This is a genomic window from Ramlibacter ginsenosidimutans (assembly GCF_016654015.1).
In the GTDB taxonomy this organism is placed as follows: Bacteria; Pseudomonadota; Gammaproteobacteria; order Burkholderiales; family Burkholderiaceae_C; genus Ramlibacter; species Ramlibacter ginsenosidimutans.
Window position 1 is genome coordinate 1 of the sequence record NZ_JAEPWM010000008.1, and the last position, 54733, is coordinate 54733.

Consider the following 54733-nt stretch of genomic DNA (forward strand, 5'->3'; position numbering starts at 1 on the left):
AGTCAATGCTGCATTCTTGGGTCTGTTCATCCGTCCTCTCCCGAGATGGTTGGCTGGGCTTGGTAACCACAGCTTCCCAAATCAGGGACGGATGAACAACCTATTGAGACATCACAGCTAGGCGCGCACCGTCGGCGGGTCGAAGGTCTGCCGCAGCCGCACCTTGCCGTCGGCGTCGCGCACCGCGACAACCGCGTCCTCCAGGTCGACGACGATCCCCGGCTCCAGCGGCAGGAGTTTCTCCAGCGCCTGCGCGGCGCTGTCCACGCCGCGGAAGCCGGCGACGACGAGCTCGCTCATGTCACGGTCTCGCTGTGGCAGAAGCAGGCGGGATCACCTGCAGGGCGCGCCACTCGAGCACGGCGCGATGCAGGTCCAGGCGCCGGTCGATCTCGGCGCGCAGCGGGCCTTCGAAGCGCGGTTCGACCGCGATGCGCAGGAACTCGAAGCGCGCCTGCGCATACGCCTGTTCCAGCACGTCGGCGACGTGCCGGGCAAGGCGCTGCATGGATTCGCCCGAGGGCTCGCCGGGCTTGGTCGCCGCCTGCGGATCGACCAGTTACTGCAGCAGCCGCGGAGGCTGGCCGTGGACACCGGTGGACTCCATGAGGCACACGCGACCCGCTTCGGCAAGCACCGTCCATTCGGGTTCAGCCATGGCGCAGCCTGCGGGCCGCTTCGGCCGCCCGGCGGTCCAGGATCCACGGCTCGAACAGGCTCGTGAAGACCGAGTGCTTCCACTTCGCATAGGCTTCGTCGAGCCGCGCCTCGTAGTCGCGCCGGTACTGCTCGTACTCGGCGTCGCCGGCGGATGGCGTCGGGGGTTGCGGGGGCTGGACAAACCTGGCCGGCGGGTCCGCCTGCAGTCCGGCCGGGCCCTTCGGCGGGACACCGGCGGAAGACAGCCAGGGCGCCCAGTCGGAGCCGGCGACGAAGCCCTGACGGAAGGGGTTGCTCCAATCCATCAGGCCCTCCAGCGGGCTATCGACAAGCGGTGGGGAAGCAGGGTCGGACGAGGTCATTGCGCCTCCGTTGCGGCACGGCATCCATGGTGCACCAGCGGGCGTGGCGCGCGAGGCGCAGTCCTGCGGTGCATGTCGGATCCCTGCGCTTCGCGCGCCGTGCGGCCGCGCGGCGACGGCGCCCGGCGTAGCCTCGGGTCGTCGCCACGACAGAAGGTGAGCCATGACAGTCATTGCAGGCATCCCCCGGTTCGAGCGCCTCTTTCGCCAGACCGCCGGGCTCGACATCGACAAGAGCGACCTGCGGCGCCACGCGTGAGCTCGCCGGCGAGATCCGGCAGGCTGGCTGAGATCTCATCGCTGAAATCGAGCTCCAGCGGCGGCAGCTTTGCGAGCTGGTCGAGGATGGGGCGCACTTCGACATCCTCGTCGAGCGCGCGGAATTCGTGGATGCAGTGCCGCAGGCCGCCGGTCACCGGAACGTCCTGCGGCCGCACGACGTCGCGCGCGTTGGCTTTCGGGATCGCGACGCCGCGCTGCAGCAGGTCGTGGATCTTGCGGTTGACGAACTCGTCGCTCGCCCTGCGCCTGCCGGCCACCGCGCCTGCGCCGACGCGCCGGATGCCATTGCCGGCGAGCTCTGGCGCGCCCGCGCGCGGCGGGCGCACGAGCCGGTGTGCGTGCAGGAGCGCTGGGTGACCGCGACCGGACGCGAGGCGCTGGGTGCGTTCGAGGCCGCGTTCCGGAACCTGCTGGAGCAGCGGCGCCGCGACTGCTACGCCGACGAAGCGGAGGACACCCCGAGCTCGGTGGGCGAGGACGGCTAGCTGCGCTGCGTGTCCGTGCTTCGCGCAAGCCAGGGACCGCAGGAATCGGAAACAAAAACCGGACGCCGCGGCCTAAGCTGCGGGATCGCCGATTACCCCAGGGAGGCATTGCCATGGATCGCATGTGGTTCGTCGTGGCCGACGAGGGACGCGCGCGCGTGCTCGAACGCGTGCAGCCAAGGGCGGCGCTGCAGGAAGTGCAGGAGCTGCGCGACGAGCTCGCGCATGTGCGCGGGGCGGAGCTGCAGCGCGACGCGAAGGGCCGCCTCTACGGAAAGGGGGAACGCTTCATGGGTCACACCGCCGAGCCGAAGACCGACCCGCACAGGAAGGAGGCGCGGAAGTTCGCGCGCCAGATCGCCGACCTGCTGGAGCAGGCGCGCAACGAGCGGCGCTACGACCGCGTGTTCATCGTCGCCGCGCCGGCGTTCCTGGGCGAGCTGCGCCACGAACTGCCGGAGTCCGTGCGCAAGGTGCTGGCCGGCGAGCTGGACCAGGATCTCGTGAACCTGGACACGCACCATCTCGAGCAGCGGCTCCGGGCCTTGCCGGAGCACGTGTGAACACCGCCATGCGCCTGCCGGTCCCGAAGTTCCATTGAGAGCCCTGCGTGTGGGCAGAAAGGGAGATGCCATGCCAGCAGTCAACAACGTCGGCCCCCGCGACTTCGATGCGGCGGTTGCCGGGCCCAAGCCGGTCCTGGTGGACTTCTCGGCGTCGTGGTGCGGCCCGTGCCGCGCCATGGCGCCGGCGCTGGAGAAGTTCGCCGCCAGCCGCGACGACCTGGGCGTCGTGAAGGTCGACATCGACGAGGCGCCGGACATCGCCGGCCGCTACTCGGTGCGCTCGGTCCCGACGCTGATGCTGTTCGTCGAGGGCAAGCCGGAGGCCGCCCAGGCCGGCATGATGAGCGAGGGCCAGCTGGCGCGCTTCGTCGACCAGCACCTGCCAGCCGGAGGCCGCAAGCCGGTGGAGCAGGATCCGGACCGCCCGCAGGTCGACCTCGATTGGTAAATCCGTCGGCCATGGCGCAACAGGAACGTACGCTGCCCCGCTTGCGCGCGGAACTGGAGCGGGCGCCGGCAGCGGACATCGAGCGTTTCAGCGATGCCGTGCGGCCGCTGCTGGACCCGCTCGCGCGCCATGTGCGCCGCGAGATGGCCTTCCTGCGCGCGCGCGGCGAACTCGATGGCGATTTCCCGGCCGCCGACGACGTGGTGGACGAGACCCTGGTGCGCGCCTGGCACGAACTGCGCCGACACCCGCAGGCCGCCCCGGACAAGGGCATGCTGTACCGGATCGCCGGCCGCGTGCTGGCGGACGCGGTGCGGCAGCGGCGCCGCGAGCGCGGGCGCTTCATCTCGCTGGAACGGCGCCTGCCCGAACGGCAGGCGCTGGACGAGGACATCGACCAGGCGGTCTACGACTACTGGCAGCCGGAGCAGGTGCTGAAGCTCGAGGACGCCGTTCCGATCGACGCGCCGACCCCCGAGGAAGCCGTCGAACGGGACGAACTGCGGCGCGTGCTGCGCCAGGTGCTGGCGGAGCTCCCGGACGATTGGCGCCAGGCTGTGCTGCTGACGCAGGCCGAGGACCTGCCGCACGCGGAGGTGGCGCGCCAGCTCGGGATCAGCGAGGAAGAACTGCAGCGGCGCATCGACCACGCGGACGCCTACCTGCGGGCCCGCCTGAGCGAACTGGGCGTCGGTCCGGGCGAGGCCCGGGACGCCGCCCGCCGCAACGCGCCGCCGGGGCCGCACGCACCGGCCGACGATTCGCTGGGGCAGGCGTTCGAGCGAATCGGTCGCGAAGCGATCCAGCGGCCGGCCGCGGGGCGCCCCTCATGAAGCTGCGCAGGCTCCTACCCCTTGACCACCGTGTGCGCAATGAAGGCGAGCGCACCCAGGAAGAGCAGCACGAACACGAACGCGATGAGGATCAGGATCAGCGGATTGCCACGCTCGTGAATGGACTCCGGCTGGATGCCGAGGCCGTTGATCGAGCACGGCGACAACTCGGACGGGCCGATCCATATCCTTCGGGTACACGGCGTGCAGACAACGCGGCGCTACGGCTTGTATCGACGTCGCGACAGCGCGTTGTCGCCTGCCACTCGGGCAGTGCTCGCGGACCTGCTTTCGGCGATCCGCGGACTGCAGCGGTGATCAGGCGATTCAGAGGCTGGAGAAGTGAACGGAATCCCCAACGGCAGTTGACGGCCAAGTCCTGGGGGAGGGCTGCTATGGGTCGGTCGAAAGCAGCCGTATCCTTCGGTCACGGATCCAAAGCGCGCACGGCGTGCAAAGTGACGTCTGTGTCGCGCCACCACCAGCCACCGGGTACCGCAATCAATGAAGGAGCAAGAATGGAAGTCAACCTGCAAGGCCGCGTGGCCATCGTCACCGGCGGAAGCAAAGGCATCGGCCGCGCCATCGCGCTGCGCATGGCGGCGAGCGGTGCTGATGTCGCCATGCTCGCCCGGGACGAGGCGGTGCTCGAGGAAGCGCGCCGGGCGGTCGAGCAGACGGCCAAGGCGCGCGTGATGATTGCGCGTTGCGACGTGACGAAGGCGCAAGAAATCGCTTCCGCCTACCGGCAGGTGATGGCGACGCTGGGCCGTGTCGACATCGTCGTGAACAATGCCGGCACCTCGCGCACGGGCACCTTCGCGTCGATCACCGACGAGGTCTGGCAGGAAGACCTCGACCTCAAGCTGTTCGCCGCGATCCGGCTGACCCGGCTCGCTTGGCCCCAGATGGTCGAGCGGCGCTGGGGCCGCATTATCAATGTACTGAACATCGGTGCAAAGGCACCGAGGGCCGCGAGCGCCCCGACCACCGTCTCGCGCGCGGCAGGCATGGCGCTGACCAAGGTGCTGGCGGGTGAAGGCGCGCCCCACAACGTGCTGGTGAATTCGCTGCACGTCGGCCTGATCGAAAGCGACCAGTGGGTCCGCCGGCATGCGCAGTCCGCAGAGGGCTCCTACGACGCGTTCCTGGCCGGGATGGCCAGGAACATTCCGCTCGGCCGCGTGGGCAGGGCGGAGGAGTTCGCCAACGTGGCTTGCTTCCTGGCGTCCGACCTCGCCAGCTATGTGACGGGGACCTCGCTCAACGTCGATGGGAACCTGTCGCCGGTGATGTAGGCGCCTTCCCTCCCATGCCGCGCCAGCGGCGCTCCCGGAGGCGCGGCCCCACGGCAAGTCTTGCCTTTCCTGCGGGCGGCTGGTGGGCCGTTCTCGGGCGTGACCTTCCATCAAGGCGAGGGCAGTGAACGATTCCAATGCAGCCGTCCCGCTCCCTGGCCGTGACCTCGTACCTCGAGCTTGCTGCGCATGGAGATCGCGAATAGCGGCCCAAGACTCGGTGAGTGTTGATAAGCAGTCGACAGCCGTCTGTGGTGATCGGACCTAGCCTCGCAACACCGAAAGGATGTTCTGCGCGGCACCTACCGCCATGCCCCGGAGACCACCATTCGTAGTTCCGCCGATGTGCGGAGTGAGCACCGCATTCGGTGTGTCCACCCAGGGGGATGTGGAATTCAGGGGTTCGTCGACAAAGCAATCGAGCCCCAGCGACAGGTGGCCTGCGCCAAGCCGCTCGCGCATGGCCGCTTCGTCGAAAATGCCAGCACGCGCCGTGTTGACCACGATGGCCCCCTTGCGCAATAGCCCGAGCCGACGTGCATCGAGCAGGCCACGCGTCGATTCGTCCAGCGGGCAATGCAAGGACACGACATCGCTCGAGGTCAGCAGCTCTTCGAGCTCGAGCTTGGTGGTGCCCTCCGGCAGCTGGTGGGCTTCGAGATACGGGTCGCACACGACCACGCGCATGCCGATCGCCTGGGCGAAGCGTACGACGCGGGCCCCGATCGACCCGCATCCAATGACGCCAAGCGTCGCGCCGGCAAGCTCGAATCCCATGTAGCCCTGCTTGTCCCAGTGACCTGAGTGCATGCGGCTGTCCAGCCAGCCGATGCGCCGGGCGCAAGCCAGGATCAAACCCAGGGCCAGCTCGGCGACCGCCTGGCTGTTCGAGCCGGTGGCGGGGATCGCCCGGACCCCCAGCCGCTTCGCTGCTTCGACGTCGATGGCATCCATTCCCACGCCGTGGCGACCGATGACCCTCAGCTTGCGCGAGGCAGACTGGACCTGCTCGTCGATGCTCCCGTAGCGCGCAAGAATGGCTACCGGCTGCTCGCGCTCGACCAGTGCGACAAGTTCCTCCTGCGTGAACCGTGCGCCCGTGTAGCACAGGCGATAGTCCTTCAGCAGAGCGGCTGCATCGGGATGGATTTTTTCCTCGGTGATGACAATCGTGTCCCGGTTCATGGTTCTTTCCCAGTTTGAATTTGGCTGTCAATGGGCAGCGACGTTCTTCGCTCCCGTCCCGGTTCGCGGGGCGGAACGAAGTGCGGGGCCCTACGGGCTCACTGGTGCGGACGCTTCTCCGCGATCGCGTGCAGCAACTTGCGGTTGCCCTCCAGCGACTTCTGCCACTGCGCGCCGGGGAGGTAGGCGAGCACCGGCGCATCGGAGGTCGCGGTGGCGATGAACTCCGGGTCTTTCAGGCTCTCCGCGATCGCCTTCTCCAGACGTTCGACGATGACGGGTTCCGTGCCGCGCGGCGCGGCGAAGCCGCGCTCCGACGACATCTGCACCGCGTACCCAGACTCCGCCGCGGTCGGCACGTCGGGCAGGGCCTTGCTGCGCTTGCCGGTGAACTGCGTGATCACCTGCACCGCCGTGCCGCCAGACTTCAGGTCCAGCGCTTCGCCGGCGCTGATGGTCGCGAGCTGCAGGTGGCCGCCCAGGAGGTCGGTCTTCTGCTGGCCCGTGCCCTTGTACGCCACCGGCGTGAGCCGGACGTGCGCAGCGTTCTGGAACAGTTCGAGGGCGAGATCGCCGTTGGAGCCGTCGCCGTTGTGCCCCGCCGAAACGGAGCTCGGGCTCTGCTTGGACACCCCGACCACGGTCTGCAGGCTGCGCAGCGGCCCGTCGGCGCGCGCGACGAGCACCGTCGGATCGTCGACCACGCGCGCGACCAGTTGCAGGTCGTCGGGCTGGTATTGAGTCTTGCGCGTCATCGGCGCGTACAGGAAGCCAGGCAGGTTCACCACCGCGAGCGTGTAGCCGTCCGGCCTTGCCTTCGCCACGTAGGTGGTCAAGATCTCGCCGGAGGCTCCGGGCTTGTTGACGACGATGAACTGCGCCTTGCCGCCCAGTCGCTTCTGCACGAAGGGCAGCAGCTTGCGGGCCATCAGGTCGGTGCCGCCTCCGGGCGCGAAACCGACGACCACCTCGATCGGCTTGTCGTCGGGCCAGGCGGCCCAGGCGGAATGGGACGCCACGGCCGCGGCGAGCAAGACGGCACACCAGCGGGGAAGTTGGCACAGGACGGGTCGGAACATCGTTCTCTCCTTGGTTGAAATCATTGATGGGTTCGAGCGGCGCGGTGGCGATCGCCCAGGGATCAGTCGAAGCCGTACAGGCGCGCGGGGTTGTCGACCAGCACGCGCCGCAGCGTCCCTTCGTTGCCGCACCACGCGAACAGCACGTCGATCAGGTCGGCGTCGTCGACCGACCCGGGAGTCTCCGTCGTGTGCGGCCAGTCGCTGCCCCAGAGCAGCCGGTCGGGGGCATGGCGCACCAGGGCCTTGCCGAGCGCGAAGGTATCCCCATAGCCCGGGGCACCGTGGCGCGAGCGCATGTAGATGCCCGAGAGCTTGACCCAGGTGTTGCCGCCACCGAGCAGGCGTCGCAACACGTCGGCGCCTGGGCCGCTCGCGCCTTGCACCGGATCGCAGCGGCCCATGTGGTCGATCACCAGCGGCGCCGGCAAGGCGGCGAGCAGTGGCTCCATCGCGACCAGTTGTTCGGGGTGCGCGAATACCTGTATGTGCCAGCCCAGGGGCGCCACCTTGCGCGCCAGCGTCGCCAGCATCTCCGGGGTGGTCACGCCCCACGACTGTGGCGAGACGAAGTTCACGCGCAGGCCGCACACGCGCTGCGCAGCGAGTCGCTCGAGCTCGGGCCGCTCCACGCCGGCATCCACCACCGCCACGCCGCGGGCGTCCGCGCCGAGTTGCGCCAGTGCATCCAGCGTGCAGGCGTTGTCCACGCCATAGGTGGATGGGTTGACGACCACCGTGCGCTGCGTGCCTATGCGCTGTTGCAGGCGCCGGTAAGCGGCCACCGGCGCGTCCGGCGGCCGGCGCTGCCAGTGCGGCGAAGGAGCGAAGCGCGCATCGAAGATGTGCATGTGCGCGTCGCAGGCAAGTGCCGGCATGGCGCGCAGCGGCCGCCTGGTCCCGGCGGAATGCGGGACCGCTTCGGGAACAGGCGGGGCAGAGGTCACAGGCATGGAAACCGGCTGCTCCGGTTCAATCCACGTGGATGCCGCTGGCCTTGACGACCTGGCCCCACTTGGCGGTCTCGCTGCGGACGAACTGCGTGAACTCCGCGCTGCTCGAACCCACCGGCTGCGCGCCGAGGTCGGCGAGGCGCTGGCGCAGTTCGGGCGTCGCCAGGGCGGCACGCGTCTCCTTCTCCAGGCGGGCTGTCACCGCCGGCGGCGTGCGAGCCGGCGCGAACAGGCCGTTCCATTCGTAGACCTCGAAGCCCGGCACGACGCTCTCGCCGATGGTGGGCAACTGGGGCCAGTCCGGCGAACGCTTGGCCGAGGTGATCGCCAGCGCGCGCAGCTTGCCGGCCTTGACAAAGGGGCCGGAGGCCGAGGTGGCGCTGAACATCAGGTCCACGGTGCCACCGGCGAGGTCGGTCAGCGCCGGTGCCCCGCCGCGGTAGGGAATGTGCGTCATGGAGATCTTCGCGCCCTGCTTGAAGAGTTCGCCGGCCAGATGCTGTGCGCCTCCGTTGCCGGCCGATGCGAAACTCAGCTTCCCGGGGTTGCCGCGGGCCGCGTGCACGAGGTCGCCCACCGACTTCAACGGCGAGTTCGGCGGCACGACCAGCAGCATCGGCACGCGCGTGATCTGCGAGATCGGCGCGAAGTCCTTCGCGGCATCGTAGGGCAGCTTCGGATACAGGCTCGGGTTCACCGTGAAGGCGGTCGCGTCCAGCAGCAGCGTGTAGCCGTCGGCCGGGGCCTTGGCCACCAGCCCGGCGCCGATGGTGCCGCCGCCGCCGGGCCGGTTGTCGACCACGACCTGCTGGCCGAGGCGATGCGACAGTTGCGTCGCCAGCAGCCGCGCTGTGCTGTCCGCGTTGCCGCCGGCGGGATAGGGCACGACCAGCTTGATCGGATGTTCGGGCCAGGCATTCTGGGCCTGCAGGGCCGGGACGGCAGCGAGGCCGAAGACAGCAAGGACCCATGCCTTGCACAGGACGCTGCGACGGGTGGGGATCTTCCGATGGTTCATGGCTGGTTTTCTCCTTCTTGGGTCTGGCACGCTGCGGCTTAGAGGTTTTCGCCTGGCTTGATCACGCCCGCTTTGACGAGCGCCTGGCCCAGCCACGGAGCACCGACGTCGCCTTGCTTGATGCCGTCGATGCGACGCGCTTCGGCGACGACTTTTTCGGCGGCTGCGGCGAGCAGGGATTCGATCTTCTCGCGCTCGACGCACATCACGCCGTCGGCATCGGCGACGATGAAGTCGCCCGGGTGGACCGTCACTCCGCCGCATGAGACCGGGTGGCCGATACGACCGGCGACTTCCTTGGTCGGCCCGTTCGGGTTGGTGCCGACGGAGAACACCGGAAAGCCCAGTTCCTCCAGTTCGATCGCGTCGCGCACTGCGCCGTCGATCACCACCCCTGCGAGGCCGCGCTGGCGGGCCGCGTTCATCATGATTGCGCCCATGAGGGCGCAGGTTTGATCGGCCTTGCCGTCGATCACGAGCACGTCGCCGGGTTTCGCCAGCGACAGCGCCGCATGGATCATCAGGTTGTCGCCGGGGCGCACTTCCACGGTCAGCGCAGGCCCCGCCAGCTTCATGCGTCGGTTCAGGGGCTGGATGCGGCCGTGCATGGCGCCGCGGCGGCCGTTCACGTCAGACAAGATGGCCGGCTGGAAGTCGGCGGCCTTCTTCACGATTTCGGGGGCGACGCGTTCGAAGTCCTTGAGGACGTTGGGTTGGGTCATGGGTTCACTCAATGAGGGGGTGATTGGAAGGGAGAACTCAATTGATCGTGATGTGGCCGTCGCGGATGACTTTGGCCCACTTCGCCGAGTCGGCCTCCTGCTGCCTTGCGAGCTGCTCGGGGGTGCCGCCCACGAGGGTCACGCCCAGCTTGTCGGCCAACTGCTCGATGGCCGGATCCTTCAGGGCCTTGCCAATCTCGCTGTTCAGGCCGTTGACGATGGCGGTCGGCGTCTTCGACGGTGCGTAGACGGCCTGCCACTGCTCCACGACGAAGTCGTGGAAGCCCGCTTCCGTCATCGTGGGCACGTTGGGGAGCGCCTTCAGCCGCTTCGCGGAGGTGACGGCCAGCGCGCGCAGTTTGCCGGAGGCGATGTGCGGGAGTGCCGCAGCGGCCGGCGCGAACATGAAGTTGACTACTCCAGCCAGCGTGTCCTGCAGGGCCGGCGTGTCCCCCTTGTAGGGGGAATGGATCAACTGCGCACCGGTCTGCTGCTTCAGCAGCTCGCCCTGCATCTGCAGGATCGTGCCGTTGCCGCCGGAGGCGAAGGAGACGGTGCCCGGCTTCGCCTTGGCCTGCGCGACCAGTTCCGCGACAGTCCTGAACGGCTGATTGGCGCTGACGACGAGGATGTGCGGGATCGTCCCGATCGTGATCACCGGCTGCAGGTCGTGCAGCGGGTCGTACGGGAGATGCGTCATCAGGTGCGGCGCGATCGCCTGCGGGCCGATCGACGTGCCCAGGAGCGTGTAGCCGTCCGGCGCGGCCTTGGCCACGAAGGCGGTGCCGATGGTGCCGGTGGCGCCGGCGCGGTTGTCGACGATGATGTTGGCGTGCAGCGGGCCCGCGATCTTCTGGGCGATGCTGCGTCCGAGCACGTCCGTGCTGCCGCCGGGCGGATAGGGCACGACCCAGGTGATGGTGCGGCCGGTCGGCCAGGCATCCTGCGCGAACGTGCGCGCGGAGAAAAGGGCGGTCGCGGCCAGCGTCACCAAGTGACGACGGCGCATGCCGGAACTTGAAACCGTCATGGAAATCTCCGGGGAATCAGGACCCGAAGCCGTAGAGGCGCTCGGGGTTGGTGACGAGGATGCGATGCAGATTCGCGCCGTTTTCGGCCCAGTCGGCCAACCGGTCCACCTGGCGGGCGTCGTCGGGCATGGGCTGCAGCCCGGCCGAGGCGGTGGCATGCGGCCAGTCGCTGCCCCACACCACGCCCTCCGACGCGGCCTCGATGTAGGTTCGGGCGAGCGCGTTGAGGGCGGGGTCCTCCACCGACTGCTGTGGGCTGACGAGATAGCCGCCCGACAGCTTGACCCATGCCTTTCCTTGGGCGAGGAGCTGAAGCAGCACGGCATGCGCTGCGTGGCGAGGCAAGGTGGGCGCGATGCGCGCCAGGTGATCGAACACCAGCGGCACGGGCAGTCCCGACAAGGTGTGTTCCTGCGTCGCCAACAGGTCGGCAGGCATGAGGAGCTGGACGTGCCAGCCCAGGGGCGCAACGCGCGACGCGATGGCGGAGAGCCGGGCCAGGCCCGGACCCCCGCCGAGCGACAGGTTCATGCGGATGCCGCGCACGCCGGCGGCGTGCAGCCGCTGCAGTTCCGCATCGGGCTCGTCGCCGGCGATCACTGCGACGCCGCGCGCGTCGGCACCGAATGCGCGCAGGCCCGCCAGCATTGCGCGGTTGTCCGTGCCGTACGTGGAAGGCGTGACGAGGACCACGCGCGATGTCCCGATGCGGGACTGAAGACGGCGGTAGTCGTCCACGGACGCCGGCGGCGGATTCAACCTGGCACCTTCGGCCGCCGGAATGGCTGCGTCATAGACGTGCACGTGGCAGTCGCAGGCGCGGGGCGGGACAGGTGTGCGGGGACTCTCGGTGCCCGTGGAGAACGGTACTGCCGACATGAATCAGGCCTCCTCGTGCCGCTCGGCGCGCTCGACCAGCGGCGGCGCAAGGCGAACCGGCAATTCAGGCACGGGCTCCTTGAGCGTCTGCGACAGCACCTGCAAGGGATGAGGCAAGCGCACGGCGTCGATGAGATTGGCCTGGCAGCGACACGAATAGCCGGTGGCGAGCAGCCGGCCATTCCCACCGCGCTCCGCCACGATGCGGGCCCAGCTGAGCCCGTAAATCTCTTGCGAGGTCGTGCGATGCACGCGTTCGTGGCCATACAGGCCTGCCATGCCACAGCAACCGGCCTGCACGACCTCGACCGTCAGTCCCACGCGCCGGAACACCTCCGTCCAGTCGGCAACCGCTTCCGGTGCGTTCGTCCGCTCCGTGCAATGCGGCGCGACGGCCCAGCGATGCGTCCCATCGACCGGACGTTCGGGCAGCGCCTGCAGGTGCGCCGCGAGCCATTCCTGGGGCAGCGCGACGCGCGGCGCAGACTCCTTGCCCAAGGCCTTCACGTATTCCGCGCGATAGGTGAGCGTCATCGACGGATCGACGCCGACGAGATCCACGCCGGTGGCGGCCAGCTCACGCAGCATGCGCGCGTTGGCGGCGGCGGTGCGCTCGAACTCACCGAGGAAGCCGAGGACATGCTGCGGCTTGCCGTTGGGAAGGAAAGGTGCGAGCCACGGCCGGAAGCCAAGGCGCGTCAGCAGCTCCAGGAAATCGAGCACCACCTGAGCGTCGTAATGCGTCGTGAAAGCGTCCTGCACCACGACCACGCTGCGGCGGATCTCCTCCGCGGAGAGCACCTTCAACGCATCTGGTGATGCACGGCGAACGCCGAGGTGCGCAAGCGCTGCCTCGAAGTCCGTCGTGCTCAGTGCCGGGACCGCCACGAGGCCGGCGAGCCGCAATGCGGCGACGGCGATCCCGTTCTGCGTGAGCGCATTCGCCAGGCGCGGGAAGCGGGCCGCATGCGGAAGGCTGCGCTCCAGCGCAGCGACCAGGTAGTCCTTCAGCGGCCGCGCGTAGCGGCCGTGGTAGACCTCGAGAAAGCGCGAGCGGAAGGCCGGTACGTCCACCTTGATCGGGCACTGGCCCACACAGGACTTGCAGGCGAGACACCCGTCCATGGCCTCCTTCACCTCGCGCGAGAAGTCATCCCCGACCAACGCCTGCCAAGTGGTCCAGGCGCGGCGCGGCGCAGCCAGCACACGCGCGAGCGGTCGGCGGGCGCGCAGGCGCGCGGCCTCGTCGGCCGGATCGCGTCCTTCAACCGCGAGTCGACGCAGCCATTCGCGCATCAGCGACGCCCGGCCTTTCGGCGAATGCCGGCGGTCCCGCGTCGCCTTCCACGACGGGCACATCGCATCGTCGGGGTCGTAGTTGAAGCAGGCGGCATTGCCGTTGCAGTGCAGCGAATCATCGTTGGCGCGCCGGATCGCGATCGGGATCTGCCGGTCGGCCTGTCCGCGCGTAGGCACGCCATCGAGGCGCACCAGTTCGCGTCCGGGCGGTGCGGCGATCTTGCCTGGATTGAGTTGGTTGTGCGGATCGAAAGCCGCCTTGATCTTCTGCAGCCGTGGATACAGCGGCCCGAAGAACTCGGGCGCGTATTCGCTGCGGAAGCCCTTGCCGTGCTCGCCCCACAGCACGCCGCGGTACTTGCGGGTGAGGGCGAAGACTTCGTCCGTGATTTCGCGGACCATCCTCTCCTGTTGGGGGTCCTTCATGTCCAGCGCGGGCCGCACGTGCAGGCAGCCGGCATCGACGTGACCGAACATGCCGTACTTCAGGCCGCGGCTATCCAGCGCCGCGCGGAACTCGCGGATGTAGTCGGCCAGGTGCTCGGGCGGAACGACGGTGTCTTCCACGAACGGGACCGGCCGCTGCTCGCCCTGCAGGTTGCCGAGCAGGCCCACGGACTTCTTGCGCATGGACCAGATCGCACTGGCGGCCGTTTCGCCGCGTGCCACCGTGTAGCCGCGTCGACCGGCCGCGGTGCCTTGGGCAGCCATCAGCGCTTCGACGCGGGCGATCTTGTCCGCAAGCGCGGTTTCGTCCGGCGCCAGGAATTCGACCAGGTTGACGCCTTGCGCGGGGCCCTGCGCGTCGTCGGGAAAATAGTCCTTCACCTTCAGCCAGATTGCGTCCTGGCGGGCGAGCGCCAGCACAGTGGCATCCACCGTTTCGCTGGAGGCCGCCTCCAGCTTCATGAGGGTGTTTGCATCGCGCAGGGCCGCATCGAAGCTGTCGTAGCGGATGTTCAGCACCGCTGTGAACTTCGGGATCGGCACCAGCCGCACCTTCGCCTCGGTAATGAAGGCCAGGCTGCCTTCGGCCCCGCACAGCACGGAGCTGAGGTTGAAGCGCCCCTCGCAATCGCACAGGTGCACGAGGTCATAGCCGGTGACGCAGCGATTGAGCTTGGGAAAGCGTTCTTCGATCAGCGCGGCATCCTCCACGCGGATGCGGTCGAGCAGCCGGTGGATGGCGCCGATCCGGTCTTCGCGGCGCTTGGCCGCTTCGAGTTCGCGCTCCGACATCGGCCTGGAATGCCAGGCCGTGCCATCCATCAGCACCGCCTGCAGTTCGAGCACGTGGTCGCGCGTCTTGCCATATAGCATCGAGCCCTGGCCCGAGGCGTCGGTGGCGATCATGCCGCCGATGGTGGCGCGGTTCGACGGCGACAGCTCCGGCGCGAAGAACAGGCCGTGCGCGCGTACGGCGTCGTTGAGCTGGTCCTTCACCACGCCCGCCTGCACGCGCGCCCAGCCCTTCTCGGCATTGATCTCGAGTATGGCGTTCATGTGACGCGAGAGGTCGACCGAGATGCCGTTGGTGAGCGACTGGCCGTTGGTGCCGGTACCGCCGCCGCGCGGCGTCAGCGCGAGGGACTGGAAGCGCGGATCGGCAGCCAGTTTCGCAATGCGAACGACGTCCGGCTGGTGGCGCGGGAACACGATCGCTTGCGGCGGCAGCTGGTAGATGGAGTTGTCGGTGGCGAACACGGTTCGGTTCGCCGCATCCTGCGCAATGTCCCCCTCGAAGCCGCGCAGGCGGAGCTCCGCGAGGAACTCGGCCGCGAGCGGCAAGGCCGCGAGATCGTGCGCGGGCAAGCGCGGGATCATGCGGCCTGCAGCGCCCGCAGCGCGGCTGCACGGCGCTCGAGGAAGGCGTCCCACACCTCGGGGTTGATCAGGTGCGGCGGTCGCTCCCCGCGCAGCAGTTGCAGCACCTGCTCGGCGGCCGACTTCGCGACGTTGCGCCGGCCTTCATGCGACACGCCTGCCGTATGGAAGGTGGCGACCACGTTATGGAGGGCGAGCAGCGGATGGTCGAGCGCAGGCGGCTCCTCTTTCCACACGTCCAGTCCAGCACCGCCCAGGTGGCCGGAGGTCAGCGCCTCGGCGAGCGCCTGTTCGTCGTGGATGCCGCCGCGGGCGGTGCTGATGAAGTAGGCCCCCTTCTTCATGCTCGCGAAGCGCTTCGCGTCGAAGTAGTTCAGGGTGTCCTTGTTGCGCGGGCAGTGCAGGGAGACGACGTCCGCGGAGCGCAGCAGCGTCTCCAGGTCCACGGGCTCGGCGCCGCGGCGGCGGATTTCCTCCGGCGCGACGAAAGGATCAAACGCCAGCACGCGCATGCCGAAGGCCTTGGCAAGCGTCGCCGTGCGCGTGCCGGCGTAGCCGATGCCCACCACGCCCAGCACCTTGCCGCCGATGTCGGAGCCCATGACCGACTCGCGCGAGAAGCCGCGCTGGGTGCGCAGCTTGCGGTCCGATTCGACGATGCGGCGGCTCACGGCCAGCATCAGGCCGATCGCCATCTCGGCCACGGATGGGGCGTTGCCACCGAGCTGGCTCACCACGGCGATGCCGGCGTGCGTGCAGGCTTCGACATCCACGGTGTCATAGCCGGCGCCGGCGGAGGAGACGGCCAGTAGTTTCGGGCAACGCTCGATCAACTCCTGCTGGGCGCGGAACTGGATGCTCAGTTCGTCCTTGGCGGCGGTGATCTGGTAGACGTGGGCCTGCTGCAGCGCTGCCCAGCCCTTCTCGCTCTCGCGGATCGGGGCGATCTCGAGCGAGACCGAGGGCTCGGCCCGTATGGTCTCGTCGAAGATCGGGGTTGATCCACAGGTCGAAGCGGGTGATGTGCCAGGGGGAAGTCATGTCGGGGGTAGCGGAAATGCCTGCCGCACGGCGGCGGGCTCGCGCCCGCAGGCTTGTCTCCTGTTTTGGTACGCCAGTATCAGCGCCGGTCTACCCCTGGTCTAATCGATAATTTCTTGGGATTCATAGACTGGACTTTTGCAATGGACCTGCGAGACCTGCGCTACTTCGAGACCATCGCCGACCTGCAGCATGTCGGGCGTGCAGCGGAGAGGCTGCATCGCACGCAACCGGCGCTCACGAGCAGCATCCGGCGGCTGGAGGAAGACTGTGGCACGCCGCTGTTCGAACGTGCCGGTCGCGGCATTCGCCTCACGGCGGCCGGCAGGGTGCTGCTGAAGTGGGCCCAGCGCGTCCGGTTCGACATGGAGGATGCCAAACGTGAGATTGCCGCCATGGGCAACGGCCTCGCCGGTCACGTGCGCGTGGGCATCGTGCCGACCGCGGCCCAGTTTCTCCTGCCCGCCGCCGCGCGCCAGCTGCTGCAGGAAGCTCCCGACGTCACGCTGCGCACCGTGGTGGGCTTGGTCGACGCGCTGAAGCCACTGCTACGCCAGGGTGAACTCGACCTCGTGGTGGGCACTGAAACCCAGGCGGAGGAGGGCATCGCCTCCAGGGTGGTGGCCGAGGATGCGATCGTCGTGGCCGCCAGCGCGAGACATGAACTGTTCCGCGGGCCGGTGGCGCTGAAGGATCTCACGAAATACCGCTGGGCCCTGCAGCCGCCGGGGGCTCCCGCGAGGGACTGGCTGGATCACACCTTCGACCGGCGGCGGCTGACGCGCCCGCAGGTGCAGGTCGAAAGCACGATGCTGCTCATGCTGCCGACGCTCATCATGCAGACCGGGCTGCTCAGTTTCATTTCGCGGCACCACCTGGGCCTCAAGGGCGGCCGCTCCGGCCTCAAGGAAGTCCCACTGAAGGAAACGACCATGGTGCGGCGACTGGTGGTGACCTATCGCGAGCAAGCCTACCTCTCGGCGGCGACGCAGCGGCTGATCGACCTCTTGATGGCCCAGCATGCGTCCAGCTCCCATGTCCTTTCAGCTGAATAGGCAAAAGCACGACGGAGCGGGCTGGGCAAGCGCCAAGTGCCGAGTGCCCCCGCGCCGATCACGGATGCCAGGACGCCCGCAGAGTCCCGGTTGGCATGGCGTCCAGCGCCTCGCCCAGCTGCGCTCGCCGCGTGCACCGTGGGCGGCGCAAGACGGCGAAGCTGGAGCGGTATTCGCTTCACTGGCTCTGGAAGCCCACGCATTCATCATCCCCAATAACACGGAAACGAGGATGATTCCGCTCGAAAGCGGCGTCGTTGCCCTCAGCCTCGCCCAACGGGAGGAGATCTCCCAGTCGTTTCTTGAATTGCGCCGGGATCGCCTCTGCTGCCTGGAAGTTTCCGTCGTCGTCGGGTTCGCAGCAGAAAACGAAGGGGCACAGGTGGAACGCGATCGGCTCGATGAGGGGGCGAGATGAAGTGCCACGAGGTAGGCCGAGGGCGGTGAAGCACCTCTTCTAGTCTCGTTGCGCATTTGGGCGCGCCTTTTGCGCGGGCGACAAGGTTCGGCAGGGGTTCAGGTTGTTGTTCATGTACGCCCCGGCCAAGCTCATTGATGACGCGCCCCGCGAGCGCACCGCCTACAACGCAGCCGCCTTCCTGGAGGAACGTCTGCTTCGGGTCGTTTGCTGCCGTACTCCTCTCAACGAGAGCAAGACAGCTCCCGGCCACGAGCAGCCTCACGCAGCCCACGCTGATCATCAGGTCCTTAGTTCGGTCGGTCCGAAGATGGGGCAGACCGCCCGGCCGCGAACGTGATCTTGCGGATCTTGCGGTTGCCCATGTCGGCGACGAGCAGCGCGCCTTGCGCGTCGAACACCAAGGCCGACGGCATGCTGAACGTGGCCGAAGCTGCGTCGCCGTCTGCGTCGCCGGCCTCGCCGGTGCCCGCCAGCACGGTGACCAGCCCGTCGGGCGTGATCTCCACGATGCGATTGCCGAACGGGTCGGCGACGAAGGTGTTACCGGCCGCGTCCGTGGCCCGCTCCGCGGGTTGCGGGAAGTCGATCACGTCCTCCGGGAGCGTGGACACCATGCCATCAGCGACTACGCGCGTGGCGTTGCCGGTGCCGAAGTCGGCCACGTGCAATTGCCCCATCGCGTCCATGGCCAGCGCATGCGGCATGAAGAACTGCGCGGCCATCGCTTTGCCGTCGACCGTTCCGAACGCGCCCGAGCCGGCGACGGTGATCACGCACGCTCCCCCATCGGCGCAGGCCCCCGTGCCGACTTGCACGCCCACCGCTACGCCGCCGCCGCAAGCAGCGCTCAGGAAAGCCGCCATCGCTTCTTCGAACACGAGTGCGTGAATGCGTCCCATGGCTTGCTCCGCTGGATCCGCCGCCATGCTGCGCCGATCACCGGCGGCGTGCAAGGGGTCGCCAGCCGTGAAAACTGATCTCGGCCAGAACCAGCCCTACAGCCCGGTCTCGAATCGGTCGACTCCAGACGGTTCTCCGGCAGGGTACGGCAATCAAGTGAATTGAAGCTGGGGAGCTCTGATTCACTTCCGGCAAGAAGCATTGAGGGCTACTTTCGGCCAGAAGGACGGCCGGCCCCGCGTCCTTGTCGAGTCGACCCGCAGAGCGCGTGAATGCGGCATCTATGCAGCTCGAATTGATCGCGCCGGCCTACTCGTATTTGCAGGCGAGCCGGGCGCGGCGCGCGCCCACCTTCGCGGCGCACGCGGCCGCTTGAATATCGGCGCCTGGCAGCTCCCGCGCCTTCAGGGCCCCTGCACCGTTCTGCCGACCTGGAGCCACTCCATTGAGGCGTGGGGCCCCGGAAGAATCGCGGGCAGGACCAGCCGACCCAAGCGCAGCCCACGCGCCGAGTTGGCGAACCAGACCACCGCATCCTTCGTTCTTCGGTTGGCGATGACGAACGCGCGAAAGCCGGGGATGTGCCCCCAGTGGAACAAGCAATCCTGGGAGGGTTCGAGCCCCCAGCCGAGCCCCCATGCGATGCCGTCCGCTTCGGCAGGGCTCGGGTCGAGCACGTCATCGATACCGCGGGTCGCACGCACCGCGGGTGCGAGCCATCGCGCATGCATGTCGCTGCCCAGACCTTGCGCGCGCAACACGAGCTGAACGAAGCGCGCATAGTCACGCGCCGTCGTATGGAGCGACCACGACGCGCTCGGCGCCACCGGCCGCCGCTTCGGCACCGGAGTTCCGTCCATCTCTTGGCCGCGCGCGTGGTTGGCCTCGAAGCGCTCCTGCCACTGCAGGCTGGAATCGGCCATGCCGAGCCGGTCGAACACCCGCTCGCGCGCCAGGTTCTCGAGCGACTGCCCGGTGACCTTCTCCATCGCGCGCTGCAGCCACGCGAACGCACTGCTGCCGTAGCTGAATCGTGCGCCGGGAACGAAATATGTCCTGAGCGGCGTCTCTTTCGTGACGATGTTCGGCAGCCCACTCGTATGCGTGAGCACGTGCGCCGCCGTGATAGCGGCCGCGCGCGGGTCGTCGGGAACGTAGGGCCCGCAGAGGGATTCCAGCGGCGCCGTGAGGTCGAGCCTGCCTTCCTCGGCGAGTTGCAAGGCGATCAGGGAGACGAGAGGCTTGGTTAGGGAGGCGGCTTCGAAGACCGTACTGACGTCCACGGGCGCGGCATCGTCCGAGCCCCGACTACCGACGGCATGGATGGTGGTGATCTCGCCCGCTCGCAAGATGGCGAGAGACACGCCGGGGATGGCGCCCCGGACCCCTGCGAGCAGATCGAGAATGGGCTGAGCGTCGGGGGGGTGCATTCGGCGGGTGATGCGAGCGGAGGTGCGGAGTATGCCCGGCCGGGATGGCTGCTTCGGGTCGTTTGCTGCCGTACTCCTCTCAACGAGAGCAAGACAGCTCCCGGCCAGCAGCAGCCGCCCGAGATCGCTCCCATCGGCGAGCACGCGTTCACCCACAGAGAGCGGCGAATCAGCTGTCGGCTGCCGCCGCGTCGTGCTCCGCCCATGCCGCGACCTGCTCATTCCAGGCTCGAACCTGAGTGCCCGCTTCGGTCGTTTCGTCCTGGGTGTTGCTTTCGATGAGCGCATCGAGCAGCACATCCTGCCGTTGATCCCACTCGGAAGGAAACAGCGGCACCACGGACACCAGGCAGTCGGCAGGTGCGGCTGAGGGGCTGACGGGAAAACCGGCTCCCTTGATCCGATAGGTGAGGGCGCCACGTTGCAGACGCATGCGGCGCATGCCTTGAAGGGTCGGCACCTCTACCCATCGACCCGCGACCCAGGCGAACCCGTCGACTGGCATCTCGATCCGGATGGTCCCATCTTCCTGCAGCGACATGAAGGCATGCGGGGAGAGCGTGACCCGCACGTCCAGCGAACGGTGGCCCGCGCCGTGCTGTAGCTTGACCCGTGCATGCAGCTGGTGGCCGTCGCGCACGCCAGGCGGAATACGCAGCCGACAGCGGTAGGCGAGGGGCGCAGACTGGCCGCTCCCGCCACAGCTGGAGCAGGACGCTGGCGTCGTGCCGCGGCCCTCGCACGCACCGCAGGGCGACGCCGAAGCGAGCCATGGGAACCAGAAGGTTGGCCGCAACTCGCCTTGGCCGCCGCACTGCGTGCACGCCTTTGGTTCGGGCGCTTCGCCGCTGCCGCAGCATTCGGTGCACGCATGGGCGATCTGGCCGTCCACGCTGCGGATGCAGCCCGAGGCCGCTTCCTCCAGGGAGAGAGTGATGGCGTGGTCGATCGGAACATCCTGCGCATGGGGCGCGGTCGCCGGCGGCGCCTCATGCACGGTGTCGTGCGCCTCCTGGCGCGCGCTGCGGATTTCCTCCACGGCGCGGTTGATGCGTTGAATTCTCTGCAACGCCTGCGCACTCCTGTTTCGGTCGGGGTGCCAGCGTGCCGACAGCCGTCGCCATGCCGCCTTGACCTCGGCATCGCTCGCCTCGGGCGTCAGGCCGAGTGCGGCGTAGGAGTCCTCGATGTCCACGTGTCGCCCGCCGTGCTGTTGTGTTGCAGTGCAGCATAGTAGCCGATCCGGTTTCGCGGTCCCGGCCCGTCGGGCTGTCCAGCGAGGCCTTGCACCATTGCGCGCGACGAGACGGACTCCGCTCCAGATTTTGGTGCGTGGTCCGCGGTCCCACGGCGCATCTCTTGCCGTCCCGGATACCGGAACGCTAGAATGCGCCGGACATGAAGCCCGATCTCCCTGCCAGCGCCGAGCGCGTCGCCGACGACAAGAGCCGAATCCAGTCCATCGGCAAGATGAGGGAGATCCTTGGCTGCTTCTCTACCGTGGACCGGCACCTTTCGCTCGCCGAGATCGGCAAGCGCTCCGGCTTGCCGCGGCCCACGGCGCACCGGATGCTGTCGGCGCTGAGGGAGATCGGATTCATCGAGCAGGACGCGCGCAACGGCAACTACAGCCTGGGCATCGGCCTGTTCGAGCTGGGCAGCCTGGCGCTGTCCAACATGGACCTGCTGCGCGAAGCCAAGCCTTTCATGGATCGCATCTCGCGCCTCGCGGGGGAGTCCGCGCACCTTGGCGTGTTCAACGGCTACGAGGTGATCGTCGTCGAGCGGGAGGAGCCCACCGAACGCCAGGCCCGGGCCCTGCAGCCGAGCGAGGCTTCGCCCGCGTACTGCACCGGGGTTGGCAAGGCGACCCTCGCATTCCAGCGGCCGGAGATCATCGAGCGGGTGATCACCGGCGGGCTGAAGGCCTACACCAACCACACGATCACCGCCCCGGACATCCTGCGCCGCGAGCTCGCAACCATCCGTGAGCGCGGCTACGCCCTCGACGATTGCGAGCATGAGATCTGGGTGCGGTGCGTCGCTGCGCCGATACGGAACGCCTCGGGCCATGTCTTTGCCGCCCTGTCCGTTACCGGAGGGGCAGACCGGATGACGGACAAGAAATTGTCCGACTTGGCGCCGCTGGTGGTGCAGACGGCAGACACGATCTCGCGCCAGATCGGCTTCCAGCCGCACGGCTGAGCCACACCCCCGACACCCCTTCTTCACTTGGCGGCGGCCCTCCCAGGAGGGTCGCTGCAGCCGCTTCTTGGGCCGCAGAGGGGTGTTTGAACTTCTGTTTTAAAGGGAAAACCCCGTTGAGACGGGTCCGTCGGCCTCGTTAAAGTTCTTCGAAACGTCGATCCGGATTCCGGAATGACGTCCAACCCCAGAACTTCGAGGAAAACTCCGTGACCCAGACCGACCTCCGCCAGCGCCTGACCGGCGTGCTGCCCCCCATCACCATGCCGTTCGACCGCAATGGCGCGCTCGTCAAGGGTGGCCTGCGCGGCCAGATCGACTTCATCATCCAGCAGGGCGCGCGCGCCGTCGTCGCCGGCGGCAGCACCGGCGAGGGACACACGCTGAACGAGGCGGAATTCGACCAGGCCATGCGCGAGTCGTACGAAGCCACGGCCGGCCGCGTGCCCTTCGTGGCGGGCCTGATCGTGCAGAGCACCAAGGACGCAATCGACCGCGTCAAGCGCCTGCAGGGCATGAACATCGCCGCGCTGCAGGTCACGCCCGTGCACTACCTGTTCAAGCCGGACGCCGACGCCACCGTGCAGCACTTCCGCGAGATCTACGAGGCCACGCAGGTGCCGATCCTGATCTACAACGTGATTCCCTGGAACTACCTGGGCGTCGACCTGATGCTGCGCATCATGGACGAAGTGCCCGGCGTGATCGGCATGAAGCAAAGCGGCGGCGACCTCAAGTCGGTCTCCGACCTGATCCTGCGCGCCAAGCCGCACAACCTGGTGCTCTCGGGCGTCGACGCGCTGCTGTACCCGGGCTTCGCCCTCGGCATGCACGGCGCCATCAGCGCGCTGACCACCGCCGTGCCCGGCGCCGTGGTGCGCCTGTACAAGGCGGTGCAGGCGAACGACCACGCCACCGCGCGCGAGATCCACTTCAAGCTCAATGCGCTGTGGAACACCTTCAACCACGACAACCTGCCCGCGTGCGTGAAGTACGTGCAGCACCTGCAGGGCCTGGAGATGTACGAGCCGCGCCGCCCGATGATGCGCGTGACCGAGGACCAGAAGCGCGCGATCAAGCCCGCGCTGCAGTCCCTGCTGGGCTGAAGCGGGACGCCGTCGCGATGAAGAAGATCCTCAACCGCCCGGCGGACTACGTCGACGAGACGCTGGACGGCCTCGTCGCCGCCCACTCCGACCAGCTGCGCCGCCTCGGTGAAGATGGCCGGGTGGTGGCGCGCTCGCGCGGCGCCATCCCCGGCAAGGTGGGCATCGTCACCGGCGGCGGCTCGGGCCACCTGCCCGTCTTCCTCGGCTACGTGGGCGAAGGCCTGCTGGACGCCTGCGCGGTCGGCAACGTTTTCGCCGGCCCGCGCGTGTCCGACTGCCAGGAAGCCATGCGCGCCGCCGACGGCGGCGCCGGCGTGCTGCAGCTGTATGGCAACTACGGCGGCGACCGCATGAACTTCGAGATGGCCCGCGAGATGCTGGAGCTCGAAGGCATGCAGGTCGCCTCCGTGCGCGTGGCGGACGACGTGGCGAGCGCGCCGGTCGCCGAGCGCCAGAAGCGCCGCGGCGTGGCGGGCATGGTGTTCGCCTTCAAGGTCGCCGGCGCAATGGCCGCGGCCGGTGGTTCGCTGGCGGAAGTGACGAAGGTCGCCGAGAAGGCCGCACTGGCGTGCCGCTCGATCGGCGTGGCCCTGACGCCCTGCGTGATCCCGGAATCGGGCAAGGCCTCGTTCGAGATCGCCGCCGACGAAGTCGAATTCGGCATGGGCATCCATGGCGAGCCCGGCATCTGGCGCGGCAAGCTGAAGACCGCCGACGCATTGACCGACGAAATGCTGGAGCGCCTGCTGCCCGAGTGCAACCTGGGCCACGGCGACCGCGTCGCGGTGCTGGTCAACAGCCTGGGCGCCACGCCGCACGAGGAGCTGTACATCATGTACCGGCGCATCGCGCAGACCTTGGCGGACAAGGGCATCACCCCGGTGCTGCCCCTGGTGGGCCGCTACGCGACTTCGATGGAAATGGCCGGCGCGTCGCTGACGCTGATGCCCGTGGATGCCGAACTCGAGGCGCTGCTCGCAGCGCCGGCGAACTGCCCGTTCTGGAAAGTGTGATGATCGACGCAGGCAATGTGAGATCCGCGCTGGCGCGCTGGTGTGACGCGCTCGAAGCCGCTGCTCCCGAACTCAATGGGCTCGACGGGCGGCTGGGAGACGGCGACCTCGGCACCACGCTGCAACGCTGCGCGGTGCTCGTGCGCGAAGCCTTGCCGGCCATGGGCGATGACCTGGCGTCCGTGTTCAAGGCCTGCGCCGGCGCGAGCGCCAAGGCGTCGGGTTCCAGCTTCGGCACGCTGCTCGCGGTCGCGTTCCTCACGGCAGCCAAGCGCGTGCAGGGCCGCGATACCCTGGACCGCGCGGCCCTCGTGGAATTGCTCGATGACGTCGTCGGTGCGCTATCCGCCCGGGGCGGCGCCGCGCTCGGCGACAAGACGATGCTGGACAGCCTGCACGCGATAGCGCGCGCGCTGGCCGAAAGCAACGACAACACCGACCTTCGCTGCGTGGCGCGTGAGGCGGCCTCCGGCGCGCTGGAGGCGATGCGCTCGAAGCCGAACCGCATAGGCCGCGCCCGCATGTTCGCCGAGCGCAGCATCGGCCTCGAAGACCCGGGCATGGTCGCCGTGCTGCGGATGGCCGAAGCCCTGTAGTTTCATTCCAAGAATCCGGAGACAACCATGTCCACCCCCTCCCAAGCCCTCTCGGGGCTCGCGCCGCGCGCGCATGCCGACAAGGCGGCGCGCCAGCTGCGCACCGTGCTGGGTTCGAGCCTCCTCGGCACGACCATCGAGTTCTACGATTTCTTCATCTACGGCACGGCGGCGGCGCTCGTCTTCCCGAAGCTGTTCTTCCCCACGTTCTCGCCGCTCGCGGGCATCCTCGCCGCCTACGCGACCCTGGCCATTCCGTTCCTCACGCGGCCGCTCGGCGCCATGGTGTTCGGCCACTACGGCGACCGGCTGGGGCGCAAGAAGATGCTGCTGCTGTCGCTGATGGTGATGGGCCTGTCGACCTTCGCCATCGGCCTGGTGCCCACCTACGAGAGCATCGGCGTCGCCGCGCCGGTACTCGTGATCCTGCTGCGCCTCGTTCAGGGCTTCGCGCTCGGCGGCGAATGGGGCGGCGCCACGACGATGGTGATCGAGCATGCGCCGCGCGAGCGCCGCGGTTTCTTCGGCACGTTCGTCCAGCTGGGCAACGTGGTCGGCCTGTTCATCTCCACGCTGGTGTTCGCCGTGCTGCCCAAGGACCAGCTGCTGCAGGGCGGCTGGCGCCTGCCGTTCCTGGCGAGCATCGTCATCCTGCTGGTGGGCATCGTGATCCGGTCTAAGGTGGAGGAGACGCCCGTCTTCGAGGCCATGAAGAAGAGCGAGCAGCCCGCGCGCATGCCGGTGCTGGAGGTGCTGCGCCACCACAAGCGCGCGGTTTTCCTCGCGATGGGAATGCGCACCGGTGAGATTGTTCTCGGCTGGCTGGTGATCGGCTTCCTGCTCACGTATGCCACCAAGACGGTGGGCTTCACGTCCAACGACGTGCTGTACGCCATCCTCGGCGCGAGCGCGCTGGGCATGGTCACTTTCCCGCTGTTCGGCGCGCTGTCGGATCGCATCGGCCGCAGGCCGGTCTACCTGATCGGCGCGGTGCTGGCGGCCGTGTTCGCCTTCCCGTTCTTCTGGTTGATCGACTCCAAGGTCCCGGCGCTGTTCTTCTTCTCCATCATCTTCGGCTATGCGTTCGCGCTGGGCGCGATGTTCGCAGTGCAGCCGGCGTTCTTCAGCGAGACCTTCGACACGGAAGTGCGCTACACCGGGGTGTCGCTCGGTGCCCAGCTGGCGAACGTCATCGGCGGCCTCACGCCCATGATCGCCACCAGCCTGGTGGCTTGGGCCGGCGGCAAGTCGTGGCCGATCTCCGCGTTCCTCGCGGTGGCGTCGCTCGTCACGGTCGGCTGCGTGCTGGCGACGCGGGAGACCCGCGGCAGCTCGCTGCTCGCCCAGCACTGACCCGGCACGGCCATGCTGCTGCAGATCACCGCGAGCGGGCTGGCGATGGGCGCGATCTATGCGCTCATCGCACTGGGCTACGCCTTCGTCTGGAACACGATGGCCATCGTGAACTTCGCGGCCGGCGAGTTCGTGACCTTCGCGGCCTACATCTTCGTGGCCACCTTCATCACCCAGCTCGGTTTCCCGTTCTGGCTGGCGCTGGCGAGCGCCGCCGCCGTGATGGCGCTGCTGGGCGCGATCTTCTCGCGCGTGGTGTTCGCGCGACTGCAGAAGCAGCGCCCGCTGGTGGCCATCATCGCCACCGTTGCCTTCGGCATCTTCCTCAAGGAGATGGCCCGCATCCTGTACGGGCCCGAGCCGCTGATCTACACGGGACCGTTCGGAAGCGGCAGCGGGATCCACGTCGGCAACATCGTGATCGGCTGGCAGAACCTGCTGATCCTCGCCGTGGTGGTGGTGCTCACCATCGCGCAGGGCATCGTCCTGAAGCGCACCATGCTGGGCAAGATGATGCGCGCCGTGGCACTGGACCGCGACACGGCGGCGCTCATGGGCATCCCGGTGCAGCGCGTGCTGGCCGGCACCTTCGCGTGGTCCAGCGTGCTGGCTGCGCTCGCCGGCATGTTGCTCGCCCCGCTGTTCTTCGTGACCACCGAGATGGGATCGATGGTGGGCCTCAAGGGCTTCGTCGCCATGATCATCGGCGGCTTCGGCTCGATCCCCGGCGCCATCATCGGCGGCCTGCTGCTGGGCGTCGGCGAGAACTGGGCGTCGTACCTGCTGTCCTCCACCTACCGCGACGTGATCGCGTTCGTGATCCTGCTGCTGTTCCTGGCCGTGCGCCCGCAAGGACTGCTGCCCGAGCGTACCGCCGACCGCGCGTGACCTGACATGACCGGCCGCAAGATCCTCCTCCTCGTCCTGCTCGCCGCGCTGGCGCTGCCGCCCTTCGCGGGCATCAACACGTACTGGCTGCACGTCCTGAACGTGACCTGGATCTTCGCGATCGCGGCGCTCGGACTGAACCTGGCCACTGGCGTCACGGGGCAGATCGTCCTGGGCCAGGCCGCGCTCATGGGCATCGGCGCGTACACCGCGGGCCTGCTGATGGTGCGGCTGCACTGGCCCTTGCTGGCGGCCGCCGCCGCAGCCCTGGCCGTCGCCGTGGCGGTCGGCGTCGCGCTCGGCCTGCTGTCGATGCGCATCAAGGGCCACTATCTCGCGATCACCACCCTGGCGCTCAACGAGATCTTCCGCCAGGTCGTGCTGAACGAGGCCGGCGTGACCGGCGGCCCCATGGGGCTGCGCGACATCCCGGGCTTCGCGCTGCCGTTCTGGAGCGGCGACGTCGACCGCCAGGCCTACCTGCCGCTGCTCGCCACGATGGTGCTCGCCTTCGCGCTGGCGCTCGCGCTGTACCGGCGCCGCCTGGGCCGCCAGATGCGTGCCGTGCGCGACGATGAACTGGCCGCCGAATCGATGGGCGTGGACTCGCGCGCCATCAAGGTCCGCGCGTTCGTGCTCTGCTCGTTCTTCGGCGCCGCGGCCGGCGTGCTGTACGTGCTGGCCACGGGCTTCGTCTCGCCGAACAACTTCACCATCTTCGAGAGCATCCGTCTGGTCCTGATGACGGTGATCGGCGGCCTTGGCTCCATCGGCGGCACCGTGATCGGCGCGGCGCTGATCACCATCCTGCCGGAGGTCTTCCGCGACCTGCAGGAGTACTACATGGCGGCGTTCGCCGTGGCGGTGCTGGCGGTGCTGCTGCTGGAGCCGCGCGGCCTCGGTGTCGTGGGCGACTGGCTGCTCGCGCCGTGGCTGCCGCAGCAGGAGAAGGGGCGCGAGCCCGGCGGGCTGGCGTCGCTGAAGGGCCAGGAAGCCGGCGTCGCCGAACTCGCCAGCGGCGCGGCAGTCGCCCCGGGTCCGCTCGCACCGGTGCTGCTGCAGGCGCGCGGCGTGTCCAAGCATTTCGGCGGCGTGTACGCGCTGCAGGACGTGTCGTTCGACGTGCGCGAAGGCGAGATCCTTGGCGTGATCGGCCCCAACGGATCGGGCAAGTCCACCTTCATCAACATCTGCTCGGGCATCGTGCGCGCCGACGCGGGCAGGGTGCGCCTGGGCAGCGAGGACATCGCGCGCCTGCCTGCGTGGGACATCCACGCGCGCGGCGTGGCCCGCATCTTCCAGAACGTGCGCCTGTGGGAGTCGATGACGGTGCTGGAGAACGTCATGCTCGCCTGGCGCGGAACCGGCGGCGACGCCGAGGCCGAGCGCGCGGCGCGGCAGGCTCTCGACGGCATGGGCATCGGCTTCCTCGCGCGCCGACGCGCCGCCGACCTCTCGTTCGGCCAGAGCCGGCTCGTCGAACTGGCGCGCGCCACCGTGAACAAGCCGAAGCTCTTGCTGCTTGACGAGCCCGCGGCCGGCCTGCGCGGCGGCCTCGTGATGGAGCTGGCCGGCATCCTGCAGCGGCTGCGCGAGCAGGGCACCACCGTGCTCGTGGTCGAACACCGCATCAAGCTGGTGATGGCCATGTGCGACCGCGTCGTGGTGCTGAACCTGGGCGAGAAGATCGCCGAGGGTCGCCCGGACGAGATCCAGAAGGATGCACGCGTCGTCGAGGCGTACCTCGGCGAACGCACGGGCTACGACGCTGACGCGGCCCCGGTGGCCAGCGTGGCTGCATGAGAGCGATCACCACAACGCAACGGAGACATCGAATGAAGACCTTCCAACGTTCCACCCCCCTTCTTGCGCTGGCCGTCGCCGCCGCGGGAACCCTGGCGAGCGCGCCTGCCGCCGCCGACATCGTGTTCGGCGTGTCCGCGCCCATGACCGGCCCGCGCGCCATGCTCGGTCGCAACACGAAGAACGGCGTGGACCTCGCCGTCGCCGAGATCAACAAGGCCGGCGGCGTGCTGGGCCAGCAGATCAAGGTGGTGTACGAGGACGACCAGGCCGACAATCCGAGCGCGGCGATCAACGCGGTCAACCGCCTGCACAACCAGTACAAGGTGCCGGTCATGATCGGCCCGCACTTCTCGGTGGCGCAGATGGCGACGCAGAAGTCCTACTGCGACGGCTCGCTGGTGTCCATCACCGGCGCCAGCGGCATCCCGGTCACCGCCAACGGCTGCAACTTCGTGCTGCGCAACCGCGCCAACGACAACGTGCAGAGCAAGGCGCTGGTCGCCTACGCGATGAACACGCTGAAACTCAACAAGATCGGCGTGATCTACGTGAACGACGACTTCGGCAAGGCCGGCGCCGACCGCGTGGTGCAGAACATCAAGGACCTGGGCCTCACCCCGGTGGGCGTGGAGAGCCACAACGCGGAGGACAAGGACTTCTCCGCGCAGCTCGGTCGCCTGCAGAACGCCGGTGCGCAGATGGTCATCCTGTGGACCCACGACGACGAGGCCGCCCTGATCGTGCGCCAGGCGAAGCAACTGGGCCTGCCGATCAAGTTCGCCGGCAGCACGTCGCTGTCGCAGCCGATCTTCCTCAAGCTCGCGGGCGACGCCGGCGAGGGCGCCATCAGCTCCAGCGACTTCGTGCCGACCAATCCGGACCCGCGCACGCGCAGCTTCGTCAAGAAGTACGGCGACAAGTACAAGCTCGAGGCGGAACTCTACGCCGCGACCTATTACGACGCGACCTACCTCGCGGCCAAGGCGATCCAGATGGCGGGCAGCACCGACGCGAAGAAGGTGCGCGAAGCGTTCTCCAAGCTGCAGTACGGCGGCATCCTGGGCGACTACAAGTGCCAGCCCAACGGCGACTGCCTGCACCAGATCAACATCGTCGAGGTGCACAAGGGCGAGCCCGTGGTCAAGAGCGTGGTGAAGTTCTGATGTTCGAGGGGACCGAGTCGCTGCACGCGCCGGCACCGGCCGCGCCCGAGGACTCCGGCGCGGTCCTCGAGATTGCGCAGGCCGACGCGTTCTACGGGAAGGCGCAGGTGCTGTTCGGCATCTCGCTGAAGATCCGGCGCGGCCAGGTGGTGGCGGTGATCGGCGCCAACGGCGCCGGCAAGTCCACCACCCTCAATCTCGTGACCGGCCGCGTGCGGCCGTCATCCGGGCGCGTGCTGCTGAACGGCCAGTCGATCGCCGGCGCGCCCACCGAGCAGATCATCGCGCGCGGCGTCGGCTGCGTGCCGCAGCGCCGGCGCATCTTCCCGACGCTCACCGTCCTGGAGAACCTCGAGGTCGGCGGCTACGTGCGCCGCAAGGACAAGGCGGGGCTCGCCCGCACGCTGGAGGAGGTCTACACGCTCTTCCCCGTGCTGAAGAAGAAGTCGCACATGATGGGCGGCATCCTCTCCGGCGGCGAGCAGCAGATGCTGGCGATCGGCCGCGGCCTGATGTCCGATCCGTCGCTGCTGCTGCTCGACGAGCCCTCGATGGGCATCTCGCCCAAGCTCACGACCGAGATGTTCGCCGACATCCGGCGCATCGCCGCCACCGGCCGCACCGTGATGGTGGTGGAGCAGAACGCGTATGCGGCGCTTTCCATCGCGGACTACGGCTACGCACTCGAGAACGGCGCCGTGGTGCTGCAGGGCGAGGCCCGCCGCCTGATCCACGACGACTACGTGCGCCAGACCTACCTCGGCGCCTGAGCGCCGGGTCGCATTCTTTTTCCGTTTTCCGTTTGCCATCCATCCCGAGGAGACAGCCTTGCACAGCAACACCCTTTCGAAGATCACCCGTCGCGCAGCGATCGCTGCTGCGGCTTTCGCGCTGGCGCTGCCGGCCGCACAGGCGCAGCAGACGCTCAAGGGCGGCACCAGCATGACGCCGGACCATCCTGCCGCCGAAATGCTGAAGAAGTTCTCCGAAGTGCTCGACGCCAAGAGCCACGGCAAGATCAAGCTGCAGGTGCTGACCAACGGCGTGCTGGGCGCCGACGTGCAGATGCAGTCGCAGCTTCAGGCCGGCACCCAGGACGTGATGACCACCGGCACCGCCACGATGGCGAGCCAGGTCAAGGAAATGGCGATCCTCGACTTCCCCTTCGTGTTCCAGAGCGGCGAGGAGTTCGACCGCGTGATGGACGGCCCCATGGGCAAGCTGCTGTCCGACAAGGCGTATGAGAAGGGCTGGGTCGTGCTGGCGTACACGCACAACGGCTTTCGCAACACCACGAACAGCAAGCACCCGATCACGAAGTGGGAGGACTACAAGGGCCTGAAGCTGCGCGTGATCCAGAACGCGATGTACATCGACATGTTCAAGCAGCTGGGCGCCAATCCCACGCCGATGGCCGTGACCGAGGTCTACACCGCGCTGGAGACCAAGGCCGTCGACGGCCAGGAGAACCCGCTGCCGCAGATCGTGACGATGAAGATGCAGGAAGTGCAGAAGTACCTGAGCCTGACCCGGCACTCCATCAACTCCGAGGCGCTGCTCATCGGACGCAAGAGCTGGGACAAGCTGTCGAAGGAAGACCAGGCGACCGTCCTCGCGGCCGCCAACGAGGCGAAGCAGTGGAAGCGCCATGAGCTCCCGCGCATGGAAGCCGGCATGCTGGAGACGGTGAAGAAGGCCGGCATGCAGGTCAACGACGTCTCGCTCGCCGAGCGCCAGCGCATGGCCGTGCAGCTCAAGCCGGTGATCGACCGCCAGAACGAGCGCGTGGGCGAGGACTTCGCCAGGCAGTTCTACGCGGAAGTGCAGAAGGTCCGCACCAACGTGGCCGCGAAGTAAGCAGGGAATCACCTTGGACCGCATCGTCAACCTCTATTTCAAGCTGCTCGAGGTCCTGCTCGTGCTGTGCCTCGGCGCCATGGTGGTGATGGTGCTGGGCAACGTGATCCTGCGTTACGGCTTCAACTCCGGCATCACGGTGTCGGAGGAGCTCTCGCGCTTCGGCTTCGTGTGGCTGACCTTCGTCGGCGCCGTGGTCGGCCTGCGCGAGGGCGCGCACCTGGGTGTCGACACGCTCGTACGCAAGCTGCCCATGCTCGGTCGCCGCTTGTGCTTCCTGGCCAGCGAGGCGCTCATGCTCCTGTGCTGCGTGCTGTTCTTCGTCGGCACCTGGCGCCAGCACGACATCAACGCGGGCACCCTGTCGCCCGTCGCCGAGATCTCGATGGAGTGGGTGTTCGGCGTCGCGTACCTGTGCGCCGGTTCCATGGCCCTGATCATCGTCGCGCGCCTGCTGCGCTTCGCGACGGGCCAGCTGTCGGACGACGACCTGATCGCCGTCGCGGACTCGGAGGAGCAGGCGCTCGTGGACGCCAGCTCGGAAGGAGCGCGCGCATGACGCTCTGGATCTTCTCCGGTTCGCTGATCGGCGCGATGGCCATCGGCATGCCGATCGCCTTCGCCCTGATCGTGTGCGCCCTGGCCCTCATGTGGCAGATGGGCAATTTCGACACGCAGATCATCGCCACGAACCTGGTGAGCGGGGCCGACAACTTCCCGCTGATGGCCGTGCCTTTCTTCCTGCTGGCCGGCGAGTTGATGAATGCTGGCGGCATGTCGCGCCGCATCGTCAACGCTGCGATGGCCTGGGTGGGCCACCTTCGAGGCGGTCTCGGCTACGTCGCCGTGGTGGCCTCGGTGCTCATGGCCTCCCTCTCGGGCGCCGCGGTCGCCGACACTGCCGCCATCGCGGCGCTGCTGGTGCCCATGATGCGCACGGCGGGCTACGACCCGGCGCGTTCCACCGGCCTCATTGCGGCGGGCGGCATCATCGCGCCAGTGATCCCGCCTTCGATCGGCCTCGTGCTGTTCGGCGTGGCCGGCGGCGTGTCGATCAGCAAGCTGTTCATGGCTGGAGTGTTCCCGGGCATCCTGCTGGGCGTGGCACTGGCCGCGACCTGGTGGTGGGTGGCACGGCGAGACCGCGTAACGGTGGCGGCGAAGATGCCCATGGGCGAGCGGCTGCGCGAAACGGCGCGCGCCTTCTGGGCGTTCCTGCTGCCGGTCATCATCGTCGGCGGCCTGAAGTTCGGCGTCTTCACGCCGACCGAAGCGGCCGTGGTCGCCGTCGCTTATGCCCTCGTGGTCGGCCTGTTCGTCTACCGCCAGCTTCACTGGCGGCACATCTACGGCCTGATGCTCAACTCCGCGAAGACGACCGCGGTGATCATGTTCATGGTGGCTGCAGCGCTGGTGTCCGCGTGGCTGATCGCGCTGGCCGACATCCCCGGCCAGGTGACGCAACTGATGCAGCCGTTCATGGGCAGCCCCACGCTGCTGATGTTCGCCCTCATGGTGCTGGTGGTGATCGTGGGCACGGCGCTCGACTTCGCGCCGACCATCCTGATCCTCACGCCGGTGCTGATGCCGCTGGTGAAGCAGGCGGGCATCGACCCCGTCTACTTCGGCGTGCTGTTCGTGATCAACAACGCCATCGGCCTGATCACGCCGCCGGTGGGAACCGTGCTCAACGTGGCCAGCGGCGTCGCCCGCGTGCCCATGCACGACGTGATCCGAGGCGTGATGCCGTTCATGATCGCGCAGCTCGTGGTGCTGTTCCTGATGGTGCTGTTCCCGCAGCTGGTCATGGTCCCGCTGTCGCTGTTCCGCTGATGGACGCGCCACAATTCGCCGACGCCGGCGTGCGCGAGGCCGTCGTCACCCAACTGCTGGCGCGGTTCGGCGCGCGGGCCAGCCGCGCGCAGGCCCTGCGCGAGCACCACTCGCACGGCCAGAACGTCACCGACGCCGGGCTCCCCGACGTGGTCGTATTCCCCCACACCACCGAGGAGGTCGCGGAGATCGCGCGCCTGTGCCACGACGCACGGATGCCCATGGTGCCGTTCGGCGCCGGCTCCTCGCTGGAGGGCCACGTCGCCGCCGTGCACGGCGGCGTCAGCATCGACCTCACGCAGATGGCGCAAGTCCTGGAAGTGGACGCGGACGCGCTCGATTGCCGCGTGCAGGCGGGCGTGACCCGCGTGCAGTTGAACAACGCAGTGCGCGGCCAGGGCCTGTTCTTCCCGATCGACCCGGGCGCCGACGCGACGCTGGGCGGCATGACGGCCACGCGCGCGTCCGGCACCGCCGCCGTGCGCTACGGCACGATGCGCGATGCCGTGCTCGGACTGACCGTCGTCACGGCGGACGGCCGCGTCGTGCGCACCGGCACGCGCGCACGCAAGACGGCCGCGGGCCTGGACCTCACGCGCCTGTTCGTCGGCAGCGAAGGGATCCTCGGCTTCATCACCGAGATCCAGTTGCGCCTGTGGGGCTTGCCGGAGACCGTGGAAGCCGCGGTCTGCCAGTTCCCCGACGTGGCCTCTGCGGTGCAGGTGGTGATCAGCGCCTTGCAGATGGGCGTGCCGCTCGCGCGTATCGAGCTGCTGGACGACGTGCAGATGCAGGCCTGCATCGCCTATTCCAGACTCGACGAGTTCCGGCCGCTGCCGACGCTCTTCATCGAGTTCCACGGCTCGCCGGCCGCCGTGCGCGAGCAGGTGGAGACGCTGGAGGGCTTGGCGGCCGACGCGGGCGGCAGCGGCTTCACGTGGGCGGCAAGGCCGGAGGACCGCACCCGCCTGTGGAAGGCGCGGCACGAGGTCACCTGGGCCAACTTCGCCTTCCGCCCGGGCCACGCGATGATAGGAACGGATGCCTGCGTGCCGATTTCCCGCCTGGCGCAGTGCATCGCCGAAACGGGCGAGGACGTGGCTCGCAGCGGGCTGGCCGCGCCGCTGGCCGGGCACGTCGGCGACGGCAACTTCCACCTGGGTATCCTGTACGACCCCGCCTCGCCCGGCGAGCGGGCGAAGGCCGAGGCGCTGGCCGAAGCGGTGGCGCTGCGCGCCATCCGCCTGGGCGGCACCTGCACGGGCGAACACGGCATAGGCCGCCACCGCATCCACCAGCTGGAGGCGGAACACCCCGAGGGTATCGTGCTGATGCGGGCCCTCAAGCACGCGCTCGATCCGCGCGGCGTGATGAATCCTGGAAAGATGGTGATGGCATGAACGACAGGCAAGGACCGGTGCGCTGGGGCTTCATCGGCGCGAGCACGATCGCGCACGAACACATGGTCAACGCGGTCCGCCTCGCCGGGCACGAAGTGGTGGCGATCGCCAGCGGCTCCCACGCGCGCGCGGCGCAATTCGCTGCGGAGCACGGCATTCCGTTCGCCACGGATTCGGTGGACGCGCTGCTGGCGCGCCCCGACGTCGAGGCGGTCTACATCAGCAGCACCAACGACCGCCATTGCGCGCAGGTGCTGGCTGCCGCTGCTGCCGGCAAGCACGTGCTGTGCGAGAAGCCGCTGGCGATGGACGTGCCCGATGCGCAGCGAATGGTGGACGCCTGCCGCGCTGCCGGCGTGCTGTTGGGGACCAACCACCACCTGCGCAACGCCGCGACGCATCGCGCGCTGCGTGACCTGGTGCGCGCCGGTGCCATCGGCAAGCCGCTCTTCGCGCGCGTCCACCACGCCGTGTACCTGCGGCCGCTGGTGCAAGGCTGGCGCATCCACGATCCCGCAGCCGGCGGCGGCGTGATCCGCGACATCGTCGTGCACGACGTCGACGCGCTGCGCTTCGTGCTGGGCAGCGAGCCGCAGGAAGCCGTGGCGATGACGCAGAGCGCCTACCTCGCGACCCAAGGCCTGGAAGATGGCGTCATGGCCGTCCTGCGCTTCTCGGACGGACTGCTCGCGCACGTGCACGCGGCCTACACCACGCGCAACACCGTGACCAGCATCGAGATCCTGGGCGACCAGGGCTCGCTGGTCGCGCGCGACGTCATGACCGTGCAGCCCGTGGGCAGCGTCATGCTGCGTGACGCGGACGGCGAGCGCCCGGTGGAACTGGCGCAAGAGAACCTGTACGCGCGGGGCGTCGCGCTGTTCGCAAGCGCGCTACGCGGCCAGGGCGCGCCTGCTGCGACCGGCGAGGACGGAGTGCGTTCGCTGGCAGCGGCATTGGCCGTCGCCGAATCCGCGCAGACCGGGCAGCGGGTGCGCATCCCGGCTTAGGGCGCACGGCAAAAAAGGGGTCGCCGCGTCGGTGACGGAGTCACCGTGGCCGCGGAAGCTCCTCAGCAATAAGCCCTTACCGGATGAACCCACCGTAACTTGCATTGCCGGGTTCCCCCACGCAGACTGACTCTCTGCCCGGGATTGCGACGGCCTTCCGTACTGCCTCCCCCGTGACCGAAATAGTCACGCCAAGCACATCCGCGGGGTCTTGGCGTTCGGTAGATGCGACCGACATCCGGGTGATCACCGCAGAGGGGGTGTCCCATGCTCATCCGGTTCCTTTGCGCCGCTTGGGCGGCACTGGTTCTCGCATCATGTGGGGGTGGCAGCGACGGCAGCGGCATGGATCCAACGCTGACGGCTTCACCCATGGACGCGTCGGCTCGCGCGAAGAGCGGCCCGATGAATGCTTCCCTTCTTGCCGACCCTGTGTCCGTTGTCAACACCACAACCGCCAACGACCAGATATTGCGGGCAGTGGGCGCCACCCAGGGCGGCGGCTACGTCGTCGCCTGGATCTCGACCGGCCAGCTTCTCTTCATGCAGGCTTATGACAGAGCCGGCGCCAGGACTGGATCCGAACTCCGTATTCCTCTTGGGATCGACGCCCCCACGCAAGTAGCCAGCCGCATGGCCATCGAGCAGAGTTCGTTGGTCGTGCTACGCGACGGGTCGGTGGTGGTCCTGTACACGATCACCCGGGACGTGGCGATGCCGGGTGGTTTCACCTCGACAACCACCGGGGTGTTCTTCCAGATCTTCAGTGCGAACGGCGTGCAGCTCGTGCCGGAGACGGAAGTCGTGTCGCAGCCCTATGCCGGGCCCCGTGGCCCTTCCCTCGGCCCTCCGCGGCTCGTCGCGTTGTCGGACGGCGGCTTCGCGGTTGCCTCGGTCCTCTCACACTACTCCACGGGTTCCCCGAACCGGGCGGACGTGTCCCTGTACTGGTTCAACGGCCAGGGGCAACCCTTGGGGTCCCCGGTAGGGGTTGGAAGTTTCAACCAGGTGGGTGCTGCCGTGATGCAGGACCTGGTCGCGGACGCGCAGGGCGGGCTGGTCTTGTCCGTCCTCGGCACCGGCGCCACGATCTACAGCATGCAGTACACGGCGTTCCGCTATGGCCCGGACCACGTCCTCTCCTTGACGGTCGTTGGGCCGCAAAGCCTCCCGGTCCTGCTTCTGCCGCTCGAAGATGGCTACGTACTTTTCACGGCGGCGGCTGGCGGAGGTGCCACGATGCAGATGCTCGACACCCAGGGCAACCCGGTCAGTGCAGTCGCGACGGTAGCGTCCCTTCCGTTTGCAGCTCGTGAGCTGGCCGACGGAAACTTCGTCGTCATCTGGTTCGCCGCCGGCGTCTATACGGCCCAGCTCTTTGCCGATGACGGGACCTCACTTGGCAAGGCGGTGCCGATCAGCAGCAATGGCACCGCGCCCGCGGTGGCCGCGCTGGCGGCACCGGCCTTCGTGGCCGCCTGGAGCGCAGCTAGCGCCAGCGGCGATTTCGATGTGTACGTGCAGCGGTTCTCTGAAAAGCTCAGCGCGCACAGGAAGGCCTGCGCGGACAGCGCCAGGGACCAGGGCTTGAAAGGCAAGCAACGCAAGGCCTTTGTCCATGCTTGCATGGGTTCGCAAGGCGACTGACGCGCAGACGTCATCGTCATGGGCACGCGCGCTCGTCGAGGGTTTGCGAATTGGCGATGGGCCCGCGCGGGACAGGACGACCGCCAAGCAGGGGAGCGCCGCCCCGCTTACGCCAGCAGCCTCCTGGCTTCCTTCGGATCCAGCCCGTACATCTCCGCGAATTCGGCAACGGACTTGCCGCTCGCCTTGAACGCGTTGTGCAGGGCTTCGCGGCGCGCGGCCTTTTGCGCGACGACGGACAGGGCGTCCTCCAGCATGGAATGGATGCCGTCGTCCGCGGAGGTGAAGCGCTCCCGGTAGGCTTCGCGGCTCAGGCCGGACGCCTCGATCGCGGCTGCCAGTTGCGCGACGGCACGCTCGCGCGCGCGCTCGGGGTCCTTGCTGCTGCGGCGCCGGTACAACTCCAGGATGGCGTGATGCACGTGTTCGGGCGCCAGCGGCTCCACTGGCTTGCCTTGCAGGTCATGGCGGGCGAGTCCGGACGCCACGGCCTCGATGTAGCGCGTGGAGCGGGTGTGCAGCCCGAGGGCCACCTTGAGCTCGCTCGCGGGCAGTGCGTCCGGATGTGCGGCCACCAGGTCTTCGAAGACGCCGATCTTGAGCGGCAGGAACCGGGCGCCGAACAGCCGCGGGTACAGCTCGAACAGTTTCTGCAGGAGGGGATGCACGGGGCGCTGCGGCTTGCGTGCGGCGGCACGGCCGCGGGAAGCTGGGGAATCGACGATCGCGTCCTGGGACATGGTGATGTTCTTTGGGGGCGCGCTGTGGAATCGCCTCGCGATGCGCGCGGGATCCACGTGCCGAAGCAGCTCGCGCCTTGTGACTGGAAGTTCGCGCAGCCCGTGCGCGCCTGCCCACAGTGTATTCGGCCCGCGGCCCCGGGCCCGTGCCAGACGCAGCTCGGGACCGTCGTGACACCGAAGGAGCGGCGATGCAACCTCAGCCGCAGCGCCGGTCAGCGCTTCGACTCTTCGCCGTCCGCCGCCGCGTCCAGGGGCGCCGCGGCAACGGGAAGCTGCCAACCATTTCGGATCGCCAGCACGCGCAGCGCGAAGCACAGTGCAGCGCCCGCCACCGCCGAGGGAGTCGGAGGCAACTGCAGCATGGCGGCCGTCACGACCACGGCCGCTCCTGCGAGTGCTGCGACGGCGTAGAGGTCGGCCCGCAGCACCGTGGGAACCTGCGCGAGCAGCACGTCGCGCGCCATGCCGCCGCCGACACCCGTGAGCATCCCCATCAGCGTCGCCATCACGGGATTGAGGCCGTGCGCCAGGGCCTTGCCCGCTCCGGTCACCGCGAACAGTGCAAGGCCGGCAGCGTCGAACAGCAGCACCGGGCTCCATTCCCGGTGAATGCGCGAGGGAAAGTAGAAGGTGAGCAGCCCGGCCAGCAGCGAGACGCCGAGGTAGTGCCAGTCGCTGACGGCGCCGGGCGGCACGGCGCCGATCAACAGGTCACGCGTGATTCCGCCGGTGTTCGCAGCCGCGAAGGAGAGCACGAGCACGCCGAACAGGTCCAGCCGGTTCTTCACTCCCGCCATGCCGCCGCTGAGCGCGAACACGAAGGTGCCGGCCAGGTCCAGCGCGTAGAGGAAGTTGGCCGTCGAGAGCACGGACGATTCTAGGCCGGCATGCAGGTCACCCGCACGCGCCGGCACTCACGCGAGCAGGATGCGCGAGAGCCTGCCGTGGTGGGCCAGCTCGCGCAGCAGCACCACGTCGGCGACACCGCCGCGAGACACGGGCCGGCCGTGCGCCACTGCATCGTGGGCGCGGGCGAACGCCTGCTCCACCTCTGCGAGCGTGAAGCTCGCCGACGCACCCAGCATGCTTCGCATGCGGCCCGTGGCGTCGCGGACCTTGAGCTCCAGGCCCTGCAGCAGGCGGCTGGACGGCATGAGCCATTCTTCCGACCGTTCGATGGCGACCTCGATGTCGAGCTCGCGCAGGCGCTCGCCGGCCCCGGACAGCAGCGCTTCCGCACCGCCATCGAGCCGCGCAAGCACCCGGCCATCGAGCCGCAGTGTGCAGGCATCGTCGGCGACGTCCAGTTCGAGTTCATGCATGGATGGGCCTCACGCCCGGGATTGTCAACCAGCGCGGAGGACGGGTGGTTGAGGGTCGCGTGCCGTTGCGCAGCTCAGGCCTCGCCGGCCGCTTCCAGCCGCAGGAATCGCTCCGCCAGCAACACCCAGTACGCGGAGCCTGCCGCTATGTTGCGGTCGTTGAAGTCGTACCCCGGGTTGTGCACCATGCACGGGGCGCCCGCATCCGGTCCGTCATTGCCGATCAACACGTAGCTGCCGGGCACGCGCTCCAGCATGAACGCGAAGTCTTCGCTGCCGGTGAGTGGCGGACCCTGGAGTGTCACGCGTTCCGGGCCGAGCAGCTCCACGGCGACGCTGCGGGCGAATTCGGTCTCGGCTGCCGTGTTCACCAGCACCGCATAGCCCGGCCGCCACGCGATCTCCGCCTGCACGCCGAAGCTCCTGGCCTGCAGTTCCACCAGCTCGCGGATGCGGGTCTCGAGCAGCTTGCGCGTCTCGCGATCGAGCGCGCGCACGCTGAGTTCGAGCGTGGCGCTCGCGGGAATGACGTTGTTCGCCTTGCCCGCGTGCAGTGCGCCGACCGTGACGACGGCGGGCTGCAGCGGATCGACATTGCGCGACACGACGGTCTGCAGCGCCATCACGATGCTCGCGGCTGCCACCAGCGGATCGACGGCCTTGTGCGGCATCGCGCCGTGGCCACCGACGCCGGCGAGGTGGATGGTCGCGTAGTCGCTCGAGGCCATCATCGGGCCTTCGCGCATCACCATGTGGCCCTGCGGAATGCCGGGCATGTTGTGCATCGCGAAGATCGCATCGCAGGGATGCCGCTCGAACAGCCCGTCGTCCATCATGCGCAGCGCGCCCCCGCCGCCTTCCTCGGCCGGCTGGAAGATCACGTTCAGCGTTCCGCTGAAGCGCCCCTCGGACGCCAGGTGCCGGGCTGCCGCCAGCAGCATCGCCGTGTGGCCGTCGTGGCCGCACGCGTGCATCACGCCCGGATGGGCGCTGGTCCACTCGCGGCCGCTCGCCTCGTCGATCGGCAGCGCGTCCATGTCGGCGCGAATGCCGAGGCGGCGTTTCCCCTCGCCACGCACCAGCGTGCCCACGACGCCGGTGCCGCCCAGGCCGCGCTCCACGACAAAGCCCCAGTGCTCCAGTTTCTCCGCGACGAGCGCCGCCGTGCGGTGTTCCTCGAAACCGAGTTCCGGATGGCGATGGATGTCGCGACGCAGGCGGATGAATTCGCCCGCACGCTCGGCGAGCGCGTCCAGCAGGTAGGTCATGCGGCGTTACTGCGGCTGCAGGTTGATCGCCTTGGCCAGCGCGCGGTAGCGAGCGGTTTCCGCTTCGAAGTATTTCGTGGCGTCGGCCAGCGACATCGGCGCGGACGGCACCTGCGTCTGCAACTTCAGCTGGGAGACGACCGAGGGATCCGCCAGCGTCTTGCCAATGGCGGCGTGCAGTCGCTGCACCACCGGCTCGGGGGTGTTCTTCGGCACCATGAAGCCCGTCCACGTCTTGTAGTGGAAGTTCTTCAGTTCCTTGCCTTCGCTCACCGTCGGCACGTTCTTCAGCAACTCCGAGCGCTGCCCGCCCAGTTGCCCGATCACTTTCAGGTAGCCGTGCTGCGCCATGTCGCCCATCGCGGCGCTGTACACCAGCACGGCGAAATCGACCTGCCCGCCGCCGATATCCGCCAGCAGCGGCGCATTGCCCTTGTACGGCACGTGCGTGACCTGGATGCCCGCGACCTGCTGCATGTTCTCCACGATGAAGTGGTAGAGCGAGCCGACACCGACACTGCCGTAGCTGAGGGGCTTGTCCCTGGACTTGCGCGCCAGGGCGATCAGCTCGTCGACGTTGTTGACGGGCAGGTCCTTGCGCGTGAGGACCACCATCGTGGCATCGGCAATGGGCGCGACCAGGCGGAAGTCTTCGGCCTTCAGCTTGATGGCGGCGTTCGCCAGCGGCGCAAGGATGACTTCGTTGGGCGAGCCCTGGAAGACGTAGTAGCCGTCCGCCGGGGCCGCCAGCACCTTCTGCGCGGCAATGGCTCCGCTGGCTCCGCCCAGGTTCTCCACGATGACGGGCTGCCCGAGTTCCCTGGCGAAGGGCCCGCTGAAGATGCGGGCGATCGCGTCCGACGGGCCGCCGGCCGGGTAGGGCACCATGAGATTGACCGGCTTGGCCGGGTACGTGTCGGCGCCGGCGCCCACCGCCAGCAGCGATCCGGCCAGCAGGACCAGCGCGCGTCGTGTGATCGGGTTCATGTCTTGTCTCCTGTAGCGCCTGGCGCCGTGTGATGTAGGCGAATGCTAGGAAACGGAATGCATGACGTCCAATGCATTGTTGTACCTGTTAGCATGAGTTCGATGAATACAGCCGCGGTCTCGGTCCCATGACGCTGGTGCAGCTGCGTCACCTGATCGCGCTGGCCGAGAGCGGCTCGTTCAGCCGCTCCGCGGAGGGCCTGTTCCTCACGCAGCCCGCGTTGAGCCGCAGCATCCGCGCGCTGGAGGAAGAGATGGGGCAGCCGCTGTTCGACCGCATCGGACGGCGCACCGAGATCACACCGTTCGGGCGCGAGGTGCTGCAGCGTGCCCGCCAGATCGTGTTCGAGGCCGACGAGCTGGCCGCGAGCGGGCAGCGGATGCGCGAAGGCCACGCCGGCAGCCTGCGCGTGGGCATGGGCTCCGGTCCGGGCGCGATGCTGATGACGCCTTTGCTGGCGGAGATGGCGAAGAAGCATCCGGCCATGCAGGTGACCGTCAGCCGCGCCGGCACCGAGCACCTCGTGCAGGCGCTGCGCGAGCGGCAGCTGGACGCGCTCGTCATCGACGCGCGGTCGGTGTCGCCAGCGTCGGATTTGCGCGTCGAGACGCTGTCCGAGATGCGCGGTGTCTTCATGTGCCGCAAGGGGCATCCCCTGTCACGGCATGCCGGTCCCCTGCGATTCGCTGCCGTGCGTCAGTTCCCCATCGCGTCCACGCCCTTGAGCGACGAGGTCGCGCGCGGCCTGGTGGAGCGATACGGGCCGGATGCCCATCCCGCAGGGTGCGTGACGCTGCGCTGCGAGGAGATCGCCAGCCTCGTGGACGTCGTTCGATCCAGCGACGCCGTGTTGCTCGCCATCCGCGCCGCAGCTCCCGATCTGGTGGAGCTGCCGGTGCGGCCGGTCATGACGGTCAAGGCCCGCTTCGGGCTGGTGACACTCGCCGGCCGCGTCGAGCCGCCGTCGCTTGCGATCTTGCGGGCGCTGGCGCAAGAGGTGCTGCGGGACTGACAAGCAAGCGAGTCGTTCGCCAAGGCAGGGTGGCTCGCGTGCAGTCGGGGAAGCGAGGGAACCAGGGAACGCGTGGGCTGCTGCCGCTTTCACAGACACCTTGGCGAGGCGGGCTTCCCGCTGAAGAAAGGCAGTGGCTGCACTGCGCCATTCTGGTAAGGTTCCGTTCTCCATGATCCCCGCCCGCCCTCGCAAAGCCGTCTCCGTTGCCCACGAAAAGACGGTGGTCCTGCGGGACGACGTCCGGCAAGCCGAGGCGAGCCTCCATGAGGCGAACGATGCACTGGCGGACACCGTGGTCGGCAGCATCGTCACCAAGGAAACCGTGGAAGCGGCTCTCGTGCAGAACCTGCAGGTGGAAGGCCAGCTGCACGATGCCGTGAAGGAGCTGGAAGTCGTCTCCGACCTGTTGAAGGTCGCTGAAGCCGAGAAGGCAGCACACGAGCAGGAGGACGCCCGCAGGGCGGGGCGCCATTCTGGCGAGGGGGCCGAGAGCGTGCTGGAGCACATGAAGGCTCTCGCCGAGCGCAAGCCCTCCAGCGATTGACGTCCGTCGGACCCGGAGCCAATGCCGGGCCCATCACAGTGCCAAGGCACGTGTTGCGCCGCAATTCGCACAGGGCAAGAGCTATCGACCACCTCGGGCCGAGACCGTGAGCCGACACGGAGCAGCCCGGGGACACATCCTCTGAAACGCCCCGTCCCAGCGGAGCACCCTCTCGCGGTGGTGCGCTGCCGGCGCGGGCGCGCACCGCGTACGGCAAGCTGGCGAAGTGGCGCGGCGTGGTGCAGCGCGCGCAGATCCGTCCGGATTGAAACCGGGCAGTCACCAGGCCTGCCGGGGCGCAGCACTGCTCCGGCTGGCGTGAGGCGCCCTCCTACTGCAGCTCGTACCCCGATTCCTTGATCACCGTCCCCCAGTGGTTGGTGGCCTTGACCACCCACTCCTGCAATTGCTCCGGCGGTGCGTAGGTGGGCACGTTGCCCAGCTTGGACAACTTCTCGATGACTTCCGGGTCCGACAGCGCAGTCTGCACGGCGGCGCTGAAGCGGGCCGTGAATTCCGGCTTCAGGCCCTTGGGGCCGAAGAACGCGAGCCACGGGTTCTGGTCGATGCCATTGATGCCCAGCTCCTGGAAGGTGGGCACCTCGGGTGCGGCCTTGGCGCGCGTGGTGCCGGAGACCGCCAGGATCTGCATCTTGCCGGCGCGGTGGTACTCGATCGTCTCGGTCAGCGAGAGGAAGCCTGCGGGCACCTGGCCGCCCACGAGGTCCTGCACCAGCGGCGCGCCGCCCTTGTAGGCGACGGCGACCATCGGCGTGCCGAGCGCCTTGCCGACCAGGATGCCGGCAAACTGCGGCACGCTGCCCACCGCGGGGATGCCGTAGTTGGCCTGGGCCGGATGCGCCTTCAGCCACGCACCGAACTCGGGTGCGGTCTTCACGCCGATGGTGCTGGAGAGCGCCATGACGTTGTAGTAGCTTGCGACGCCCGCCAGCGGCGTGAAGTCCGTCAGCGGGTTGTAGCCCGGCGACTTGAAGGTCAGCGGGATGATCACGTGCGAGTGGTCGATCGTGAGCATCACCGTGTTGCCGTCGGGGGCCGCGGCCTTGAGCTGCTGCGTGGCGATCATGCCGCCGGCGCCCGCCTTGTTGTCCACGATCACCGGCTGCTTGAGCAGCACCTGCAACTTGTCCGCGAGCACGCGTGCCACGACATCGGTGGCGCCGCCGGGCGGGAAGCCGACCAGGATGCGCAGCACGCCGGGCGAGTCGGCGGCGTGCGCGCTGCCGGCGAGCGCCGCGAGCGACAGCAGCAGGGCGGGAAGGAGGCGACGTGTCTTGTTCATGGGCAACTCCAGGGTTGGCGGATCACGGGAGGGAATCGGAGACGAGGCCGTCACGCAGGTCGCGTGCGAGCCGCTCGGGGTCGCGGTCGGGCGGCGGGCCGAAGCCGCCGCCGCCCGGCAGGTCGACGCGCAGGCGCCCACCGGCCGGCACGCGGATGGTGCCCTTGCCTTCGTGGACGCTGCAGGCGCCTTCGGAGCCGAACACTTCGACGCGACCAGGCTGCCCCGGCGCGCCGCCGTTGCGGCCGCGCGCGGCGTTGTCGCGCCGGTCGAAGGTGGCGGCCGAACACTCGAAGCCGGCGCCGTCGCGCGCACCGATCTCGATGCGTTGCGCCACGCCCCCGCGCCACTGGCCGCGGCCGCCCGAGTCGGGCAGGTATTCCTTGTGCCACACCACCAGCGGCGATTGCGCCTCGGTGACTTCCACCGGAATGCCGCCGACGCCGCTCGGGAAGGCGGTGGTCGACAGGCCGTCCTTGGTCGGGCGTGCGCCGGTGCCGCCGAGGCCCACGCTCATCACGTTGAACGGCGCGCCTTGCGCGCGATCGCGGCTCATGGCCAGCACCCAGATGCTGCCGGCCGATTCGGCGGGCACGCGGCCCTCCAGCGCCTGTTCGAGGCAGCCGAACATGAGGTCCGGCAGCATCTGCCCGATCACGTGGCGGGCCGTCACCGGGCTGGGCCGCAGCGGATGCACGATGCTGCCCGGCTCGGCGAGCACTTCGAATGGTGCGAGCGAAGCGGCGTTGTTGGGAACCTCCGGCGCGATCAGGCACTTGAGTCCGAACACCGAGTAGGCGTCGGTGTAGCACTTGGGCGAGTTGATGCCGCGCGCGGACGCCGCGGACGAGCCGGCGTAGTCGACCACCAGGTGGTCGCCGTGCTTGCGCAGGGTGGCGACCAGTTGCACCGGCGCCTCGTAGCCGTCGAGCCGCATCTCCGCGCGCCACTGGCCGTCCGGCAGCCGGGCGATGGCGGCGCGCGCCGCCCGCGCCGATTCGGCGAGGATGTGTTCGGCAAGGGCGTCGATGTCGTGCAGCGCGAATTCGTCGAGCATCTCGAGCAGGCGCCGCGCGCCCACCTCGTTGCTGCTCACCAGCGACAGGATGTCGCCGCGCGCCTCGACCGGGTTGCGCGAGTTGGCCTGCACGATCGCCAGCACGTCCTCGTTCAGCACGCCGGCGCGGGCCAGCTTCAGGTGCGGGATGCAGATGCCTTCCTCGTACACCGACGCGGCGTCCGCGGTGAAGCCGCGGCCACCGACGTCGATCGTGTGGCAGGTGGAAGCGAACAGCGCGACCGGGCGGCCTTCGCGAAACACCGGCGTAACCACCACGAAGTCGAACAGGTGGCCCGTCCCCAGCCAGGGATCGTTGGTCACCAGCACGTCGCCCGGCACGAGCGTGGCGAGCGGGTAGCGCGCCAGGAAATGGCCGACGGCCACGGCCATCGTGTTCACGTGGCCGGGCGTGCCGGTGACGGCCTGCGCCAGCATGCGCCCGTGTATGTCGTACACGCCCGCCGACAGGTCGCCGGCCTCGCGCGCGACCGAGCCGAAGGCCGTGCGCAGCAAGGTCTGGGCCTGCTCCTCCACCACCGAGATCAGGCGGTTCCACATCACCTGCGTGCGGATCGCCTTCAGCATGTCGGGGCCCTGTGTCACGACGCGATCTCCATCCGCAGGTGTCCGTGGCTGTCCAGTTGCGCCTGCCAGCCGGCGGGCACCACCACGGTGGTTTCGTGTTCGGCGACGAGGGCAGGTCCGGCGATCCGCTCCGTCCCCAGGATGTCGAAGCGCCAGTGCTGTCCGAATGGGCGGAGCTCGCCGGCCGCCGGTTCCCAGGCGGGACGGGTGGACTCGGGCACGCGCGGCTGCCGCGACGCGGCGACAGTCGCCGCTTCCACGGCGGCCGCAGGCGTCGATGCGGTCACGGACCACGTCACGACTTCCACCGCCGAACCCGGCACGCGCAGGCCGTAGACCTGCTCGTAAGCCTGCTCGAAGCGCTCGCCCAGTGCGTCCAGCGCGGCGCGCGTGAGCGCGCCTTCCGAAGCCAGCCGCACGCGCAGTTCGTGGCCCTGGCCTTCGTAGCGCAGTTCGGCCAGGCGCGTCACTTCCACCGGCGCGTCCCCGTGCGCGGAAGCGACCACAGCGAGGGCTTCGGCTTCCATCGCGCGCAGCTTCGCCTCGACGGCGCCCGCATCGGCGCGGTCCAGCAGCACCAGCTCGCTGCGTACCACCTCGAACGACACCGGCGCACGCAGGAAGCCGATCGCCGACCCCACGCCCGCGCCCGCGGGCACCAGTACGCTGCGGATGCCCAGCTTCTGCGCGAGCCGGCCCGCATGCAGCGGTGCGGCGCCGCCGAAGGCGATCATCGTGAAGCCCTGCAGGTCCTGGCCGCGTTCGATGGCGTGCACGCGGGCGGCGTTCGCCATGTTCTCCTCCACGACCTCGCTCATGCCGACGGCGGACCAGAACGCGTCCATGCCGAGTTCGTCACCGATGCCGGACTGCAGCGCGGCCTGGGCCCTGGCCGCGTCGAGCGGCATGCGGCCGGCGGCGAAGCGCGACGGGTCGATGCGGCCCAGCACCAGGTTTGCATCCGTCACCGCCGGTTGCGTGCCGCCGCGTGCGTAGCAGGCCGGACCGGGCTCGGAGCCGCACGAGTCCGGACCGACCGTGATCCGCCGCAGCGCGTCGACGCGGCCGAGCGAGCCGCCGCCGGCGCCGATCTCCACCAGCTCGATCACGGGGATGCGCATCGGCAGGCCGCTGCCCTTGAGGTTCTTCCACGCGCGGCCCACTTCGAAACGGCGCGAGCGTTCCGGCTCGCCGTCGTTGATGAGGCAGATCTTCGCCGTCGTGCCGCCCATGTCGAAGGCGAGCACCTTGTCGAAGCCGCAGGCGCGAGCGAGGTGCGCCGCCAGCAGGGCGCCGCCGGCCGGCCCGGATTCCACGAGGCGGATCGGGAAGCGGGCGGCCTGTTCCAGCGTGGTGAGGCCGCCGCCCGACATCATCAGCAGCAAGGGGCAGGCGAGGCCGGCTGCCCGGGTGCGTTCCTGCAGCCGCAGCAGATAGCTTCCCATCAAGGGACGAACGTAGGCGTTGGCCACGGTGGTGGAGAAGCGCTCGTACTCGCGGATCTCCGGGCACACCTCGCTGGACAGGCAGATGGTGACGGCGTCTCCCAGCAGGGGCTGCAGGAGTTCGCGTGCGCGGCGCTCGTGCTCGGGGTGGGCCCAGGCATGCATGAAGCCGATCGCCACGGCCTGCACGCCCGCGGCGCGCATCGCCGCGCCGGCGCGCCGCACGCCGTCCTCGTCGAGCGGCAGCAGCACCGAGCCATCGGCAGCGATGCGCTCGCGCACGGTGAAGCGCCAGGGCCGCGGCACGAGTTCCGGTGCGCCTTCGATGTCGAGGTCGTACGCGTCGAAGCGCTTTTCGTAGCCCATGGCCAGCACGTCGCGGAAACCCTCGGTCGTGAGCAGGACGGTGCGCGCACCCTTGCGCTCGATCAGCGCGTTGGTGGCGAGCGTGGTGCCGTGGATGAACAGCGAGATCTCCGCCGGCGCGACGCCCGATTCGGCGAGCAGGCGCTCGATGCCCTGCATCACCGCGAGCTCCGGTTCGCGCGGCGTGGTCAGTACCTTGCAGCTGTGGCGGCGTCGCGGCGTCTCGAGCACCACGTCGGTGAAGGTGCCTCCGATGTCGGCGGCGAGGCGGATGGCGGAGTTGTTCATACGGAAGCCTGCTGGTAGCGCGGATCCCGCCAGGCCTGGCGCTGCAGCAACTCGCGCAGGCGGGCGACCGCGGTCCACAGTTGTTCGTGCGTGGCGGTCAGCGGATGCGCGGCGAAGCGCAGGGCGTCGGGCTTGCGCGCGGACACCACCACGCCGTGGTCCACCAGCGCCTGGGCCAGGGGCGCCGCGTGCTCGAAGCGCACCGCGACGTGGCCGCCGCGACGCTCGTGCTGGCGCGGGCTGGCCAGTTGCACGCCCAGTGGCTCGCACTGCTCGTCCAGCAACTGGATCAGCGTGTCGGTGAGCGAGCGATGCCGCGCGTCCAGGGCGCGCGGGTCCACCTCGCGCCAGATCGCGGCCGCTGCCGCGAAGGCGGCCTGGGCCAGCACCGGCGGCGTGCCGACCAGGAAGCGATCGGCGCCGCGCCCCGGCCGGTAGTCGGGTTCGAAGTCGAAGGTGCTCGCATGGCCCATCCAGCCGCACATGGCGGGCCATGCGGCGTCGGCGTGGCGCGGGTGCAGGTAGACAAAGGCGGGCGCGCCCGGTCCGCCGCACAGGTACTTGTAGCCGCAGCCCACCGCCAGGTCGGCTTCGGTGCCGCGCAGGTCGATTGCCACCGCGCCGGCCGAATGCGACAGATCCCACAGGCTCAGTGCGCCGGCGACGCGCACCTGCGGGTTGATAGCCGCCATGTCCAGGCGCTCGCTGCTGCGATAGTCCACGTGGGAGAGCGCGACCACCGCGACATCGCCGTGCGCGAGCGCACGGGGCAGGTCTTGCACGCCGTCGATGAAGCGCAAGTCCGCGAGGCCCGCGTGCGCGATGCCTTCGGCAACGTAGCGATTGGACGGGAACACATCCCGCTGCAGCACGATCACCCGCCGCGGCGCCTGCGCGGCCAGCGCGTAGCGCAGCAGCTTGTACTGGTTGATGCTGGTGCTGTCGGCCACGCGCACGTCCTCCGCCCGCGCGCCGATCACCGGCGCGATCGCGGCGCCGAGCGTGCGGGGCTGCTCCAGCCAGTCCAGCGTGTTCCAGCCGCGGCGGCGCGCGCCGGCCCAGCCCGCTTGCAAGAGGTCCTGCATGCGCGCAGGGACGTCGGCGGGCATGGGGCCGATCGAGTTCGCGTCGAAGTACAGCGTGTCCGGATCGCCGCCGGCAAACCGGTCGCGCACGCCCTGCAGCGAGGCGCTGGCGGATGCATCGGCATCGCGTGCGAGGCAGTCGGCAAGGGTGAGGGGCATAGCCCATGCTAGGGAGCGCCGGCCATTCCAGCAAGGCGCTGCGCGCTCATGTACATTCCTTCCGGTTATGGCATCCGACGTCCCGCTGCTGCCCGATCCCGCGGCCCTCGTGCTGCTCGCGGAGATTGCGGACGCCGGCAGCGTCACGGCCGCGGCCCGGCGGCTGGGCGTGTCGCAACCGGCGGTGAGCAAGCAGCTGCGACGGCTGGAGCAGTCGCTGGGCGTCACACTGTTCGAGCGCGGGCTGCGCGGCATCCAGCCCACCGAGTATGGTCATGGGCTGCTGCCGCGCGCACGCGCGATCCGCGAGCAGGCGCGGCAGGCCGGCGAAGACGTGCGCCAGCGGCGCGGCGCGCGCGAAGGCCGCCTGGAGCTCGCGCTCTCGCACTTCGCCACCATCGCGTTGCTGCCGCTGGTGCTGCCCGCCTACCGCGCCGCCTGGCCCGGCGTGCAGCTGGCCATCGTGCCCCCCGCGTTCCACCTCGGCGGCCTGCGCGAAGGCAAGCCTGATTTCGCGGTCATGTCGATGCCTGCCGAGCGGCTGGGACCCGAGTTCTCGGCGCGGCCCGTGTACGCCACGACGGTCGCCGTGGTGGTGCGGCCGGGCCATCCATTGGCCCGGGCCAGGTCGCTGGCGGAATTGCGCGACGCGCAATGGTTGCTGCCCAGCATGGAAAGCTCAGTCACACGCGGGCTGCAGCGCGCGTACCGGCAGGCGCGCCTGGGCGAGCTGCGTTGCGCGATGACCTGCCAGACGCTCACCGGCCTGGAGACCATCGCCACGCACACGGACCTGGTGGCAGCCATGCCGCTGGAAGTGCACCAGGCCCGCGTGGCGGCCACCGGCCTGCAGCGGGTCGCGATCGCCGAAGCGATCGAAGGGCCGCGCGTCGCGATCCTGCGCTGGGCCGACGCGCAGCCGACGCCGGCCTCGGCGGAGCTGGAGGAGGCGTTCGTGCAGGCGGCCCACCGGATGGCCAAGGCGCCGAAGGCCGCGCGGCGTACGCGCGACTGAGTCCAACACGCGCTGCCAGATGCAAAGGTCCACGAGCCAATCTCTGGATTGAACCGTCGTGTCATGCACGACAGGGCGGAAGGAAGGACAATGCCGTCCCCTTGCATCCTGGAGAAGCGCATGTCACTCCCGATCGACCCAGCATTGGCTGGCGCGGCCGCAACCATCGCTGCCGCAATCATTGGCCGCATCCCGGACGGAACCGAAGTCAGCACCACGGCGATCAGTGCGGCCTTTCTGCAGGCGCTCGAGGCCATCGAGGACGCGATGGACAAGTACAGGGCGGGGAGCTGGAGAGAACACCCCAAGGAGTCGACAGGAAGGGGAGGAAGGCCGCTCTGATGGAGAGGGCGGGGGCGCCAGCCTCGCTCACTCCCCGAACAGCCGCCCCGCCAGCTGGTCCCGTCCCTTCAGCAGCACCGGCAGCAGCTGATCCCGGAATTCGTCCATGGTCATCCGCTCCGCACGCACTGAGATGCTGAGTCCGCCGACCAGCGCTCCACCGTGCTCGTGCACCGGCACGGCGAGGGAACGCACGCCCAGCTCCAGCTCGCCGTCCGCCGCCGCCCAGCCCCGGCGTCGGCAAAGCTCCAGCTCGGCGAGCACGGCGTCGGCCTCGTAGATCGTCTTGGGCGTGAGCGGCACGCGATGCATGGCCCGCACGCGCTGCGTCGCCTCCGCGCGCGGCAAGGCCGCCAGCATCACGCGGCCGAGCGCCGAACAGTAGCCCGGCAGCCGCGCACCGATGCCGAGACCCGTGGACAGCGATCGGCGCGCGGTGGAGCGCGCGATGATGATCACGTCGTCGTCCAGCAGCTTGCCGAGCGATGCCGACTGCCGGGTGCGCTCCGCCAGCGCATCGAGCAAGGGCTGCGCGAGTTGCGGAGTGGGTCGTGACGAGAGATACGCGTGCGCCACGAGCAGGGCGCGCGGCGCCATCCAGAACCGCTTGCCGTCGCTCTCGAGAAAGCCACGTGCATGCAGCGTCACCAGGGAGCGCCGCGCCGAGGCCGGAGAGCTGCCGGTGAGGCGCGCCACCTCCGACAGGGTGAGCTTCGCATGCTGCCGGTTGAACGCGGTGAGGACGTCCAGGCCCTTGCTCAAGGCCGTGACGAAGTCCTTGTCCTGGCGCAAGGTTGGCGCGGAGTTTTTGCGCATCGCGCAATTCTCGCTTGGTCCGGGCGCCGGCGGCGCGCACACTGGCGCGTCGCAAGAAACCGATCCGGAGACATCCATGCAAGCATCCATCACGCGGCGCAGCCTGCTCGCACTGTCGGGCGTGGCCGCCGTGGCGCGCAGCCTGCCGGCCTGGGCGCAGCCCCAGTCCACCGTCAAGCTCGTCGTGCCCTTCCCCGCGGGCGGCACGGCCGACATCCTGCCCCGCATCCTGGCGGAGAAGGTCCATGCGGCGTACCCGGCCGGCATCATCGTCGAGAACCGCGCGGGCGCCGGGGGCAACATCGGCGCCGAGTACGTGGCGCACGCGGAGGCGGACGGCACCACCTTCCTGGTCTCGCCGCCCGGCCCGATCGCGATCAACCAGAACCTCTACAAGAAGCTGTCCTTCGACCCTTCCAAGTGGGAGCCCGTCACCGTCATCGCGACGGTGCCCAACGTGCTGGACGTGCGCAAGGACTTCCCGGCGAAGAACCTCGCCGAATTCATCGCCTACGTGAAGGCGCACCCGGGCAAGGTGACCTACGCCTCGCAGGGCAACGGGTCCACTTCGCATCTCACCGCGCACCTGTTCATGCAGCTCACGGGGACCGAGATGGTCCACGTGCCGTACAAGGGCACGGCGCCCGCGCTGGTGGACATCGTGGGCGGCCAGGTGGACGTGTTCTTCGACAACCTGAGCTCCTCGGTCGGCTACCACAAGGGCGGCAAGCTGCGCATCCTGGGCGTCGCGGACCAGAAGCGCTCGCCGCTGCTGCCGGAGGTGCCGACCTTCGTCGAGTCCGGCCTGCCCGGCATGGTCGCCGTGACCTTCTTCGCCATGGTCGCGCCACCCGGCACGCGCAAGGACATCATCGAGACGACCTACAGGAACTTCTCCGCCGCCATCGATCAGGCGGACACCCGCAAGAAGTTCGCCGACCAGGGCGCCACGCCCGCGGGCTGGACTCCGCAGCAGAGCGCGAAGTTCATCCAGGAGGAGACGGCCAAGTGGGGCAAGGTGATCAAGGCGGCCAACGTCACGGTGGAGTGAGCATGAGCGAGCAGACGATCCAGTGGCCCGGCGCCGGGACCACCCGCATTCCGTACGCGGTGTATTCCGGGAAGCAGACGGCGCAGCAGGAGCAGGAGCGCATCTTCCGGGGCGCCACCTGGAACTACCTGTGCCTGGAAGCCGAGCTGCCCGAGGCGGGCAGCTACCGCACCACCTTCGTCGGCGAGACGCCGGTGATCGTCGACCGGGACGCCGACGGCGAGATCTACGCGTTCGAGAACCGGTGCGCCCACCGCGGCGCCCTGATCGCGCTCGACAAGTGCGGCAAGGCCGAGAGCTTCCAGTGCGTGTACCACGCGTGGAGCTACAACCGGCAGGGCGACCTGACCGGGGTCGCCTTCGAGAAGGGCGTGAAAGGCCAGGGCGGCATGCCCGCGTCCTTCTGCAAGCAGGACCACGGCCCGCGCAAGCTGCGCATCGCGGTGTACTGCGGGCTGGTGTTCGGCAGCTTCAGCGACGACGTGCCCGGCATCGAGGAATACCTGGGCGACGAGATCTGCCAGCGCATCGAACGCGTGATGAACCGCCCGGTGGAGGTCATCGGCCGCTTCACGCAGGCGCTGCCGAACAACTGGAAGCTGTACGTCGAGAACGTGCGTGACAGCTACCACGCCAGCCTGCTGCACCTGTTCTTCACCACCTTCGAGCTCAATCGGCTGTCGCAGAAGGGCGGCGTGATCGTCGACGAGAGCGGCGGCAACCACGTGAGCTACTCGATGATCGACAAGGCCGCGGCCGACGCCTCCTACAAGGAGCAGGGGCTGCGCTCGGATGCCGACCACCAGCTGAAGGACACCTCCGTGCTGGCCGGCTTCGACGAGTTCGACGACGGCATCACCCTGCAGATCCTCTCGGTGTTCCCCGGCTTCGTGCTGCAGCAGATCAAGAACTGCATCGCGGTGCGGCAGGTGGTGCCGCGTGGCGAGACGCGCTCGGAATTGAACTGGACCTACCTCGGTTACGTGGGCGACACACCTCAGCAGCGGACCGCGCGCCTGAAGCAGCTGAACCTGGTGGGGCCGGCCGGCTTCATCAGCATGGAGGACGGCGCCGTCGGCGGCTTCGTGCAGCGCGGCATCGCCGGCGCGGAAGACCTCAGCGCCGTGGTCGAAATGGGCGGCGACAGCACCGAGTCGAGCGAAGGACGCGCGACCGAAGCGTCCGTGCGCGGCTTCTGGAAGGCGTATCGCCAGCACATGGGAGCCTGAGCATGATCGATCTGCTGCAACTGTGCGCATTCAATGCCGCGTACGCACGCGCCATCGACAGCGATGCGCTGGAGAGCTGGCCCGCGTTCTTCACCGAGCACTGCCACTACCGCATCACCAACGTGGAGAACGAGCGCGAAGGCCTGCCCGCGGGCATCGTGTATGCGGACAGCCGGGCGATGCTCGAGGACCGTGTAACGTCGCTGCGCCAGGCCAATATCTACGAGCGGCAAGCCTATCGGCACCTGCTGGGTATTCCGCTGGTCGAGTCTGCGAACGACCAGGCCGCGGTGGCACGCACGCCGTTCATGGTCGCGCGCATCATGCACACCGGCGAGACTGCGCTGTTCGCCACCGGCGAATACCGCGACCGCTTCGTGCAAAGCGGCGGCAAGCTGCTGCTCGCCGAGCGCGTGGCCGTGTGCGACAGCACGGTCACCGACACGCTGCTGGCGTTG

At 68.7% G+C, this 54733-nt stretch carries 56 protein-coding genes (1 of these 56 cut by a window edge); 29 read left to right on the plus strand and 27 right to left on the minus strand.

Features of this window, described 5'->3' with window-relative positions; translation table 11 throughout:
• Positions 1-117: 117 nt before the first annotated feature.
• The 4 genes from JJB11_RS17625 to JJB11_RS17640 form a co-directional block, all read right to left on the minus strand.
• Positions 118-300 carry a hypothetical protein gene (locus JJB11_RS17625; protein WP_201174355.1) on the minus strand — a complete coding sequence of 61 codons (183 nt, stop codon included), beginning with the start codon at positions 298-300 and terminating at the stop codon, positions 118-120.
• 1 nt (position 301) lies between these two features.
• Positions 302-559, minus strand: coding sequence for a host attachment protein (locus tag JJB11_RS17630; RefSeq protein ID WP_277988851.1), 258 nt, complete (start codon positions 557-559; stop codon positions 302-304).
• Positions 560-650: 91 nt separating this feature from the next.
• Positions 651-965 carry a hypothetical protein gene (locus tag JJB11_RS17635; RefSeq protein ID WP_201174367.1) on the minus strand — a complete coding sequence of 105 codons (315 nt, stop codon included), beginning with the start codon at positions 963-965 and terminating at the stop codon, positions 651-653.
• Positions 966-1192: 227 nt separating this feature from the next.
• Entirely contained in the window at positions 1193-1630 is a 438-nt protein-coding gene (locus tag JJB11_RS17640; protein ID WP_201174375.1) for a DUF1931 family protein, read from the minus strand.
• Positions 1631-1657: 27 nt separating this feature from the next.
• On the opposite strand from JJB11_RS17640, the gene JJB11_RS26415 reads away from it, so the two are divergent.
• The 4 genes from JJB11_RS26415 (at position 1658) to JJB11_RS17655 (ending at position 3636) form a co-directional block, all read left to right on the plus strand.
• Positions 1658-1789 carry a hypothetical protein gene (locus JJB11_RS26415; protein ID WP_277988849.1) on the plus strand — a complete coding sequence of 44 codons (132 nt, stop codon included), beginning with the start codon at positions 1658-1660 and terminating at the stop codon, positions 1787-1789.
• A 113-nt stretch (positions 1790-1902) separates the two neighbouring features.
• The gene (locus JJB11_RS17645) at positions 1903-2352 is read left to right on the plus strand and encodes a host attachment protein (protein WP_201174377.1); all 450 of its coding nucleotides are present in this window, start codon (positions 1903-1905) and stop codon (positions 2350-2352) included.
• Between the two features lie 70 nt (positions 2353-2422).
• Entirely contained in the window at positions 2423-2803 is a 381-nt protein-coding gene (gene trxA, locus JJB11_RS17650; RefSeq protein ID WP_201174379.1) for a thioredoxin, read from the plus strand.
• A gap of 11 nt (positions 2804-2814) precedes the next feature.
• Positions 2815-3636, plus strand: a complete 822-nt coding sequence (locus tag JJB11_RS17655; RefSeq protein WP_201174381.1) for an RNA polymerase sigma factor — start codon at positions 2815-2817, stop codon at positions 3634-3636.
• A gap of 14 nt (positions 3637-3650) precedes the next feature.
• On the opposite strand, the gene JJB11_RS17660 is transcribed toward JJB11_RS17655, so the two are convergent.
• Positions 3651-3803 (minus strand): hypothetical protein, encoded by a 153-nt coding sequence (locus tag JJB11_RS17660; protein ID WP_201174383.1) that lies wholly within the window; start codon positions 3801-3803, stop codon positions 3651-3653.
• Positions 3804-4154: 351 nt separating this feature from the next.
• Between JJB11_RS17660 and JJB11_RS17665 the strand changes: the two genes are divergently transcribed.
• Entirely contained in the window at positions 4155-4934 is a 780-nt protein-coding gene (locus JJB11_RS17665) for an SDR family oxidoreductase (RefSeq protein WP_201174384.1), read from the plus strand.
• 264 nt (positions 4935-5198) lie between these two features.
• Here the strand turns inward: JJB11_RS17665 and JJB11_RS17670 are convergent, their stop codons facing one another.
• The 9 genes from JJB11_RS17670 to JJB11_RS17710 form a co-directional block, all read right to left on the minus strand.
• Positions 5199-6119, minus strand: a complete 921-nt coding sequence (locus JJB11_RS17670; protein WP_201174386.1) for a hydroxyacid dehydrogenase — start codon at positions 6117-6119, stop codon at positions 5199-5201.
• A 98-nt stretch (positions 6120-6217) separates the two neighbouring features.
• On the minus strand, positions 6218-7198 hold the full coding sequence (locus JJB11_RS17675; protein WP_201174388.1) for a tripartite tricarboxylate transporter substrate binding protein: 981 nt from the start codon (positions 7196-7198) through the stop codon (positions 6218-6220).
• Between the two features lie 62 nt (positions 7199-7260).
• Positions 7261-8151, minus strand: coding sequence for an amidohydrolase family protein (locus JJB11_RS17680; RefSeq protein WP_201174390.1), 891 nt, complete (start codon positions 8149-8151; stop codon positions 7261-7263).
• A gap of 19 nt (positions 8152-8170) precedes the next feature.
• On the minus strand, positions 8171-9169 hold the full coding sequence (locus JJB11_RS17685) for a tripartite tricarboxylate transporter substrate binding protein (protein ID WP_201174392.1): 999 nt from the start codon (positions 9167-9169) through the stop codon (positions 8171-8173).
• Positions 9170-9207: 38 nt separating this feature from the next.
• The gene (locus tag JJB11_RS17690) at positions 9208-9891 is read right to left on the minus strand and encodes an RraA family protein (protein WP_201174393.1); all 684 of its coding nucleotides are present in this window, start codon (positions 9889-9891) and stop codon (positions 9208-9210) included.
• Positions 9892-9928: 37 nt separating this feature from the next.
• On the minus strand, positions 9929-10921 hold the full coding sequence (locus tag JJB11_RS17695) for a Bug family tripartite tricarboxylate transporter substrate binding protein (RefSeq protein ID WP_201174395.1): 993 nt from the start codon (positions 10919-10921) through the stop codon (positions 9929-9931).
• Between the two features lie 16 nt (positions 10922-10937).
• On the minus strand, positions 10938-11801 hold the full coding sequence (locus tag JJB11_RS17700; protein WP_201174397.1) for an amidohydrolase family protein: 864 nt from the start codon (positions 11799-11801) through the stop codon (positions 10938-10940).
• A 3-nt stretch (positions 11802-11804) separates the two neighbouring features.
• On the minus strand, positions 11805-14924 hold the full coding sequence (gene ydiJ / locus JJB11_RS17705) for a D-2-hydroxyglutarate dehydrogenase YdiJ (protein WP_201174399.1): 3120 nt from the start codon (positions 14922-14924) through the stop codon (positions 11805-11807).
• Complete coding sequence (locus JJB11_RS17710; protein WP_340643162.1) at positions 14921-15757, minus strand: hydroxyacid dehydrogenase; 837 nt, start codon at positions 15755-15757, stop codon at positions 14921-14923. Before JJB11_RS17710 ends, ydiJ begins: the two co-directional genes overlap by 4 nt.
• 351 nt (positions 15758-16108) lie before the next feature.
• Here JJB11_RS17710 and JJB11_RS17715 point away from each other — a divergent pair, with 351 nt between their 5' ends.
• Both JJB11_RS17715 and JJB11_RS17720 read left to right on the plus strand, forming a co-directional pair.
• Positions 16109-17020, plus strand: a complete 912-nt coding sequence (locus JJB11_RS17715; protein WP_201174402.1) for a LysR family transcriptional regulator — start codon at positions 16109-16111, stop codon at positions 17018-17020.
• A 232-nt stretch (positions 17021-17252) separates the two neighbouring features.
• On the plus strand, positions 17253-17438 hold the full coding sequence (locus JJB11_RS17720) for a hypothetical protein (protein ID WP_201174404.1): 186 nt from the start codon (positions 17253-17255) through the stop codon (positions 17436-17438).
• A gap of 290 nt (positions 17439-17728) precedes the next feature.
• Here the strand turns inward: JJB11_RS17720 and JJB11_RS17725 are convergent, their stop codons facing one another.
• The 3 genes from JJB11_RS17725 to JJB11_RS17735 form a co-directional block, all read right to left on the minus strand.
• Positions 17729-18340: an NHL repeat-containing protein gene (locus JJB11_RS17725; protein WP_201174406.1), complete on the minus strand. Its 612-nt coding sequence runs from the start codon at positions 18338-18340 to the stop codon at positions 17729-17731.
• A gap of 405 nt (positions 18341-18745) precedes the next feature.
• Positions 18746-19771 (minus strand): serine hydrolase domain-containing protein, encoded by a 1026-nt coding sequence (locus JJB11_RS17730; protein WP_201174408.1) that lies wholly within the window; start codon positions 19769-19771, stop codon positions 18746-18748.
• A 169-nt stretch (positions 19772-19940) separates the two neighbouring features.
• Positions 19941-20966, minus strand: coding sequence for a DnaJ domain-containing protein (locus tag JJB11_RS17735; RefSeq protein WP_201174416.1), 1026 nt, complete (start codon positions 20964-20966; stop codon positions 19941-19943).
• Between the two features lie 203 nt (positions 20967-21169).
• Here JJB11_RS17735 and JJB11_RS17740 point away from each other — a divergent pair, with 203 nt between their 5' ends.
• The 15 genes from JJB11_RS17740 (at position 21170) to JJB11_RS17810 (ending at position 37651) form a co-directional block, all read left to right on the plus strand.
• Positions 21170-21976, plus strand: a complete 807-nt coding sequence (locus JJB11_RS17740) for an IclR family transcriptional regulator (RefSeq protein WP_201174418.1) — start codon at positions 21170-21172, stop codon at positions 21974-21976.
• 209 nt (positions 21977-22185) lie between these two features.
• Positions 22186-23082, plus strand: a complete 897-nt coding sequence (locus tag JJB11_RS17745; RefSeq protein WP_201174419.1) for a dihydrodipicolinate synthase family protein — start codon at positions 22186-22188, stop codon at positions 23080-23082.
• Between the two features lie 17 nt (positions 23083-23099).
• Positions 23100-24098 carry a dihydroxyacetone kinase subunit DhaK gene (locus tag JJB11_RS17750; protein ID WP_201174422.1) on the plus strand — a complete coding sequence of 333 codons (999 nt, stop codon included), beginning with the start codon at positions 23100-23102 and terminating at the stop codon, positions 24096-24098.
• Positions 24098-24694 (plus strand): DAK2 domain-containing protein, encoded by a 597-nt coding sequence (locus JJB11_RS17755; protein WP_201174424.1) that lies wholly within the window; start codon positions 24098-24100, stop codon positions 24692-24694. Before JJB11_RS17750 ends, JJB11_RS17755 begins: the two co-directional genes overlap by 1 nt.
• A gap of 27 nt (positions 24695-24721) precedes the next feature.
• Positions 24722-26047, plus strand: a complete 1326-nt coding sequence (locus JJB11_RS17760) for an MFS transporter (RefSeq protein WP_201174432.1) — start codon at positions 24722-24724, stop codon at positions 26045-26047.
• Positions 26048-26059: 12 nt separating this feature from the next.
• Entirely contained in the window at positions 26060-26935 is an 876-nt protein-coding gene (locus tag JJB11_RS17765) for a branched-chain amino acid ABC transporter permease (protein WP_201174439.1), read from the plus strand.
• A gap of 6 nt (positions 26936-26941) precedes the next feature.
• A complete protein-coding gene (locus tag JJB11_RS17770) occupies positions 26942-28738 on the plus strand; it encodes a branched-chain amino acid ABC transporter ATP-binding protein/permease (RefSeq protein ID WP_201174441.1) in 1797 nt (598 codons plus the stop codon).
• A gap of 32 nt (positions 28739-28770) precedes the next feature.
• Positions 28771-29904 carry an ABC transporter substrate-binding protein gene (locus JJB11_RS17775; RefSeq protein WP_201174443.1) on the plus strand — a complete coding sequence of 378 codons (1134 nt, stop codon included), beginning with the start codon at positions 28771-28773 and terminating at the stop codon, positions 29902-29904.
• Positions 29904-30674 (plus strand): ABC transporter ATP-binding protein, encoded by a 771-nt coding sequence (locus JJB11_RS17780; protein ID WP_201174445.1) that lies wholly within the window; start codon positions 29904-29906, stop codon positions 30672-30674. The genes JJB11_RS17775 and JJB11_RS17780 overlap by 1 nt, the downstream gene beginning before the upstream one ends.
• A 58-nt stretch (positions 30675-30732) precedes the next feature.
• On the plus strand, positions 30733-31761 hold the full coding sequence (locus JJB11_RS17785; protein ID WP_201174447.1) for a DctP family TRAP transporter solute-binding subunit: 1029 nt from the start codon (positions 30733-30735) through the stop codon (positions 31759-31761).
• Between the two features lie 13 nt (positions 31762-31774).
• Positions 31775-32320 (plus strand): TRAP transporter small permease, encoded by a 546-nt coding sequence (locus JJB11_RS17790; protein WP_201174449.1) that lies wholly within the window; start codon positions 31775-31777, stop codon positions 32318-32320.
• Positions 32317-33594: a TRAP transporter large permease gene (locus JJB11_RS17795; protein WP_201174450.1), complete on the plus strand. Its 1278-nt coding sequence runs from the start codon at positions 32317-32319 to the stop codon at positions 33592-33594. The genes JJB11_RS17790 and JJB11_RS17795 overlap by 4 nt, the downstream gene beginning before the upstream one ends.
• Positions 33594-34994, plus strand: a complete 1401-nt coding sequence (locus JJB11_RS17800) for an FAD-binding oxidoreductase (RefSeq protein WP_201174451.1) — start codon at positions 33594-33596, stop codon at positions 34992-34994. The genes JJB11_RS17795 and JJB11_RS17800 overlap by 1 nt, the downstream gene beginning before the upstream one ends.
• Complete coding sequence (locus JJB11_RS17805) at positions 34991-36004, plus strand: Gfo/Idh/MocA family protein (RefSeq protein WP_201174453.1); 1014 nt, start codon at positions 34991-34993, stop codon at positions 36002-36004. The genes JJB11_RS17800 and JJB11_RS17805 overlap by 4 nt, the downstream gene beginning before the upstream one ends.
• A 267-nt stretch (positions 36005-36271) precedes the next feature.
• A complete protein-coding gene (locus tag JJB11_RS17810; protein WP_201174454.1) occupies positions 36272-37651 on the plus strand; it encodes a hypothetical protein in 1380 nt (459 codons plus the stop codon).
• A gap of 107 nt (positions 37652-37758) precedes the next feature.
• Here the strand turns inward: JJB11_RS17810 and JJB11_RS17815 are convergent, their stop codons facing one another.
• From JJB11_RS17815 to JJB11_RS17835, 5 genes are all read right to left on the minus strand, one after another.
• Positions 37759-38391 (minus strand): ProQ/FINO family protein, encoded by a 633-nt coding sequence (locus JJB11_RS17815; RefSeq protein WP_201174455.1) that lies wholly within the window; start codon positions 38389-38391, stop codon positions 37759-37761.
• A gap of 215 nt (positions 38392-38606) precedes the next feature.
• Entirely contained in the window at positions 38607-39263 is a 657-nt protein-coding gene (locus JJB11_RS17820) for a TRIC cation channel family protein (protein ID WP_201964926.1), read from the minus strand.
• Between the two features lie 45 nt (positions 39264-39308).
• Positions 39309-39716, minus strand: a complete 408-nt coding sequence (locus tag JJB11_RS17825; protein WP_201174458.1) for a hypothetical protein — start codon at positions 39714-39716, stop codon at positions 39309-39311.
• A 74-nt stretch (positions 39717-39790) separates the two neighbouring features.
• Positions 39791-40984 carry a M20 aminoacylase family protein gene (locus JJB11_RS17830; protein ID WP_201174459.1) on the minus strand — a complete coding sequence of 398 codons (1194 nt, stop codon included), beginning with the start codon at positions 40982-40984 and terminating at the stop codon, positions 39791-39793.
• A gap of 6 nt (positions 40985-40990) precedes the next feature.
• On the minus strand, positions 40991-41971 hold the full coding sequence (locus tag JJB11_RS17835) for a Bug family tripartite tricarboxylate transporter substrate binding protein (RefSeq protein WP_201174460.1): 981 nt from the start codon (positions 41969-41971) through the stop codon (positions 40991-40993).
• Positions 41972-42099: 128 nt separating this feature from the next.
• Here JJB11_RS17835 and JJB11_RS17840 point away from each other — a divergent pair, with 128 nt between their 5' ends.
• On the plus strand, positions 42100-42984 hold the full coding sequence (locus tag JJB11_RS17840) for a LysR family transcriptional regulator (RefSeq protein ID WP_201174461.1): 885 nt from the start codon (positions 42100-42102) through the stop codon (positions 42982-42984).
• Between the two features lie 133 nt (positions 42985-43117).
• The gene (locus tag JJB11_RS17845) at positions 43118-43531 is read left to right on the plus strand and encodes a hypothetical protein (protein WP_201174462.1); all 414 of its coding nucleotides are present in this window, start codon (positions 43118-43120) and stop codon (positions 43529-43531) included.
• A gap of 331 nt (positions 43532-43862) precedes the next feature.
• On the opposite strand, the gene JJB11_RS17850 is transcribed toward JJB11_RS17845, so the two are convergent.
• The 4 genes from JJB11_RS17850 to JJB11_RS17865 are packed head-to-tail and all read right to left on the minus strand — an operon-like array spanning position 43863 to position 49822.
• The gene (locus JJB11_RS17850) at positions 43863-44834 is read right to left on the minus strand and encodes a Bug family tripartite tricarboxylate transporter substrate binding protein (RefSeq protein ID WP_201174463.1); all 972 of its coding nucleotides are present in this window, start codon (positions 44832-44834) and stop codon (positions 43863-43865) included.
• Between the two features lie 22 nt (positions 44835-44856).
• On the minus strand, positions 44857-46497 hold the full coding sequence (locus JJB11_RS17855; RefSeq protein ID WP_201964927.1) for a hydantoinase B/oxoprolinase family protein: 1641 nt from the start codon (positions 46495-46497) through the stop codon (positions 44857-44859).
• The gene (locus tag JJB11_RS17860; protein WP_201174464.1) at positions 46494-48578 is read right to left on the minus strand and encodes a hydantoinase/oxoprolinase family protein; all 2085 of its coding nucleotides are present in this window, start codon (positions 48576-48578) and stop codon (positions 46494-46496) included. The genes JJB11_RS17855 and JJB11_RS17860 overlap by 4 nt, the downstream gene beginning before the upstream one ends.
• On the minus strand, positions 48575-49822 hold the full coding sequence (locus JJB11_RS17865) for an aminotransferase class V-fold PLP-dependent enzyme (protein ID WP_201174465.1): 1248 nt from the start codon (positions 49820-49822) through the stop codon (positions 48575-48577). The genes JJB11_RS17860 and JJB11_RS17865 overlap by 4 nt, the downstream gene beginning before the upstream one ends.
• 67 nt (positions 49823-49889) lie before the next feature.
• Here JJB11_RS17865 and JJB11_RS17870 point away from each other — a divergent pair, with 67 nt between their 5' ends.
• Positions 49890-50837 carry a LysR family transcriptional regulator gene (locus JJB11_RS17870; protein ID WP_201174466.1) on the plus strand — a complete coding sequence of 316 codons (948 nt, stop codon included), beginning with the start codon at positions 49890-49892 and terminating at the stop codon, positions 50835-50837.
• A 120-nt stretch (positions 50838-50957) separates the two neighbouring features.
• Positions 50958-51179, plus strand: coding sequence for a hypothetical protein (locus JJB11_RS17875; protein WP_201174468.1), 222 nt, complete (start codon positions 50958-50960; stop codon positions 51177-51179).
• A gap of 27 nt (positions 51180-51206) precedes the next feature.
• On the opposite strand, the gene JJB11_RS17880 is transcribed toward JJB11_RS17875, so the two are convergent.
• Entirely contained in the window at positions 51207-51995 is a 789-nt protein-coding gene (locus JJB11_RS17880; RefSeq protein WP_201174469.1) for an IclR family transcriptional regulator domain-containing protein, read from the minus strand.
• A gap of 76 nt (positions 51996-52071) precedes the next feature.
• Between JJB11_RS17880 and JJB11_RS17885 the strand changes: the two genes are divergently transcribed.
• The 3 genes in view from JJB11_RS17885 to JJB11_RS17895 are tightly spaced (at most 2 nt apart) and all read left to right on the plus strand, a layout consistent with a single transcriptional unit that may run on beyond the window.
• Entirely contained in the window at positions 52072-53046 is a 975-nt protein-coding gene (locus JJB11_RS17885; RefSeq protein WP_201174471.1) for a Bug family tripartite tricarboxylate transporter substrate binding protein, read from the plus strand.
• A 2-nt stretch (positions 53047-53048) separates the two neighbouring features.
• Positions 53049-54275 (plus strand): aromatic ring-hydroxylating dioxygenase subunit alpha, encoded by a 1227-nt coding sequence (locus JJB11_RS17890; protein ID WP_201174472.1) that lies wholly within the window; start codon positions 53049-53051, stop codon positions 54273-54275.
• Positions 54276-54277: 2 nt separating this feature from the next.
• Positions 54278-54733 carry the 5' portion of an aromatic-ring-hydroxylating dioxygenase subunit beta gene (locus JJB11_RS17895; protein ID WP_201174473.1) on the plus strand. Its footprint extends 9 nt past the window's final position, so only the first 456 of its 465 coding nucleotides appear in the window; it begins with the start codon at positions 54278-54280; its stop codon lies beyond the right edge, outside the window.

Bases quoted from the DNA above. Each gene is read 5' to 3' on its own strand.
- JJB11_RS17875 (WP_201174468.1), top strand. From the start codon at position 50,958: ATGTCACTCCCGATCGACCCAGCATTGGCTGGCGCGGCCGCAACCATC.
- JJB11_RS17860 (WP_201174464.1), bottom strand. From the start codon at position 48,578: ATGAACAACTCCGCCATCCGCCTCGCCGCCGACATCGGAGGCACCTTC.
- trxA (WP_201174379.1), top strand. From the start codon at position 2,423: ATGCCAGCAGTCAACAACGTCGGCCCCCGCGACTTCGATGCGGCGGTT.
- JJB11_RS17685 (WP_201174392.1), bottom strand. From the start codon at position 9,169: ATGAACCATCGGAAGATCCCCACCCGTCGCAGCGTCCTGTGCAAGGCA.
- JJB11_RS17715 (WP_201174402.1), top strand. From the start codon at position 16,109: ATGGACCTGCGAGACCTGCGCTACTTCGAGACCATCGCCGACCTGCAG.
- JJB11_RS17810 (WP_201174454.1), top strand. From the start codon at position 36,272: ATGCTCATCCGGTTCCTTTGCGCCGCTTGGGCGGCACTGGTTCTCGCA.
- JJB11_RS17690 (WP_201174393.1), bottom strand. From the start codon at position 9,891: ATGACCCAACCCAACGTCCTCAAGGACTTCGAACGCGTCGCCCCCGAA.
- JJB11_RS17695 (WP_201174395.1), bottom strand. From the start codon at position 10,921: ATGACGGTTTCAAGTTCCGGCATGCGCCGTCGTCACTTGGTGACGCTG.
- JJB11_RS17675 (WP_201174388.1), bottom strand. From the start codon at position 7,198: ATGTTCCGACCCGTCCTGTGCCAACTTCCCCGCTGGTGTGCCGTCTTG.
- JJB11_RS17815 (WP_201174455.1), bottom strand. From the start codon at position 38,391: ATGTCCCAGGACGCGATCGTCGATTCCCCAGCTTCCCGCGGCCGTGCC.
- JJB11_RS17870 (WP_201174466.1), top strand. From the start codon at position 49,890: ATGGCATCCGACGTCCCGCTGCTGCCCGATCCCGCGGCCCTCGTGCTG.
- JJB11_RS17830 (WP_201174459.1), bottom strand. From the start codon at position 40,984: ATGACCTACCTGCTGGACGCGCTCGCCGAGCGTGCGGGCGAATTCATC.
- JJB11_RS17865 (WP_201174465.1), bottom strand. From the start codon at position 49,822: ATGCCCCTCACCCTTGCCGACTGCCTCGCACGCGATGCCGATGCATCC.
- JJB11_RS17635 (WP_201174367.1), bottom strand. From the start codon at position 965: ATGGATTGGAGCAACCCCTTCCGTCAGGGCTTCGTCGCCGGCTCCGAC.
- JJB11_RS17760 (WP_201174432.1), top strand. From the start codon at position 24,722: ATGTCCACCCCCTCCCAAGCCCTCTCGGGGCTCGCGCCGCGCGCGCAT.
- JJB11_RS17680 (WP_201174390.1), bottom strand. From the start codon at position 8,151: ATGCCTGTGACCTCTGCCCCGCCTGTTCCCGAAGCGGTCCCGCATTCC.
- JJB11_RS17625 (WP_201174355.1), bottom strand. From the start codon at position 300: ATGAGCGAGCTCGTCGTCGCCGGCTTCCGCGGCGTGGACAGCGCCGCG.
- JJB11_RS17840 (WP_201174461.1), top strand. From the start codon at position 42,100: ATGACGCTGGTGCAGCTGCGTCACCTGATCGCGCTGGCCGAGAGCGGC.
- JJB11_RS17880 (WP_201174469.1), bottom strand. From the start codon at position 51,995: ATGCGCAAAAACTCCGCGCCAACCTTGCGCCAGGACAAGGACTTCGTC.
- JJB11_RS17725 (WP_201174406.1), bottom strand. From the start codon at position 18,340: ATGGGACGCATTCACGCACTCGTGTTCGAAGAAGCGATGGCGGCTTTC.
- JJB11_RS17645 (WP_201174377.1), top strand. From the start codon at position 1,903: ATGGATCGCATGTGGTTCGTCGTGGCCGACGAGGGACGCGCGCGCGTG.
- JJB11_RS17825 (WP_201174458.1), bottom strand. From the start codon at position 39,716: ATGCATGAACTCGAACTGGACGTCGCCGACGATGCCTGCACACTGCGG.
- JJB11_RS17775 (WP_201174443.1), top strand. From the start codon at position 28,771: ATGAAGACCTTCCAACGTTCCACCCCCCTTCTTGCGCTGGCCGTCGCC.
- JJB11_RS17700 (WP_201174397.1), bottom strand. From the start codon at position 11,801: ATGTCGGCAGTACCGTTCTCCACGGGCACCGAGAGTCCCCGCACACCT.
- JJB11_RS17750 (WP_201174422.1), top strand. From the start codon at position 23,100: ATGAAGAAGATCCTCAACCGCCCGGCGGACTACGTCGACGAGACGCTG.
- JJB11_RS17740 (WP_201174418.1), top strand. From the start codon at position 21,170: ATGAAGCCCGATCTCCCTGCCAGCGCCGAGCGCGTCGCCGACGACAAG.
- JJB11_RS17795 (WP_201174450.1), top strand. From the start codon at position 32,317: ATGACGCTCTGGATCTTCTCCGGTTCGCTGATCGGCGCGATGGCCATC.
- JJB11_RS17890 (WP_201174472.1), top strand. From the start codon at position 53,049: ATGAGCGAGCAGACGATCCAGTGGCCCGGCGCCGGGACCACCCGCATT.
- JJB11_RS17885 (WP_201174471.1), top strand. From the start codon at position 52,072: ATGCAAGCATCCATCACGCGGCGCAGCCTGCTCGCACTGTCGGGCGTG.
- JJB11_RS17770 (WP_201174441.1), top strand. From the start codon at position 26,942: ATGACCGGCCGCAAGATCCTCCTCCTCGTCCTGCTCGCCGCGCTGGCG.
- JJB11_RS17800 (WP_201174451.1), top strand. From the start codon at position 33,594: ATGGACGCGCCACAATTCGCCGACGCCGGCGTGCGCGAGGCCGTCGTC.
- JJB11_RS17780 (WP_201174445.1), top strand. From the start codon at position 29,904: ATGTTCGAGGGGACCGAGTCGCTGCACGCGCCGGCACCGGCCGCGCCC.
- JJB11_RS17805 (WP_201174453.1), top strand. From the start codon at position 34,991: ATGAACGACAGGCAAGGACCGGTGCGCTGGGGCTTCATCGGCGCGAGC.
- JJB11_RS17755 (WP_201174424.1), top strand. From the start codon at position 24,098: ATGATCGACGCAGGCAATGTGAGATCCGCGCTGGCGCGCTGGTGTGAC.
- JJB11_RS17720 (WP_201174404.1), top strand. From the start codon at position 17,253: ATGATTCCGCTCGAAAGCGGCGTCGTTGCCCTCAGCCTCGCCCAACGG.
- JJB11_RS17665 (WP_201174384.1), top strand. From the start codon at position 4,155: ATGGAAGTCAACCTGCAAGGCCGCGTGGCCATCGTCACCGGCGGAAGC.
- JJB11_RS17850 (WP_201174463.1), bottom strand. From the start codon at position 44,834: ATGAACAAGACACGTCGCCTCCTTCCCGCCCTGCTGCTGTCGCTCGCG.
- JJB11_RS17730 (WP_201174408.1), bottom strand. From the start codon at position 19,771: ATGCACCCCCCCGACGCTCAGCCCATTCTCGATCTGCTCGCAGGGGTC.
- JJB11_RS17835 (WP_201174460.1), bottom strand. From the start codon at position 41,971: ATGAACCCGATCACACGACGCGCGCTGGTCCTGCTGGCCGGATCGCTG.
- JJB11_RS17670 (WP_201174386.1), bottom strand. From the start codon at position 6,119: ATGAACCGGGACACGATTGTCATCACCGAGGAAAAAATCCATCCCGAT.
- JJB11_RS17655 (WP_201174381.1), top strand. From the start codon at position 2,815: ATGGCGCAACAGGAACGTACGCTGCCCCGCTTGCGCGCGGAACTGGAG.
- JJB11_RS17765 (WP_201174439.1), top strand. From the start codon at position 26,060: ATGCTGCTGCAGATCACCGCGAGCGGGCTGGCGATGGGCGCGATCTAT.
- ydiJ (WP_201174399.1), bottom strand. From the start codon at position 14,924: ATGATCCCGCGCTTGCCCGCGCACGATCTCGCGGCCTTGCCGCTCGCG.